Raw genomic sequence first — 57,185 nt, 5'->3', positions numbered from 1 at the left:
CGTGCGCGGGAATGTCGTTTTCGATTTGGAAAAAGGCATTGTTGGCAACCCTGTAGGAAAGCTGATTTCTGCAAGGTAAATAGATCAAGGCATCAGATAATACATTCAAGACCCTTGCCAATGTAAAAATGGCAAGGGTCAATAAGAAGAAATAATGGAGGAGAACCATGGTTAATTACGATTTAATTATAAAAAATGGGACGATCGTTACAGCAGATTCAATCGTCCAAGGTGATATTGCAGTCAAGGATGGCAAAATTAAAGAAGTATCTGTTGGCAAACCTTTAGAGGCAACAGCAGATAAAGAGATTAACGCTGAAGGGCTTCATATCCTCCCCGGTTTAATTGATACGCATGTCCATTTTAACGAACCAGGCAGAACGGAATGGGAAGGGCTGGAGACAGGGAGCAAAAGCTTGGCTGCAGGCGGAGTCACAACATTCTTTGATATGCCATTGAATAGTACGCCACCGACAATTAATAAAGCAAATTTGAAGCTAAAAAGCTCAGCTGCCGATGAAAAGTCGATCGTAAATCCACGTTTTTGGGGCGGACTAGTACCGGAGAATATTGATGATTTAAAGGAACTTCAGGAAAATGGCGTAATCGGATTTAAGGCGTTCATGTCACCAAGCGGAATTGCTGATTTCAATAATGTTGATGATGAAACAATTTATAAAGGGATGAAAGAGATTGCTTCTCTAGGTTCTCTTCTTGCTGTCCATGCTGAAAGTACGGTTATTACTGATCAGCTTGCACAAGAAAAACAAAGCCAAGGCAAAACAACTGCAAGAGATTTTGTTGAATCTAGGCCAATTATTTCTGAAATTGAAGCGGTTAGAAGAGTGATCTCTTATGCAGAAGCAACTGGATGTAAACTCCATATCGTCCATGCGAGCAGCCGAAAAGTCGTTCAGGTTATTAATGAAGCTAAACAAAGAGGCGTGGATGTAACAGTTGAAACATGCCCACATTATTTGTCATTAACAGTAAAAGATTTAGAAGAAAAAGGAGCATTGGCGAAATGTGCCCCTCCTTTAAGAGATGAAGAAGAAGTAGAAGATCTTTGGGTTGCGGTTGCCAACGGTGAAATTAATGTCATTGCCTCCGACCATTCACCAGCTCCAGCATCCATGAAAAAAATAACAGACAACTATTTTGAAGGTTGGGGCGGTATCTCCGGTGCTCAGTCTACTTTGAATATCATGTTGACTGAAGGCCATTTTAAACGAAATCTACCATTGGAAAAGATTGTTGAATTGACTGCGACAAACCCTGCAAAATTGTTCGGACTTTCAACGAAAGGAACAATCGCGGAAGGATACGATGCTGACTTGGCGATTGTCAACCTGAATGAAAGCTTTGAACTAAAGAACGAAGACCTGTTCTACCGCCACCAGCACTCCCCATATGTGGGTATGACATTTAAAGGAAAAGTGAAGACAACAATTGTTGGCGGGAAAGTCGTGTTCGAAAACGGAAAACCAATACAAAAATAAAAATCGCGGAATGTTTTTTATGACTTTCCGTTCCTACAGTAATCATCAAAGGAAAGGAGAGTTACCTTTATGGCATCAAATGAAAAAGGACAACAAGTGGTAATGAACAAGAAGTTTATCATTCCATATTGGTGGAAAGTGGTGTTTGCATTCACATTAGGGTGGATGTTTATAAATGCCAATAAATATTTTTTGAATCCTATTTTAGGGGAGATTGGCCTAGAGTATAGCCTGAACAATAGCCAGCTTGGTTTGGTCAATAGTATATTCTTTCTGACTTACACAATCGCGCAAATTCCAGCAGGAGCTTTCAGTGATAAATTTGGAAGGAAAAAGTTGCTTGTCATCGGGTTTATTTTATATGGAATATTGACAGGGATCAGTGGCCTCATGGCTGGTTTCACAGGCTTTTTAGCGGCTCGTGCTTTAGCGGGATTTTCTTCAGCAACCTATTACGGCCCACAATTTGCCCTGTCATCCGAAGCAATCCCGGAAAAAAATAGAACTGTAGGCAGTGCGATTATTAACAGTGGATCGGGGTTGGGAATTGCTTTCGGTTTTGTCTTGTCGAGTACATTAGTTTTGGATAAGGGAATGAGCTGGAGTGTTCCCTTTTATATCTTCGGCGTACTTACCGTTCTTGTCGGGACCCTTATTTCAGTATTGGTAAAGGAAAAAAATCCGGATAGGGAGTCGATACAACATGAACAGCTAGTAGAGCCATCGACGAAGGGAGAAAAAGTTTCAGTTTTATCTTTACTTAAAAATCGTAATCTTTTGATTACCTTCCTCGTTTTATTTTGTTCTATATACGGATTTACCGTTGTTGTCACCTGGCTGCCGAAGTTTTTGGAGACCGAAAGAGGTTTCCATGGCAGTCAAGTTGGTTTGATATCGGCCTTGGTCCCTTTGGCTTCTATACCAGGGGCGCTTATCGCAAGTTATATCTCGGATCGCTTAGGCCGGAAGAAGCCTTTCGCTTTTGTTCTTATTCCAATTGCAGCGGTCGCATTGTGGGCTACAGTCTATGTTCAAGATACTGCATTATTGATTACAGCGTTATTGATTTATGGGTTTTTTGGAAAGATTGCGCTGGATCCGCTGCTGATCGCATCTGTTTCTGAAAATGTTAATCAATCAGCGTATGGGATTGCCTTCAGTCTCTTTAATTTTATGGGTATGATGTCGTCGGTCATCGCCCCTTGGTTTGTTGGTTTCCTTGCTGATAAAACCGGAAGCATGGCTACTGGATTTTATTCAGCAGTTATTGTGCTTGCCGTAGGGTTCGTTCTAATGATGTTCTTTAAAGAAGACCCAAAAGGTAAAGCAAGCATACAGCAGTAAAGGAAAAGGAAGCAAATGGTCGTAAAAAAATATGAAAGGGCAGATAAATGTGAAAGATTTAACACGTGAAGTTGAATACCTCGTGAATTGGTTAGGTGAATACGGTAAGGATCCCGAAGGTGGTGTTAGTCGGTTACTTTATACAAAAGAATGGATCGAGGCGCAAAAAGCGTTAGAAAAAATGCTCCAAGAAGATGGATTAACTACTCGCTATGACGAGGTTGGAAATTTATTTGGACGTTTAGAAGGAAGTAAGTATACCAATGAAACAATTTTAACTGGCTCTCATGTTGATACAGTTAAAAACGGAGGTAAATTAGACGGTGCATTCGGAATTGTGGCAGGTATTTTAGCTATTCGCTATATAAAAGAAAAATACGGACAGCCGCTCCGGAATCTTGAAGTCGTCTCGTTTGCTGAAGAAGAAGGAAGCCGTTTTCCATATGCTTTCTGGGGTTCAAAAAACCTTGTTGGTATCGCTAAAAAAGAGGATGTTGAAAACATAACGGATTTCAATGGCGTCCCTTTTGTAGATGCGATGAGAGAAGCGGGTTTTCATTTTAGGGATGAATCAAAAGAGGTCCGAAATGATTTAAAAGGCTTTGTTGAAATTCATATTGAGCAAGGAAATGTTTTGGAGAATGAAGGAAAAGATATAGGGGTTGTCAATAGTATTGTCGGCCAAAGACGTTTTACGATTGAGGTAACGGGGGTAGCAAACCATGCCGGCACAACACCGATGGGTTATCGTAAGGATGCCGTATTTGCAGCAAGCCAAATGATTCAGGGCGTCATTAGCAAGGCAGTTGAATATGGCGATCCACTTGTTGCGACAGTAGGAAAAATTGAAGTAAAGCCAAACATCGTGAATGTGGTTCCGGGCAGTGCATTATTTACATTGGATGTCCGGCATACTGAAAAAGAGATGCTTGTAAAGTTTACTGAGGAATTAACTACGATTATTAATCGTATTGCCGCTGAGTCCGGGGTAGAAATTAACATCGATATGTGGATGGATGAGGATCCAATTCCGATGGATCAACAGGTAGTTGAATCGATTGAGAAACAAGTGAAGGAAAATGGGTTCAATTACAAACTCATGCATAGCGGAGCAGGACATGATTCTCAAATCATTGCACCAATTGTGCCTACAGCAATGATATTTGTGCCAAGCCATAAGGGGATCAGCCACAATCCATTAGAATATACAAGCCCGGAAAATCTGGCAACAGGCGTTAAGGCTCTAATAGATTCATTGTATGAACTGGCTTACAAAGAATAATAAACTAAATGAATAGGAGATTATGAATGTGAAAACAACAGAAGAAGCTTTAAAAAAACTAATTAAAGTAAAGCTGAACAAAGCTGGCCTTTCAGAAGAACATGCTGAAGGAGTAGCTGATGTATTAGTCCATGCAGACCTTCGGGGGGTTCATTCCCATGGAGCAATGCGAGTGGAATATTATGCTGAAAGAATTGCAAAAGGAGGAATTAACACAAAACCAAATTTTGCATTTGAAAAGACAGGACCAAGCACTGGGATTTTCCACGGCGATAACGGTGTCGGGCATGTGGCTGCAAAAAAAGCGATGGATCGCGCCATCGAAATGGCGAAAGAATTTGGAGTAGCAGTAGTTGGAGTGAAACGGATCAGCCACAGCGGAGCTCTTTCATACTATGTCCAACAGGCTGCTAGAGAAGGATTAATTGGTCTTTCTCTAGTTCAATCGGACCCAATGGTCGTTCCTTTTGGAGGTGTTGAACCGTACTATGGAACAAATCCAATCGCGTTTGCGGCCCCGGGCAAAAATGACGATATGATCACCTTTGACATGGCGACTACAGTCCAAGCTTGGGGGAAAATCCTTCATGCGCGCTCAAAGAATGAATCTATTCCTGACACATGGGCGGTGGATAAAAATGGTGAACCGACGACAGATCCGTTCAAAGTAAATGCTTTACTTCCAATCGCGGGACCGAAAGGCTATGGCTTAATGATGATGGTGGACGTATTATCAGGTATTTTGCTCGGCTTGCCATTCGGAAACCGCGTCTCATCTATGTATCATGATTTAAGTGAAGGGCGAAATTTAGGCCAGCTTCATATTGTCATCAATCCAGCATTTTTCACGAACTTAACAACTTTTAAAGAAAACATTTCTAAAACAATGAGTGACTTAAATAATATTAAACCAGCACCAGGCTTCGACAAGGTATTATATCCTGGCCAAAACACGACAATAATTGAACAAAAATCCAGGCTGGAAGGGATTGAAATTGTCGACGAAGTGTATCGTTACCTTGAGTCGGATGTCGTGCACTACAATAAATACGACGATAAGGATCCATTTGCAAAATAAATAACGTATATAGTAATGAGAAAAAGGAGCGTTTTTGAGATGGGTTATCCAAAAGATCTATTATCAAGCAGATCGATCATTGAGCATGGGAAATTTGCATTAATAGCACCAGAAGGATTGGTAAATAACGTTATTCCGGGGTTTAAAAAATGTGTTATCTCCGTATTAGGATCTCCCAAGCTTGGAGCGAGCTTTGTCGATTACGTTGTGACAATGCAAAAAGGCGGTAACAATAGCGAAGGCTTTGGCGGACAAGCAGACGTACAGACTTTCGTATATGTTATTGATGGAAAAGTGAAGGCAGCTGCAGGCGAGGAAGAAGTTATTCTTGAAGAAAGCGGCTATCTATATTCTCCGCCAGGAACAAAATTGTTTTTGGAAAACCTACAAGAAGGGGAGTCCAAACTGTTCCTTTACAAGAAAAAATATAGACCGCTAGAAGGACGAAAGACTTGGGTAGTTTCAGGACATGCCAACAGCATTGAATATAGAAATTATGACGACATGCATAATGTTCATATTAAGGACCTATTGCCAGCAGATCTTGATTTTGATATGAATTTCCATATTCTTTCCTTTGATCCAGCTGCTAGCCATCCGTTTATAGAAACGCATGTGCAAGAGCATGGAGCCTATTTACTGTCCGGAGAAGGAATGTATAATCTGGATAATAATTGGATTCCAGTAAAGAAAGGCGATTATATTTTCATGGGACCTTACGTACATCAGGCAGCCTATGCGGTAGGAAGAGAAAATTTAACATACGTCTATTCAAAAGACTGCAACCGTGATGAAGAATTATAAAAAAGCCATTTAATTTAATCATTATATAAAATAGAGAGAATCAATCAATTGATTGGTTCTACTCTGTTTGGATTTATTAGCACATATTTTATTGTTTATTATAAATTTCAGTAAGATTTAATGTAAAGCTCTTTATATTTAGGATTAAATCATTTTTATTTTAGATGGTAGGGGAAAATTACTATATAAAAATATAATCAAATATCTTGAATTAAAAATATATTATATGATAATATATGAATCGGAGATAAAAAGTATTAAATATTGGAGGAACATCTTATGTCAAACAGAAATGAAATTGGAACCTTTTTACTTCGTGTTATGCTAGGTCTTGTCTTTTTAGCAAACGGAGTTGCTAAGTTTCAAGGTGGTATAGAGAATACAGCAGGTTGGTTTGATAGTATAGGAATTCCAGGATTCATGGCTTATCCAGTAGCTATCATAGAATTAGTAGGCGGTATTGCAATTATCCTTGGTTTAGGGACTCGGATCGTTTCACTGCTATTTGGTTTGATCATGATTGGTGCAATCTTTACGGTGAAATTGCCAGATGGATTTCTAAATGGCTATGTTTTCGACCTTGTTTTACTAGTCCTTGCGGTGCACATGATCTTGAATGGCAGTAAGTTATTTTCTCTTGGTCAACTATTATTCAAGGGGAGAGAAGCTTAAAAGTAGGGTTCCTGATGGAATAAGAAGAACTACCTCCATTCATAATGTATTTTCATGGAGGAGGTTCTTATTAGGTAAAAAACAAAGAAGAAGGTGTAATTATGGGGTTTTTCGATAAATTATTTGGAAAATCAAAGGAGATGGAAAAAATGGCAAATGTTAAATTAGCAGTAGTTTTTTATAGCATGGGTGGAACAAACTATCAGTTAGCAAAATGGGCTGCAGAAGGAGCAAAAGAAGCAGGTGCTGAGGTTAGGGTTTTAAAAGTACAAGAATTAGCTCCACAATCAGCGATTGAAGGAAATGAAGGATGGAAATCAACCGTAGAAGCAACAAAAGACGTTCCAGTTGCAACATCTGAGGATCTTGAATGGGCTGACGCAATTATTTTTAGTGTTCCAACACGTTTTGGAAATATGCCATCACAAATGAAGCAATTCCTTGATATTCAAGGCGGGCTATGGGCGAATGGAAAAACAATCAATAAAGTAGTAAGTGCTATGACATCTGCGCAAAATCCGCACGGCGGCCAAGAAGCCACTCTTTTATCATTGTATACTTCAATGATGCACTGGGGTGCAATTATTGCAACTCCTGGTTATACAGATCCTGTCATCTTTGGAGCTGGTGGTAACCCTTATGGAACAAGTGTTACAGTTGGTCAAGATGGTAAAATGATTGAGGACGTTGAGGGTGCTGTTAAGCATCAGGCAAAACGTACAGTTACAGTTGCTGAGTGGGTTAAAAAAGGAAATCAATAATAATTTATAATAAAGAGCCAATCGAACTCGATTGGCTCTTTTGCGTTCTCTTCAAAATCCTTTTCAAAAAGTGAGACGCAGTCAAATGTAACTGCTGTGCCGGATGTAACAAGTGAGGAAGAACGATTCATCTAGTCAATGTGGCTAAAGGCAAGGCTGCCTACAACAGCGCGAAACATGGGGTTATTGGCCTTACAAAAGTTGCTGCATTGGAAGGCGCTGAACACGGTATTACAGTGAATGCCATTGCACCTGGATATGTTGATACTCCACTTGTTCGCGGACAAATGGCCGACCTGGCAAAAACCCGGAATGTTCCTATAGAAGATGTATTGGCAGAAGTTCTTCTCCCGCTTGTACCTCAAAAGCGGCTGCTTGACGTAAGTGAAATTGCCGATTATGCGTTGTTCCTGGCAAGCGATAAGGCTAAAAGTGTAACCGGACAAGCTGTGGTAATCGACGGTGGATATACTGCTCAATAAAAAACTAATATTTACTGATAGGCTGAAAGCAGTTAACAACTCCTTTCAGCTTTTTTAGTTCTTTTTCAATATATAAAAAGTTTGTGAATCGATAGAGAACGGAGTCTAAGGAGTAAATTAGATTAGATTAGATCATTATTGTTCAATCATAATATTTTCTTATTGGCGGACAGAATAATAAAACCCGAGGCAAATACCTGGATAATTTGTTCTTAGTGAACTCTAACATGCGTTTGCTAGGCTTATCGGTTCCGAGTGCTTTTGGGAACGTTTAAGAACGGTGGATATGCAGTTTCCATAGTTTAAATATAGATAGTTGACGGTGGCGTTAAAAAATATCCTTAATTAAAAATATTTCAGTTCATTATAATTGACGGAATTTAAATAATGGTTTATATTTATTTTGAATTCAAGATAAATTAATTCAAAATTAATTAATTAAAAATATATTTACATAATATATTTAAGCCGGCTAATTTTAAGATTTAAATCTTGGATTCAAAAAATAGCAAGGGGGAGTTTTAACGAGAGGTAAAGATTGATAGGGATGGGTTTGGATAGCTAAAACAAAAAATTTAAAATAATTTAATTATGGAGAGTGACTAAGATGAAAAAAGGAATTTTTAAGAAAATCACTGCTTATGGACTTGCTTTATCTATGGCTTTAGGACTTGTTGGAGCTGCATCTTTTTCAGATGGTGGGACTTCCAAAGTATCAGCAAATGGAAAAGCTCCAGTAAAAGCAACTACCACTTCGGACATTTTGACGCCGGACAACCATTCATTGATGTTGATTGACCACCAACCTCAGATGGCATTTGCCACTAAGTCGCATGATGTAGCAGAAGTTCGTAACAACGTTGAAGCCCTTGCGAAATCCGCGAAACTTTTCAATGTACCAACTATTCTGTCAACAGTAGCTGCTGATACATTTAGCGGCCAAATCTTCCCAGAAATTAAAGCAGTATTCCCTGAGCAGGAAATTATCGACCGTACATCCATGAATGCTTGGGATGATCAAAAAGTTGTCGAAGCAGTTGAAAAGGCAGGAAAGAAAAAATTGGTCGTTGCAGGCCTTTGGACTGAGGTTTGTGTAGTAATGCCGGTACTTGATGCACTTGAAGATGGTTATGAAGTATACGTAGTAACGGATGCTTCAGGCGGTGTTACGACAGAAGCACATGATATGGCAGTAGAGCGCATGATTCAAGCTGGAGCAACTCCTATCACTTGGATGCAGTATATGCTTGAATTGCAACGTGACTGGGCTAATCAAGAAACATATGATGGCGTAATCTCCATTGCTAAAGAACATGGCGGTGCTTACGGTTTGGGTGCTATTTACGCTGAAGAAATGTTCGGTGCAAAAGAAGGAAAATAAATAAATAAATAAATAATAATTAAAAATAAAATGCCTTCCTATTTAAAAAATGATAGGGAGGCATTTTTTCATATTTATTTTAGAAAAACGCAGCTATGTTTTAGGCACCAGAAATAAAAATTAGCCTTAGTGATTGACTTATTTCCACTTAAGTCATATAATTATCTTGAATTAAAGATACTTTAACTTGAGATATACAATTTTTTATTTAGGGGTGTGGTACACATGTTGAATTTATATACTTCTCCAAGTTGTACTTCCTGCCGTAGAGCAAAAGCATGGCTAGAGGAGCATCACATCGATTATGTAGAAAGAAACATTACCAAGGAACCGTTGACGATTGAAGAAATAAAAGAAATCCTCCGCCTAACTGATGATGGAACCGATGAAATTATTTCGATAAGATCTGAAACGTTTCGGAAGCTTAACATAGATTTGGAATCCCTTAAACTACATGAGTTATATCAAATTATTAAGGATAACCCTTCCATGTTAAAACGGCCAATTATCAAGGATGAAAGAAGATTGAATGTAGGCTTTAACGAAGAAGAAATACGCAGTTTCTTGCCTCGAAAGTTAAGGACATTCATTTTTGACGACCCTTATCAAATGGCTAATCATACGCATTGAAAATATTAATAGGAGAGGTGTTGAGTAAAGTGGAAAGAAGATTTCCCAATCGGCCGTTTATTGTTTTAATGAAAACGGCAAAAGGGATTCATGAGAAAATAAGAGAGGAAATGCTGAACCACAAATTAAATGTAACGGAATTTTCAGTGCTGGAAGTGCTATACCAAAAAGGTACAATGACAATCCAGCAAATTTGCCAGAATGTCTTAATTTCAAGCGGTTCGATGACGTACGTAATAGACAAATTAGAAAAGCGCGGCCTCTTAAAAAGAAGTGCTTGTCCTAATGACCGCAGGGCGATACATGTTTCTTTAACAGATGAAGGATTTAACCTCATGGACACGATCATGCCAAATTATCTGGACATGGTTGATGGACTGTTTGAAGTTCTGGACCCTGAAGAGACAGAAACATTTTTGAAACTTTTAAAGAAAGTAAATATTAAGGTCGAATAATGTGCTTTTGAAATAAATCTCGAACTCTAGATTCTTAAAACAAAAATAAAAAGGAGTGCTATAAATGAGTAAGACAACAATGGGAATACATCATATAACAGCGATTGTAGGCCATCCACAAGAGAACGCAGATTTTTATGCAGGGGTTTTAGGATTGCGGTTAGTTAAAAAGACTGTGAATTTTGATGACCCAGGTACGTATCATCTCTATTTTGGCAATGAGGGCGGAAAACCGGGAACAATCATTACTTTTTTCCCGTGGAACGGTGCATATCAAGGGAGAATAGGAGATGGGCAAGTAGGAATCACTTCCTATGCGGTTCCTAAAGGAAGCCTTCGATTTTGGGAAGAAAGGCTTGAGAAGTTCAATATACCATTTATAAAAATGGTCCGCTTTGGGGAGCAATATTTAGAATTTGATGACCCGCACGGCCTGCGTCTCGCACTAGTTGAAAGAGAAGAAGGGGAGGTTAACACCTGGTCGATTGGAAATATTACTCCTGAAGTTGCCATTAAAGGTTTTGGAGGGGCAACCTTACTTTCCGCTCAGCCAAAAAAGACAGCAGAGTTGTTGGAAACAGTAATGGGACTGGAGCGAATAGCGGAGGAAGACGATATGGTCCGTTTCCGTTCTACAGCTGATATAGGGAACATCATTGATTTGAAATTAACCCCTGTTGGCCGCGGACAAATGGGAGTAGGAACCGTCCACCACATAGCATGGCGCGCAATCGATGACCAAGACCAGCTTGAATGGAAGGAATATGTTGAAAGCCACGGGTTTGGGGTTACTCCTGTTCAGGACCGAAACTACTTTAACGCCATTTATTTTAGGGAGCAGGGTGAAATATTGTTTGAAATAGCAACAGATCCCCCAGGATTTGCCCATGACGAATCTTATGAGACGATGGGGGAGCAGTTGATGCTGCCACAACGATATGAGCAATACCGCGATAAGATAGAAAGGTCTGTCCTTCCTTTCGAAATCAGGAATTTAGACCAAAAGCTTTAGTAGATCCGCCAATGCACAGTACTGAGCTTAACCTGAAGGAGGAAGCAGGTATGCAAAAAACAGCTGGTATTCATCATATTACCGCAATGGTTAATGATGCTCAAAGAACGATTAATTTCTACTCGGGAATACTTGGATTAAGGCTTGTAAAGAAGACAATCAATTTCGACCGTCCGGAAGTATATCATCTTTACTTTGGAAATGAATCGGGCGCACCGGGAACTGTTATCACCTTCTTTCCGTGGGAAAAACAGTTAAAAGGCCGTATTGGTACTGGCCAAGTAGGCTCAACAAGTTATGTCATCCCAAAAGACTCCCTCCCCTTTTGGGAAGCACGTCTTAAGAAATTTAAGATAAAAACTTATTCGACTATTCGATTCGGTGAAAGATATTTAAGCTTTCAGGATCCTGATGGGCTAGAAATTGAATTCGTAGAAAGAACCGAGGGGCCAGTCAATAATTGGAGCTTTGGTGAAATTCACCCAGACGTTGCCGTTAAAGGATTTGGCGGTGCAACATTGATTTCGGCCCAGCCAAATAAAACTGCTAATGTTCTTGAGAATATATTGGGGCTTCAATTGATTGGGCAGGAAGAGGGTTTCTTAAGATTCAAAGCAGATTCTGACCTTGGAAACACAATTGATATCAAGCTTACTCCATCGGTTCGCGGGCTTTTGGGGGCTGGTACAGTTCACCATATTGCCTGGAGAGCAAGTGATGAAGAAGATCATAACCTGTGGAGATCACTTCTTGAGGAAAAAGGATATAATCCAACAGAATTTAGGGACCGTAATTATTTTAAAGCTATCTATTTCCATGAAGAAGGTGGAATCCTTTTTGAAATAGCTACCGACGAGCCTGGCTTTGCGGTTGATGAACCCATTGGTGAACTTGGGGAAAAATTGATGCTGCCACCTTGGTTTGAAACAAAGCGGGGAGAATTGAAGGATATGTTGCCCCCTGTAGAGGTCCGCGTATTGGAGGAAGATAAAAAATGATGCACATTTTTCAAAAAGGAAAAAATTCAACTAAACCAACACTTTTATTGCTTCATGGCACAGGTGGGAATGAGTTGGACTTGCTGCCACTTGCAGGAATGATTGATGAGGAAGCTTCTATATTAAGCGTCCGGGGGAAAGTCCTGGAAAATGGAATGCCCCGATTCTTTCGAAGATTAGCTGAAGGAATCTTTGATGAAGAGGATCTTATTTTCAGATCGGAAGAATTAAAACAATTTCTTGATAAAGCAGCAGAAAAATATGGTTTTGACAGGGAAAATATCGTGGCCATTGGATACTCAAATGGTGCAAATATAGCAACGAGTCTTTTATTCCATTATCAAAACGCATTAAAAGCAGCGATTCTACACCACCCAATGGTGCCGAGAAGAGGAATTAGGCTTCCTGATTTGTCAGGAATTCCTGTTTTTATAGCAGCAGGGACTAATGATCCTATCTGCTCTCCAACAGAATCGGTTGAGCTTCAAACTTTATTGGAAACAGCCAAAGCGGAAGTAGAACTCCATTGGGAAAATAGAGGCCATCAATTAACTCCAAAGGAAGTCGAAGCAGCTGCACAGTGGTATCAGAAATACTTTAAAAATTAATATGAATCACTGGTTGCTGCTGACGGCAACCTGAATGGAACAAGTGTTACTGTCGGACAAGATGGAAAGATGATTACAAGATGTAGAACCAGCAGTCAATTATCAAGCAAAGCGCACTGTTAAAGCAGAATGGGTAAACAAAGGCAAAATGGAAATTAAAGCTTTAAAAAGAGCTAATCTCGATTTTAGGATTGGCTCTTTTTTTAAATAAAGGCCCAAAATGGGTAACAAAGGAGCAGGATAATGCACATTTTAGTTGTTGGCCTGGACTACAAAACAGCACCTTTGGAGATCAGGGAAAAGCTGACGTTTAATCCTGTCGACAATGGTGCTGCTATGGAAGATTTACAAGCGAGAAATAGTATAGTTGAAAATGTTATTTTATCTACCTGCAACCGCACCGAAATATATGCGGTTGTAGATGATTTGCATAAAGGCAGATATGAAATAAAAGAGTTCTTATCCGAATGGTTTCAAATTGAGAAGAGCAAGTTTACCCCTTTTTTATTTTTTCATGACCAGGAGCTAGCAATTGAACATCTTTTTAAGGTTGCATGTGGATTGAATTCTATGATATTAGGAGAAACGCAAATTTTGGGCCAGGTTCGTACAAGCTTTTTGTTGGCACAAAATAAAAACACTATTGGAAAAGTATTTAATTATTCTTTTAAAAAGGCGGTCACTCTTGGTAAACGGGCTCATAGTGAAACAGGAATCGGTTCTAACGCTGTATCGGTTAGCTATGCAGCTGTAGAGCTTGCTAACAAGGTATTTACCTCCCTTGAAGATAAATCGGTTCTGTTGATTGGAGCAGGCAAAATGTCAGAACTAGCCTACAAAAATTTAAAGGGAAATGGTGTAAATAAAGTAATAGTCATTAATCGTACATTTGAGAATGCTAAAAAGTTGGCAAATCGTTATGTAGGAGAGGCTAGGCCTATGGCGGAATTGCTAGCGGCTATAGGAGAATCAGACATCATCATCAGCTCGACATCATCAGAAGAATACGTAATAACCCGAGAGATGATACTTGAGGCCAAAAGGCTTCGAAAAGGGAAGCCATTATTTATTATCGATATTTCGGTACCGAGGGATATAGACCCATTAGTGGATGACATAGAAAATGTTTTTTTATATAACATCGATGATTTAAGAGACCTGGTAAATGTGAATTTAATGGAGCGTGAAAAGGCTGCCGAAGAGGTTGCTACGATGATAGAGGGTGAAATAATTGAGTTTCAGGAATGGATCCACTTGTTGGATGTTGTTCCCGTTATCTCGGCGCTTAACAAAAAAACCGCTACCATCCGGTCGGAAGTTATGAATAGCATTACAAATAAGCTTCCAGATCTTACAAACCGGGATGTAAAGGTTATAGCGAAACATGTTAATAGCATCACAAACCAAATGCTGAAGGATCCACTTGCTAAATTAAAGGCATTAGGGGTTTCAAAGGGCTCAGATAAGGATTTGGATATGTTCATAAAAATTTTTAATATAGAAGAAATGCTAGAGAAAAGCCACAGGGAATAGTAAGGAATTAGACTTATGACTCACAGCAAAGGGGTAGCTGGATGGATATAAAAGTGGATGATTTATCAAAAATTGGGCGTAAGGCGTTTGAATTAATCTGGAAAAACACAAATGATGCAATCTTTTTAATTGGAGACGATGGGGCAATCGTTCAGGCAAATCCAACTTTTACTGAAATATTGGGCTGGACAATTGAAGATATTAGAGGATTAACCCCGCCGCCTCCCCTGCATGGCATGACTACTGAAGAACACAAAGAGTTTCTTGATAGATTAAGAAGAGGACAAAATATTAATTACTGTTTTACAGAAAGAAAAACTAAAGATGGAGAAATTTTAGATATATTATCAACCTATAGAGCTATTAATAAGGATGGAATTTTGGCATTGGGGATGTATAAGGACTTTACTGAGCAAATGGAAATCCAAAAAAAACTGGAGGAAAATGAGGACCGATACCGAAAACTGGTAGAATATTCACCTGATGCAATTATTGTTCAGAATAAGAACCATATCTTGTATGCTAATCCTGCAGGTACAAGGTTATTAGGGCAAGACAGTCCGAATGATATGGTTGGCAGATCAATTTGGAAATTTATTTATTCAGAAAACAAAAAAGATATTGAACAAAGACTCTTCAATATGATGGACGATTTTGATGCGTACAAACCTGTTACTATTGTAGAACGGTTTATTCGCTATGACTATAAACAGTTTTATGCAGAGGTTACCGCCCTACCCATTATTTATAATGGGGAAGTTGTTATGCAAATTCTGTTAAGGGATGTAACGGTCAGAAAAAAATATGAGAAGGAACTTGAAAATTTGGCTTATTATGATTCGCTGACCGGGCTTAGAAATAGGCGCAGTTTCATGGAGATTCTTGAACAGGGTATTTTATCTGCGAGTAAAATAAAGGAACAGCTTGCATTATTTTATTTAGATATTGATAAATTCAAGGAAATTAACGATGTATTAGGCCATGATGCAGGGGATGAACTGCTTAAACAGTTTTCACAGCGCTTGGTAAGTAATTTAAGGGAAGATAGTATCATTGGCCGGTTAGGTGGCGATGAATTCGTAGTATTAATTAGAGGTGTTAAAAATGGTAAGAGTGTTTATAAAATTGTAGAGAGGCTATATAAGGCGCTCCAGCAGGAATATACCATCGGTGGCCACCGGATTGAAGCAACAGCAAGTATCGGTATCTCACTATACCCCAAAAATGGAACGAGCAGTGAATTATTAATTAAACATGCTGACGAAGCATTATATTTAGCCAAAGAAACTAGAAACCAGTACCATTTCCATAGTTTATCACATAATAACGAGTAGTAAGCCCTCACCGATGGCTGTTTTATGAGGAGGAAAGCTCATTAAGTTGACTTAAACTTTATTTTAATATATCTTTAACTTGAGATATGTTAAATAGAGATATATTGACGATTTGTAGAAAAGGAGATTATCGATAAATGAATGTATTAGTAGTAAGAGCAAATAACAGACCGGCTTCCGAGGCGGTATCAAGCAAGATGTATGAGACTTTCATGGAAAATCTTGACGGAGTCAATGTAACAACTTTTGATGTATTTGCAGAAGATATGCCATACCTTGGCCAGGATCTTTTCAATGCATTCGGCAAACTTGCATCTGGCGAAGAACTTACAGATGTTGAAAAACGCATTTTGGCAGCAAAGCAAAAAGCAAAGGATGCTTTAACAGCAGCTGATATCGTTGTTTTTGCTTTCCCATTGTGGAACCTAACAATTCCTGCGAAGCTTCAAACATTTATCGATTATGTATATGAGGCAGGATTTACGTTTAAATATGATGAAAACGGCCAGGCAGTCCAGCTTATGAAGGACAAAAAGGCGATTATCCTAAACGCGCGTGGAGGCATCTATTCCGAGGGCCCTGCGGCTGCAATGGAAATGTCCGTTAACTACATTAAGAATGTTGCTGGCGGCGTGTTCGGTATGCAAATCATTGACGAAGTAGTCATCGAAGGACATGCTGCGGCACCTGATCAAGCAGAGAAAATCATTGCTGAAGGATTGGAAAAAGTTAAAGAAGCTGCAAAGAAACTTTCTGCAGTAGCCGTTTAATAATAATCAATTTTTAAAGTTAACCAAACAAAAGCTAACCGGAACTTGCTACTGGTTAGCTTTGTTTCTTAAGGAAGCATAGAACAATGAATTATAGAAAGGATAGTCAATGAAATGATTTCTGGTGAGGGTGCTATAAAAAATCGATACCTAAAAATGGCAATGGGTTTATATTTGAATTATTTACTATTAGGTATGATCAATGTAATTATTGCATCCAATATGAATTTTTTATCTCAACAATTAAATACGGGCAGTGTGGAAATTAGTTTTTTGATTTCTGCTATTGGGATAGGTAAATTAGTTACATTAAGTTTTTCTGGAAGGCTTTCTGATAAGTTGGGGAGAAAGTCCCTTGTCGTAATTGCATCATTTTTATATGTTATTTTTCTAGTTGGTATTCCTCTTGCACCAAACTATCATTTTGCTTTCGTTTTTGCGATTATTGCGGGAATTTGTAATTCAATTATGGATTCAGGGACATATCCTGCTCTAATTGATGCTTTTCCTGAAAATTCAGGATCCGCAATGGTACTACTGAAAGCCTTTATCTCCATTGGGGCGACCCTTTTGCCTATTCTAGTGGTATTCATTATTTCAAACAATCTATATTATGGGTTTGCCTTTTTTGTTCCTGCGGCAGCTTACCTTATCAACGGTTTTTTCCTTACATTAGCTTTATTTCCAAAGCATAAAGTAGGTAAGTATGATCACTATTCAGTGGATTACAGTACTATACGAAAGAGGTTTTCAATTAAGCCCGTGTTCTGGAGAGAAGGTATAGGAGTCGTCTTGATTGCCTTTAGTTCAGTTGCTTTATTTATGATTATCCAAACCTGGATTCCCACGTACGGCCAGGAGATTGTTGGATTGAGCAAGGTGGAAGCAGTTGGATTATTGAGCTTCTATAGCATAGGAGGATTAATTTCCGTTCTTCTGCTCGCATTCCTGTTAAACAAGGTAATTAAGCCTATAACCATAATGGTCATTTATCCGTCTATAGCTTTTATTACGTTACTAGCCCTGTTAGCTCTTCCATATCCAGAAGTCATTATGGTCTGTGCATTCGTTCTAGGGTTATCAACTTCAGGGATTTTTCAATTAGCTGTTACTATTATGGCTGAATTTTTCCCGGATAAAAAAGGAACGAGTACCGCATATGTCAGCCTTGCTTCTAGCTTAGCGTTTATTGTTATTCCATTTATAACAGGAATGATGACAAAGTATTTCAGCGTAACGTCAGTATTTATTTTTGATCTTGCAATAGCAATCTTAACTATATTACTAGGAATCAATTTATCCTTTCGGTATAAGAGAGTATTTAATCCTATTTAATGGGCTCGTTTGGCTTAATTTGGATGGGGAATGGAAGGGTAAATTGGTAGAAATGCATTGAAATCTTGATTGGCTACTAGCCTTCAAGGTTTCTTTTTTCTTAAACAGCTAAATGAACGTAAAACATTGACAAAGCCCTCAAAAGCAGGAAAAAGCTTACCCAAGAAGAGTAAGCTTAGCCTCCTGTATAAATCTCCTCACATGTCTCACCGGTCGGTTCATAATAGCAATGGTTTTTGAATTGGCCGGAAAATGGCTGGTCGTACCATGTAGGAGGGCAGGGGGCGTAGGGATTGAAGTACCATAGGGCAAATTTCGCCGGCTGCTGTCTCCAATACTCCAAATTCTGTCTTGCTAATCGTTTTTCACTTTCTCTTGCCCGTTGATAAAACACATTCCCCTTCTGAACAGCTTCAAAGGAAAAATTTCCTCCCTGGACTTGAAAAATGACCTGGCGGACTGTTCTTACATCTCTAAAGTCTGAACAATTTGCTTTGACGCGGTTAACAATTACATTTCCAACATACAGCATTCCCTGTTTTCCTTCGCCCTCGGCTTCCGCTCTCATCATCCTTGCCATTAAGGCAACATCTGCATCCCTGTATTTAATTCTCGCCATATTTTCACCCCAAGATATAGTATGAAAAAGGCCTATATTGGTGTAGGTCTTTTTTAAAAAAGCAGGTGAAATAATATAGGTTCGAAATCGATCGGATTGAGGAATAATAATAGAACATACCAAAGGAGGGTGTTTCTGTGGCGAAAAGAATGATACAGGGAATTGTTTTATTAGGGGTATTGCTTTTACCGTTACTTACATCTGCGCATGTAAAATGGTTTGCCGAAGTGAAGCCGGAAAGAGAGTCAATTGAGAATATCCTTTCCCCATTATTCATTACGGTAGCCTTGCTTTTCGCGGTACTCCTGGCGGTGTTATCGCAAGTGATGCATAAGCTGACCGATTTTGCATTTGCGAAGAGAATAGACCAGTGGCTGGAGAAGCGAAGACCCTATTCCCGCTATTTGTTAAAGTACGGGACCGCGCTGGCGCTCCTGTTACAAGTTTTTTCCGGATCGACGTTTGCTCCCGAGTTCCACATTGAACATACTTGGGAAACCGTGTTGATGTGGGCTGCGATTATCCTGCTGATTATCCCGCATCACCTGGCAACCAAGGTAGGCGCAGTAGTGCTTTTTATCCTTTTCGTAAACGTTACAATGACCGCTGGCTGGTTCCATATGCTCGATTATGGTTTTTACCTCGCCATTATTGGCGTTTTGCTGGTTGGAAAAACCAAGTGGGAGGATTGGGGCTTCCCGTTCTTGTACTTAGGAACGGGTTTGAGCTTGTGTTGGGTGGCGGTTGAAAAATGGGTGTTTCCAAATATGACGCTTCAAATAATCCAACATCACCACGTGCCAACCTTTGGTTTCCCAGCGGATACTTTTATTGTCCTGGCGGCGTTTATCGAATTTGTAGTCGGTTATTTACTAGTCGTAGGAATATTAAACCGGATTCTTGCGGTAGTAGTGACAGTCCTTTTTATCCTGACGACGATGATTTTTGGCTACACGGAAGTTGTTGGCCATGCGATGATTCACATTGTACTGCTTATCTTTATCATCGAGGGAGTTTCCTTTTATCAACCGCCAATCAAAATGCACAAAACGAGATTGGACCAAATGGTATTCGTTTTCTTAAATTTTATCTTTGTTCTTTCAACATTTTTATTGATTTATTATAGGTTTGCTTAAGGCTGTGAAATGTCTTTTACACGAAAACTAAAGGACGTTTGGCCAGACGGATTATGCCAGTTGGCCTTGTTTTTATTGTATGGAGAGAAGCTTGTGCTTTAATGTGGTTCTTCACCATAAGTTCTGGTTTTTCAATTAAAGGTAATCAAGCTGGGTGACAAAGATTTTCGTCAAAGCGGAAAAGGTGTCACTCAAATCTGGATGAGTGACAAAGATTTGGGCAAAAGCCGAAAAGGTGTCAGTCAAATCCCGTTGAGCGACAAAGATTGGGTCAAATACCAAAAAGTTGTCAAGGAAGATTTCCTTTGGTAAAGCGCTAATCTATAAATTTTAAAAATCACTCTTTTGGTGAAGAACCTTAAATGTTTTAATATGTAACTTTTTCCTAAAACAACCGTAATACCAGCAAGAGGTGATCCAAATGGACAAACAAACTTTGTATGTATCTGATAATTTTTTCTCTGCTGGGCGGACCGATATTTATAATGGATCGAAGGAAAAGGTTGGGGAAGTCGATTTGAGGAGTATGTTCACGGCAGGATTGGATGTCCTTAACATGGACGAGGAAATCATCGTTAGCGGCAAATTCCCTTTTTTAAGCCGGCGATGGGTTGTCACCGGGCCCAATGGACAGGAAGTCGGGAATCTAAGGGCAAAGTTCGCTTTATTTTCAAAAAGGTATGAATACAGCACAGAAAACGGCCGGGTTTTTGAGATTGAGTCGGAGGCCTTTTCCAACCTTTATATCCTTTATGACGAGAATAGGAACGAGGCGGGCCGTTTTGAAAAAATCAGCGGGTTCTTTTCGGCGGCCGCTTTTCAGCTGTCCAGCTCGGATAAAGGGCTAGATGTATATGAAATGATCGCCGTTGTCATGGGCGTCAATGCCATCCAAAAGGCGGCGAGGAACGCCAGGAATGCAAGGAATGCAGCCCACTAAAAAAATATAATTTGCGAGGAAACCAAAGGGTATTTTAGGATGACTTAACCTATTGTAAAATATGGTAAAGGGTGGGCTGAAAAAGGGGAGTCTAAATGAAGCATTTTAATGAAAAATATACGATTCGGCCAGGGGCTCTCGCGGATGCGGAAGGAACTTTTTTGGTGCTTAAAGCTGTCATTGCCGAGGGCGGCTATCTCATGACAGCTCCAGAGGAATTCAATCAAACCATCGACCAGCACAAAGAGTGGATAAAGAAGCTTACGAATAGTGAACGGGAAGCGCTTTTTGTTGCTGAAAGGGACGGGAAGATTGCCGGTTTTATCATGTTTCAATCACCCGATCGGAAAAGGCTGTCCCATACGGGGACTTTTGGAATCATGATTAGCAAGGAGCACAGGGACCAGGGGCTTGGCAAATTGCTTTTAAAAACTCTCCTCGACTGGGCAGAAAAGAACCCTCTCATTGAAAAGGTAAGCCTCGCGGTTTTTTCTACAAACGAAAGGGCGATTGCTTTGTATAAAAGCTTTGGCTTCATAAAAGAGGGGCGCAAGGTCAATGAAGTAAAGTTTGCCGAAAATGAGTATGCGGATGACATCCTCATGTACAAATCAGTGAAATAGCAAAAAGGCACGGTATCCCAAAAGAGCGGGTACCGTGCCTTTTATTAATCTATTTTTTCATATTGTCCTCATCGTTGCCCTTGGTAATTTCCTTTTTGATCTCGTCCGTCAGCCCTTCGGAAGCGCGTTTAAACTCGCGGATGGACCGTCCGACTGCACGGCCGATTTCAGGCAGTTTATTCGGTCCAAACACGATAAGTGCCACAACCAGTATTAGTATCATACCTGGTACACCGATATTTGATAGCATTGCCTCATCTCCTGGTGGAATTGTATCCAGTCATACAAGACCAGTATACTCTTTTTTAAAATAGAGGACTAGTCAAGCCGCTTCCGTTCTCCACGTAAAAACCCGTATCCATTGAGAATCTGGATACGGGTTCTCCTTTTTTCTAGCAGCACCTGGATACTTTCCCGCCCTTGGCGTTGTAGCGGGCGTCCTGTGCTTCGCAAAAGAATTCTTTTCTTGTTTTTACAGGCTGGTCTGGATGTTGGGCTTTCATGTGTTCAACATATCTCTCATAACTCGGGACCCCGACGAGCAGCGAAATGAATTGTTTCCGGTATGCGAGCATGTCTTTCAGTTTATTAAGCATAATGTTTCAGGTCTCCATCCCCACGTGGAATATAAGGTGATTCATGCAATTCCAGCTTCTGGTTTTTAAACACCTTAACCCAAATCCTTAGCGCCGAGATCAGAACCGCAATCACGACTATCATGAAGAATGCGCAAAGGGCGGCGTCAATATAGTCGTTAAAAATAATCTGCCTCATTTGTGCCACGTTTGCAGCTGGGGCCAAAACCTTACCTTCATCCAAAGCCTGGCTAAATACCTTGGCGTGGGAAAGGAAGCCGATTTTTGGATTCTCGTGAAACAGCTTTTGCCAGCCGGCTGTCATGGTAACAATTAAAATCCATGTCGTCGGGATAAGGGTAACCCATACATACGCTTTTTTGCCCATTTTGAAAAGGACGGTCGTCCCGAGAAGCAAGGCGATGGCGGCAAGCATTTGGTTCGCGATTCCAAACAGCGGCCAAAGCGTATTAATTCCTCCAAGCGGATCGATAACCCCCTGGTAAAGGAAATATCCCCAGAATAGGACGCAAAGCGTTGTTGCTATGATATTCGGAATTAATGCATCCGTTTTTGCGAATGGCTTATACACATTGCCGATCAAATCCTGGATGATGAAGCGGCCGACGCGTGTTCCGGCGTCAATCGTCGTCAGAATGAACAGGGCTTCAAACAGGATGGCAAAGTGGTACCAGAATGCCATGAGTGCTTTTCCGCCAATGACCTTCGAGAAAATAAACGCCATACCGATCGCCAGGGTCGGCGCTCCCCCTGTACGGGAAATGATTGATTGCTCGCCTACATCTTCGGCAAGCCCGGTCAAATCGTCAGGCGTGATCGTGAATCCCATGTTTGAAACAGCAGTTGCGGCCTGGACCACGTCCGTTCCAATAACAGCGGGAGGGCTGTTGATCGCAAAATAAATCCCTGGAGTCAGCACGCACGCTGCGATCATTGCCATTACGGCAACAAACGATTCAGTTAGCATTGCGCCATAGCCAATTGGCTGGGCGTGCGATTCGCGTTCGATCATCTTCGGAGTTGTACCTGATGAAATCAGGGAGTGGAAACCCGAGACGGCTCCGCACGCGATGGTGATAAACAGGAACGGGAACAGGTTTCCGGCGAATACCGGGCCGGTTCCATCAATGAACTTCGTCACCCCAGGCATCTGAAGATCCGGTGCGACAAACAGGATGCCCAAGGCCAGTCCGAAAATTACGCCGATTTTCAGGAAAGTACTTAAATAATCACGCGGGGCCAGAAGCATCCAAACAGGCAGGACGGATGCAACGAAGCCGTAAATAATCATCATGATTGCAATTGCTTCGCCTGAAAACGTAAACATTTTTGCGAGCTCGGCATGCTGGGATACATATTGCCCTCCATAAATGGAAAGGAGGAGCAGGATTCCCCCCATAATCGAGGCTTCGCCAACGCGGCCCGGGCGGATATAGCGCATATAGAATCCCATCAGCACCGCAATTGGAATGGTCGCGGCAATTGTGAACATTCCCCAAGGGCTTCCAATAAGCGCTTTTACAACAACCAATGCCAATACGGCCAATAATATAATCATAATGCCTAAAATGCCGACCATGGCGATAATGCCTGTAATAGGGCCGATTTCTTCCTTAATCATTTCACCTAGCGACTTCCCATTGCGGCGCATTGAGCCGAATAGGATAATGAAGTCCTGGACAGCACCGGCAAGGACTACTCCGACGACAATCCAGAGTGTTCCCGGCAGGTACCCCATTTGGGCCGCAAGGATTGGTCCGACGAGCGGGCCAGCACCGGCGATTGCAGCAAAGTGGTGCCCGAAAAGGACCCATTTGTTTGTCGGAACATAGTCTTTTCCGTCATTATTGACTTCCGCTGGAGTTTTCCTGTTGTCATCAAGCTCAAAAACTTTCCTTGCGATGAACTTGCTGTAGAAACGGTATGCGATTGCATAAACACAGATGGCGGCCGTTACAAGCCAAATTGCATTGATGGTTTCTCCATTATTCAGGGCCAAGACCCCGAATGCCGCGGCTCCTAACGCGGAAACCAAACCCCAAATAATGATTGACTTTAATGCTTTAATGACACTCCCCACCTTTTCTGTTTTTTTTGTGTGTATCCAAAATGAATTATAGTACACTATTCTGAATTTTAAAATAAATAAATGTCGATTTGTGAAAAAATGAAGAAAAGATACTAAGATTTTCTACTAGGAGCAGGTTAAAAAAGAAGAAATGTATTTACGGAAAATTAATAAAGCCGGTTTCGGGGCTGATGCCCTTACTTTGGTGTTTTTCGAAAAAGCAAAAAAGCCGCTTGCTACGGCGTAACGAGTTTACTGTAAAGTAAATCCGTTAGACGTCGGCAGGCGGCTATTTCGATTAAATAAAATTAACTTAAATCCATCGTCCCCTTGACTCTTGCTTGGTAAGCGGCAAAACGAATACAACCGAGGCAAATAATGAAAAAGACGATTCCCAATAAAAACTCCTGCGCGGCATAGACAGGGACTCGATCAAAGTTTCCTTCATTCATAATTTCCTTTGTCAGCATAACGCCTCTTGTTAAAGGGATGAATTGAGCTGTAAACTGCAACGCTTGTGGCATGATGGCCTGGGGATAATTTGCCCCGCTTAATAGAAGTAGGATACTAGCCAATAAATTGGTCAGCAGGTGCATGGATGGTGTCCATAAACAGAAGCTTCCGATGATTAATCCGAGCCCGCATGCAGAGAAAATAGAAACAGCCCATACAAGCGCAAGGGCACCCGCGGCTTCAAAAGTAATGGAAATGTCAAAAAGGAAGATTCCGAATAATAATCCGATAAATGCAGTAAACAACCCGTTTGCCACATGCGCCAAGGACCGGGCCAAAAACATCGCGGGCTTGTTAGCGGGAGTTGCCATGATTAGCTGCAGCGTGCCCATGCTTCGATCTGAAGTTATGACGGATGTGATTCCAAACACTGAATTCATTACACATAGCAGTAAGGCGTTTGCACCTATATAGCCGGCAAGGTCCACGCCATCATAAACATGTCTCACTAAAAAAGAGAAAAACAGCAGTTGGCTGAGCGGCATGCATACCATGACAAGTAAATATACCTTCGGATCCAGCCAGCCGAATAATGCTCGATAGGATAAAAAACTATGGCGAAAAAAACGCTGAATTGCCTCCATCATTAATACACCCCCAACTTTCCGTCAACACGTGCTTTTCGCTCCACAGCTTTATAGCAGCACCATGCGATCAATCCATACACAAGAGACAATACTAGTAAAATCCCCATTGTCTTAAGAATGGCATCGGTATTAGTAGCAGCGAGGGTCTCACGCAATAATACAATCGCCCATGTAGGGGGCAGTATATACGAAAGCGGCTGAATCCAATCCGGTAAAATGGAAATCGGGAATAAAAACCCGCAAATAAAATAAATCGGGTATTCTAGGAAGTTCATTAATGCTTCCGCCTGGCGGGATAAAGTGAAAAACAGCGCCAAAAAGAATGAAAAGATGATCAATGCAAATATCACGAGCAGGAGTGCCAGAAAAAACAGGAGGGGATGGGCAATCACAACCTGAACACGGAAAAACACAACTAAATAGAGTACCGAGAAGCCCATAGCGATAATTCCCCAGATGGTATTCCCGACAATTTTACCAAGAAGGATAATTGAAAAGGGAGTAGGAGCAACGAAAATGTTTTCCAATGTTCCGTAAAATCGTTCCCGGTTAATATCGCTCGCAGAAGAGTAGACAATTGACGACCAGAGGGCCATAAAACCGGAACCAAGCAATACATATTGGACGAGTGTCTCATTCGGGACTTTCCCGTATATAAAGTAGCTTAGTGTCGCGTAAAAAAGGGGGGAAATCCAAATGATGAATTGAAACATTGGACGCGCGATAGACAGCCTCATTTGCAGATTAGCTGTTTGCCATAATGGGTGAAGAATGCTGCTCATCTTTTAATCCTCCGATCAAATGCAAATAAACATCTTCCAGGGAAGGTTCCGTAATTGAAATGTTTTGAATTCCGCCTTCACCCAACCCGCTATAAAGAAGGGAGATGATTTTTTGAGGTTCACTAGTTTGGACACGGACAGTGGAATAGTAGTCATTTGACGTTTCTTCCAAATGGTGCAAGCTGGCATTTTTGATCAGCAGGGATTTTGCTTTCACCCCACTTGTACAATCAAATTGGACGACTGAAAGCTGGCCAACCATCTTCTTTAAATTATCGGGTGTGTCTATTGCGATAAGTTCGCCCTGATTAATAAATGCAATGCGGTCACAAAGTTCATCTGCTTCCTGCATGTAATGGGTTGTCAGCACAATTGTCGTTCCGTTTTCGTTTAGCTGCCGGATGATTTGCCGGAGGTTTCTGGCACTAATCGGATCCAGGCCGATGGAAGGCTCATCTAAAAAGAGGATTTTTGGGTCATTAATCAACCCGCGTGCAATTTGCAGCCGCTGTTTCATCCCTTTTGAGAAGGTTTCAACTCGTTGGGCGGCCGCATTCTCAAGCCCTACTAGTTTCAGCAATTCAGGGATTCGTTCCTTTTGGATGCTCCTTGGAATTTTATACAGGTCTGCAAAGTAGGTGAGATTATCATAGGCTGATAAACGCCAGTATAAATTCCGCTCCCCGCCCAGAATGAAATTGATTTGGGTCCTCAATTTGTGATTTTCGGTTTCAACATCCAAACCAAGGATGGTGGCTTGGCCTTCCGTAGGAATAAGCATCGTTGTCAAAATTTTAATCATCGTCGTCTTGCCAGCCCCATTGGGACCAAGCAAACCAAAGACTTCTCCCTTTTGTACTTCAAATGAAATCCCCTTTAAAGCTTCGATGGTTTTTTTCTTTTTTTTGAAAAATCCCTGTTCTGCCACATACGTCCTTTTTACATTTTTTACATTGATAATTGAAGCGTTCATGTTTTCACCTCTATATTAGATGATTATCTTATAATATGATTGTATTATAATTCTTAATTTTTGCAATAAAAAAGAACGACAATTTTGTCGCTCTTTAAATCAAGTTTTAGTATTCGTGAATTCCTGAAGTACTGATTTAAACTTTTCCAATTGAACCGGATCAGCGGAAAAGTATTTAATAGCCCCAATTTTTTCTTCCTTGATCAAATTCGCCTTTTTGAGCAGGTCCAGATGATGTGAAACAGTCGCCGTGGTGACCCCGACATACTCCGCCAATCTCGCTCCATATTCCTTTTTTACGCATAACATTCTTAAAATCAGAAGTCTGTTTGGGTCGGAAAGAACTTTTAGTATTTTAGACAGTTCCTTGCTTTTTTCCCTGTCATCATTCAATGGTTGGGCGCAGCCAAAAATTACAATACAAACCGCATGATTAAAGACACGCATTTTAAATGGAGAGAAGCTATAGCTTGGGAGAAAATAATAGAGCTTATAATCGCTAGTGCGCTTGAACGTTTTTCCCATCACATATTGTGAGAGTGCGAGTGGTTTCATGTTTAACTTTCCCAGTTCCAATAATGATTGGTCAATGGATCCTTGTTTTGTCTTAATCAACCTTTGAAAATAATCCCCATGAACGATGTGGAGGAATACATCAAGAAATTCTTTGCGAAACGAATGGAGTTCGAGCAAAAACGTTTTGATGAATTGCCGTTTCTCGGGAGTGCTCCACTCATAACGCTCTTCCATGGATTCAATATCTTCTGGTGATGTAAGGAGCATTTCAATTAGATCCCTTGGGATTTCTCCACCTAAAAAGCTCTGGACAAAATCAGGATCCGGTAAGGTTGAAATGCCTTTGTAAAAATCCTTTTCCTCTTGAAAGTGCGGTACTTTTAAAAGTAAATCAAGGCAGCCCAATAAATCATTAGTACAATAACTGCGCCACTTTTCAATAAATATTCTCGATTGATCAGGAAGCGCTTTTTCAATTGATTGATAATCTATATAGTGAAAATCCTTTTTGTTTCTTAATAACATTGCACAAAGGAGAATCAGCCCTTCCACAACAGGAGAAAAAAACATATGTACTTGTTCATTTGCAGTTTCTTCGTAATTTATTTCAATGGTCATTAGCCAATCCTCCATAGCGTGTTACTTATATTATAAAGTGGTCATCTAATATTGGAAAGTATGTGACCCTGGTACCGCCAGTAAAATAAAAGCTAATATTGGACTCAAACCCACAACGGGAAAAGCCCGCTGCCAAAAAAGGGAGAGCGGACTTCATATAACGTAAAGTCGGATCGGTTCATAAAACTTGGAATCCGGTTCATAAATTTGTTATGTCGGTTCATAAAAGCTGAATACGGTTCATAAAATTGCGATTCCGGTTCATAAATCCAGGAAAGCGGGTCATAAAATTCGATTCAGGTTTATCGGTCAGAGACCGGTTTAGTTCATAAAGCTTTATTCCGGTTCATAATCCGGAAAAACCGTTCATAAAACTCCAAACTCGGTTCATAAAAATCTAAACCTGGTTCACAAACCAAAAATCCAGTTCATAAACCCAAAAACAACCGCAAACCCCAAAACGGGAACCCTTATTATAGGATTAATAAACCATTCCTTCATCATGATAATATTTGAACTCCAGCAGGTTGTTTGCAGGGTCGATCAAAAAGAACGTAACATGCTCTTCTTTTTTGCCTGGGAACCGGACCATCAGTTCCTGGAAAAACGGCAATTCGTGCGTTGTCGCATGATCAAGCGCTTCGTCGAATTCTTCCCTGATGAGGAAAGTGACCCCGAAGTGCCGCGGGTACATTTTCGGAGCAGGATCGATTTTATCCGGGTTTAAATGGCAGACGACCTGGTCGCCGAAAAAGTCGAAGGTAACCCTGTCGTGGTACCGGCGCGCAAGCCGGCAGCCAAGCTTTTCATAAAAATCCACTGTCTCGTCAAGGTCCTTGCACGGTATCGCAAGGTGGAACACTTTGTTTGTATCTCTCATTTTACAGCCTCCTCAAAAAGGAAAAATGTATCGGAACGCAAGCCGAGCCGGAGCGTTTCAAGAGCGATCACATCACTGAACGGGATGTTCGCCAGATTCACATTCGAGCCCGCAAGCCTGATAAATTCGGTTTGCATTTTTTTCGTCGGTGCTTCAAAAAGAATTCGCTCAAGAGGGATGCCGGACGCAAGGATGTCGTTGACAATGTCAAAACGCATTTCCCCATTTGACTGGCAGATGCCGCTCGTTCCGCTTTCCCTCGCTTCGGTAATAACTTTGGCCGCACCGGCCTCAAGGTCTTCCTCGATACATTCAAGCCATTCGGAAGGGGAAAAGGTGACGCTGCTATCCTTGTTCCCAACTTCGCTGAAGACCGTGAACTCTTTCGAAAAATTGGTGATATGCCGTGCTTTTTCCTTGTTCGGCATTGGCAAAGTACCGTTAGAGATTTCAACATGCATACAGCCAAACTGTTTGCAATAATCATAGTAGTCATCCAATTTATTCTGGCTGAGGAATTTTTCAAAAAGCGTCCCGCCGAAAAAATAGCCTACCCCATGCTCTTGTAAAATTGAAATCTTGTTTTTGAGGCTTGGCGAAACAATGGAAGTACCCCAACCGAATTTTACAAAATCGACATAGCGGGAGGCGCTTTTAATAGTATCTGCGAAAAAACCTACAGGGACGCCGTTGTCAATCAGCACGGTTACCCCGTTAAACCTCGGCTTCGCTTCTCTTTCCGGCAGGTCCAATCCTGTATAATTCATCGTTATCCACCCTCACAATCGTCGGGAGTTCACCGGTGCAATCCACATGCATAACAAATCCCCCAGGCAGTTCCCTCGTGCAATAATCAATGTCCACAGCCTGAAATTCCGGCTGGGACGAGTCAAAAAACTTCCTTGCCGGTCCGCAGTGCCTGATTCTTTCGGCGACAGCTTCCCAGGAAAAGCATTCTTCCCTATGAAGTATCCCTTTTATATATTCGGCGCATGCCAGGTCATCGTCCCCATCGGGATGGGAAGCAATAATATTGACGATTGACCCATACGGCCATCGATCAAGGACACATTCCGCGGTTGTCCGCGCATTCGAAAAGCCGGTGACAAACACCGCGTCGGCGCCGAGGGCATTCAGCGCCGCCCGCACGCCGTTCGTTGTCTTTTGGACAAGCGTCCTTCCTCGTACGTCCGCACCGGCCATTTTTGCAGGGGAATTATCGAAATCAAACCCCGGGATTGGAAATCCCTGTACCTCGCCGCCCAGCAAATAGCACGGATTCTTTTCTTTTAAAAGAAAGGCCTCGGCTTCGGTTCCCGCGAGGATAATCTCCCTGGCCCCACGAAGGAATGCATAATGCGCAACAGTGAATGCCCGAACGACATCGATGACAATATTTACATCTGATCGTGGCAGCCTGGGGCTATGGCCCTGGTAAATGGTTGCTTTCATGTTTTGCGCTCCTGTTGTTAAAATCCATAGACACTCTGCAAAAAGTATATGCCCAGGGAGCCAAAGCGTACCTTATCCTGCCTATTTTGCCGTGCAGAAAATAAATAGGCGCATACCCTTCCTGAAATAGGCTTTTACCCTCCGAACTTTTAGATGGAAAAATGAATATTTTGTACATAGGTTTTAACCTATTTTGCCAGATGGAAGGGTCGGCCAAGGCCCAAATTTTAAAAATGCGAGGGGAAGGAAATGGGGAATGTGCTGACCTACGATACTTGGGAGGAAGCTAAGGCCGGCCTCGTGCTGGAGAAATTAACCGATACAATGGATGTGCTGAAATGGGCGTACCGGGAATATGGGGACGAAATCATCTATGCCTGCAGCTTTGGCGCGGAGGGAATCGTCATGCTCGACCTGATTTCAAAAGTTAATAAGCAAGCGGCAGTCCTCTTCCTGGATACCGGCCTTCACTTCGCTGAGACGTATGAGCTGATTGAAAAAATTAAGGAACAATACCCGGGATTCAAGCTGAACATTGTCAAACCCGATATAACCCTTTTAGAACAGGAAGCGCTTTACGGGAAGGAATTGTGGAAATGCGACCCGAATCTTTGCTGCAAAATCAGGAAGGTTGAGCCGCTTGCCAGGGAGCTAGGTATAGTCAAAGCCTGGATTTCGGGGCTTCGGAGGGAACAGTCCGAGACAAGGAAGAGCGTCAACTATATCAATAAGGATGAAAGGTTTAAAAACATAAAAATTTGCCCACTTATCCATTGGAAATGGGAGGATATTTGGAATTATATCCGCCTCAACAGCCTTCCCTATAATTCGCTCCATGACAGGCAATATCCGAGCATTGGCTGTCAGCCGTGCACCCATCCAGTAAAAGAGGGGGACGACTTGCGCGCGGGAAGATGGGCAAATACAGGAAAGACGGAATGCGGCCTCCATCTTGCGGGAGGGAGTGGGTGAGAAGGGCCGTTCTTGGCTGGACGGCCGGTTTTTCCTGCCGATAAACAGATTACTTGAAAGCGTAAGGAGGAACATTACATGATTGATCCTCACGGGGGAGTCCTGGTTCATAAAATAAATGAGGATTGCTGGGTGGATGAGACGATTCTGTCTGTGGAACTGGATGCGATGGCCCTAAGCGACCTTGAAATGATTGCAATTGGGGCGTATAGCCCTCTTGGCGGGTTTATGGAGAAAAACGATTATCTTGCCGTCGTGGAAAAGATGCGCCTTAAGAATGGGCTTGTCTGGAGCATCCCCGTCGCGCTTCCCGTCCCAAAATGGGTAGCGGCGCGGATTGAGCCGGGCGATACAATCAACCTGGAACGGGAAGGGACCATCTATGGCATTATGGAAGTCACTGATAAATATGTCCCTGACAAACGAAAGGAAGCGAGGCTTGTTTACAGGACCGAGGAACAGGATCACCCTGGGGTTAAAAAAATGTTCGAGCGGGGGGAAGTGTATCTTGGCGGCCCGGTGGCCATGGTAAAGAGGCCGGCAAACCAATACCAGGAACAGAACCGCACCCCGAAAGAGACAAGGGAGCTGTTCAGGAAACGGGGCTGGAAGACGGTTGTTGGCTTTCAAACGAGGAATCCAGTCCATCGGGCCCATGAATATATCCAAAAGTGCGCTCTTGAACAAGTCGACGCCCTTTTCTTGCATCCGCTCGTCGGCGAGACAAAAGCAGACGATGTCCCAGGTGATATCCGCATGAAAAGCTATAAAGCGCTTTTGGAAAAATATTATCCGCAAGACCGGGTTTTGTTATCGGTTTTTCCGGCGGCAATGCGTTATGCTGGCCCGCGGGAAGCGATATTCCACGCAATCATCCGAAAAAACTACGGCTGCACGCATTTTATTGTCGGGCGGGACCATGCCGGCGTAGGAAATTATTATGGAACGTATGATGCCCAGAAAATCTTCGCTAATTTTACGAAGGATGAAATTGGCATCCAAACTTTATTTTTCGAAAACAGCTTTTACTGTGAGGTATGTGGGAATATGGCTTCTGTAAAGACATGCCCCCATGATAAAAAACACCACGTCGCGCTTTCCGGGACCAAAGTCAGGGCGATGCTTCAAAAAGGGGAGGCGCCTCCGCCGGAATTTAGCCGACCGGAAGTAGCAGCTATATTGATAGAGGGTATGAGGATGCAGCATCTTTCCCTCCAGGAGATGGTGGGGAAAAATGAGTGAGCATATCGTCTGGCATCCAGCTGCAATGACAAAAGCGGACCGCCAGAATTTGAATGGGCATAAAAGCTTTGTTCTTTGGTTCACGGGCCTATCCGGTTCGGGAAAATCGACCCTTGCCAATGAGGTAGACCGCCAGCTATACAGCATGGGGGTCAGAAGCTATGTCCTTGATGGCGACAACATCCGCCACGGTTTGAACAAAGGGCTTGGCTTTAGCAAGGAGGACCGCATCGAGAATATCAGGCGGATTGGTGAAGTTTCGAGGCTTTTCGTCGACAGTGGCCTGGTGGTGCTGACCGCCTTTATTTCGCCGTTCCGTGAAGACCGAAGCAGGGTGAGGGAACTGTTTGAGCCGGGCGAATTCATCGAGGTTTTTGCGAATTGCCCGCTTGAGGTGTGTGAAAAAAGGGATGTAAAGGGTCTTTACAAAAAAGCGAGGCGGGGTGAGATCCGGGAGTTCACGGGAATCGATTCTCCGTATGAAGTCCCGTTCGCACCGGAGTTGTCAATTGATACTTCAGGAGCATCTGTGGAGGAATGCGCGAGACGCGTCATCCGTTATTTGCAGAATAATGGATTGATAGGGTTGGATAGCCCAATTAAATAAAAGAGTGAAAAACTCAAAAAGCATAACCGCCGCAGAAACCGGAGGTTATGCTTTTTGATAGATGAACCTGTCAAGCTATAGAATGGATGGCGCTTACGCTTTTCTTTGTCCAGCTACAGCGCCCAGCGCCTATTGTACTTCGGTCCCCTCGCTACGATAAGTCAACATCGAATCGCTTCCGCTCTTCGTGTTTCCTTTATCTCCATCGGGGCCCTCCAGTCCATACGGCGCTAAACGGGCGCTTTCGCTTTTCTTTGTCCAGCTACAGCGCCCAGCGCCTATTGTACTTCGGTCCCCTCGCTACGATAAGTCAACATCGAATCGCTTCCGCTCTTCGTGTTTCCTTTATCTCCATCGGGGCCCTCCAGTCCATACGGCGCTAAACGGGCGCTTTCGCTTTTCTTTGTCCAGCTACACCAGGAAAGCTTCAGCAGCGTAGCATCGCTTTTACTAATTCCATCCGCATTCGGCCAGGTATTGTTCTTTTTTCAAAATATCATCCCGCGAATCGCCGATCAATATGCCGTTAATGAATGGCTGTGTGCCAGGATTGCCCTCAACGTCAGGGTGATAGATTGCGAGCGGAATAAGCGTTCGGGATTCAATCATATTTTTACAAACAGAAAGGAAATCATTCCATTCCGAATCAATTTTCCACGTTTTATACATCATGTCCTGTGTTTGGTAACTTTCGAAAATGCTGTCTTTCAGCAGGAGCGCGGGGGTGGAACCATTCAGCCGGAAATTCAGGTCGATGCATAACACCCGACCTTCCTCCGACAAGAGGATATCGAATCCGGCGACCCCCTTGTAGCCAAGTTCGCATGCCTTTTCCATGATTGATTTCCCAAGGGCGATTGCTTCATCAGGCGGCCCTTCGGCGTTGGAAATCCAGTTTCCTTTATACTCGCCGGAATCGGTCGTGATTTGTTCTCCAGCGCCAAGGTAAATGATTTTTCCATCATGTGTTTTGGCAAATTGGATGCAGTAATTTTTCCTAATATCGACAATCTCTTCAATTACTATGCTCTCACTGTCTTCCAGGCTTTCTAGCGCCTCGGCAAAATCCTCATCCGTATAGCAAAAGAAGACATCGTGTCCGCCTCCGTTCGGGAGGTCCGTCCCTGCTTTCATTACAAACGGTAAACCCCACTCCTCTTTTATCGAACTGGCTTCCGATGGAGTGGCAACAAACCGTTTCGGGCGATGTTCAAGAGGGACGAGTTCCCCGAGGTTCGCCTTGTTATTCAAATAGGAAAATACATTTTTATCAATCCAGTAATTTCCCTCTGGCACCTCGGATTCCGGGACCGGATGGTTCATTACTTTTTTCAGCGGTCGGCTGTTAAGCTCGTCCACCAGACTGTAGAAGCTTTCCTCCGAATCATAAACGAGGAGGTTCGAGGCTGGGGTGATTCCCGCTTTTTCAAAAAGGCCAAGCGTTTCATCCGTCACCGTCCTCCTATTGCACACGAGTGGCATATCCCCCGCAATTGGTAGAAGCGCGCCTGTCCGGAAATCATCCATATTCTCATTTGACGGAACCCAGCCCAAGCCCTGGAATGAAACGCGCGGATTAAAAACAAGCTCCGGCCCAAATATATCTTGCAAAGTCATTGAAGGCTCTATTTTCATTTGTTAAACGTCCCTCCCTTGAGCAATATCATAATCGCCAACTAACATACCATTACCCGGAAATCATTATTTTTAAAATACGCTTCCGCGTTATCCTGATATTCCCAATGAGGCTTTTTCTAATCCATGGAAAAAGGAGGATGAGTTTATCCACCTATCCTCCAAACCAAACGGCTATTTATATAAAAAAATTGACACATGGTCATTCCTGTCGACTGTGGCGAGCAGAACATCGGCCACGTCCGCCTGATAGGTTCGTTTCAGGGTGGATCGGACCCATTCCTCATCCTTGCTGATTCTTTTCAGCTCTTCGAGATTAATTTTCCCTTCCTTAATGATGACCTTGGGCAAAAAGAACGGCTCAGTTTCTATTTTTAATGTTGCGGGTGTAACCGGCTCATAGCGCGGGTCGAGGAAAAAGGAAATCCTTCCGTCAACTTCCCAGACTGCCAGAGCCACTTTCTTTATATCGCCGACCTTATTTTCCCGTAACTCCTCCAAAACAACATCGAGTGAAATTCTGGCCCGTTTTAGCCCGCCATAAAGGATGCTTCCATTTTCGATAATGGTGATTGGGGCATGATTGATCAATCTCCTGAACCAGGGCCATTTTAAAATTAAAAAAATCCCGAAACTATACAAAACGACTAGGACGATGGTAGTGATGATAGACCCTTTCATACCTAGATGCTGGTCTGACAAAGGGTGGGCAATTATATTCCCGATTACCAATGCAATGACGAAATCCAGCAGCCTTAATTGGGATATCGCCCTCTGGCCAAGTACTTTTGCAACAATGACCAAAAAAATGAAAGCAACTATTGCCCGGAGGATCCAATCAAATGAAGACAAAATTTCTTGGCCTTGATAAAAATCCATCGTTGGCACTTCCTTTAGCGAATCCGGATTATTTTTTGTTTAGGAGGGGCATAGGGGGAGGTTTCCAGCCAGTAACAGGTTCCACTATGTAGGTTCATTTCAGTCTCCCGCTTTTCGATAGGATATTTTTACTATTTCCAAACTAAAGATGGCCATTCAAAAATTAGGTGAACTCCATCAGCGGTGAATATAGCGTACGGTCCAACTGTCCGTTATGAATTGAGTAAGAGGAGTTGCCCATCGTTTGGAGAATTAATAAATAAGTAGAATACATCTCAATGGGAGCAAGGAGTAATTAGGGTATGTTGGACTTTTTAAAGTATATTCTTTGTTTAACAATTGCCGGTTATTTGCCGTTCTATTTCAGGCTTATCAATGATCGGAACCGGTTCTTTATTACGCTTAAAATGCTGCACCCGTGGTTTGCGGTTGCTGCGATCGGCTCTTTTTTCTGGCCGGCCCTTTCATTTGTCTGGCTCTTTTATTGTGTCCTAATTGGGGTATATGGTTCGTTCCGGTTTCTTGGGCGGGGTGGATTCTACATCGAAGAGTTATTGATTGATTTTTCAATGATGTATCTGCCAATCGGCGGGGTCTGGTTCACTGTCTATCAAAATGGATTGAGCCTGTTTGGCTTTTCGGGAATGCTTGCCCTTCTGACAGCGATTCATTTTCATTATTCCAGCCTTTATGGCCTATTATTTCCCGGGCTGCTCGGGCGGTGGATGAAGGAAACTGGACCTTTTCCAAGGCTTTACCGTACTGCCTCACTCATTTTCATCGTTTCTCCTTTGCTTGTTGCTGTTGGAATTACTTACTCCCATGGCGTTGAAATAGTGGCTGTCCTGCTTTTTTTGGCTGCCCTCTATACATATTGCTGGTTCTCTTTTAAAACAAGGAACAAGTTTCTGTGGGCTTCATCTGCCGCCATTGTATTTACGATGCTACTTTCGGCGCTTTACGCCCTCAGGCTGGTCGACATTCCATTTATGGTTTATTTCCATGGGTTCGTCAACGCGGTATTGTTTTCCGGGCTAGGGCTTGCTGGCTTTTGGCAGTTGAAGCCGGAGAGCCACTTTCCTTTGAACGCCATCCAGTTTTCCACAATTGCCGGCCAGAGCAGGATTGGAACTAACTTTTTCAGCCGGAACGGTTTCGTCGCCGAGACAGACAGGCATCCGGCAGGCATGGTCGATTCGATGGCCGATTTTAAGAGAGAAAAGTTCAATCCTGGTAAAATCAATCCCCGTATCGCTGATTTTTACATAAATACTGTCTTGTATGACATGGACGTCCAGCCGCGCTGGAGATGGTTCATTTACCCTGCCGCCGTCTTGTATAAAAAGCTTTCGATTCGAATGGAGCAAATGAATTTCCCGACCTTGAAGCATGAGGCCCATACGGAAATCGATAGTGGGATGTGGAAGCTGGCTGATGAAAAGGACAGCCGTCATAATGTCAGGGCCTGGATCAGAAGCGACCGGAAAAGTAGGAAGGCAATCTATGTCGCAGCTTATTCAACCCACAAAAATGGGGTTGGGGAGAGGTTTTACAATGTGTTCTTTCCGCTTCCATTCGGCGGGATGACAAGCATTCTAAGAATCACCCATTACGGGAATGACGGCGTTTCACTAACATCCCTATCTGATATGAGGAGGAATGACCATAACGGCGTTTACTTGACTCTTTTTAAAAAGAGCTTCCGGATACCAATCAATGAAACAATCAACGTCTGGGAGGAGGAAGGCTGCATAAAGGCGTACCATGTGTCTTATTTATTCGGCGTCAGGGTTCTTGAACTTGAATACGCCATCAAGGGTAAAGCTGAAAATTCGTCGGTTAGCATGTAAGACACATATTCCAGATATACGTGTCCGAAGCAGCCGCTTTCCAACAGGAAAGAGAAAAAGGACCTAAAATAGGCCCTTTTTCCATTTGGGGATTACATTATCATTAACCGAGTACCAAATCTTTCAACCTGTCTCTCCACGTTAGGCTTCCCTAACGGTATTGACCCGCGCCTGTGCCCAACCTGGCAGTGTAATGGACGAGTGAATGGGTATTCAACGCTGCGGCCAGGATTGTTCCTGACATGGACAGCAGCTTTTGGTAAAAATGCTGCGTTGGCTACATCATAAAGTCCAACGATTTCCATTTTTACACCAGTACCGGCTCTTTGGAAGTATCGGCTTTCGCTTTCAAAAGCTCTTTGCCTGCAATTCCTGGGTGCGTCATTTCAAAAGGGTTAAGAATTGTGTTCAACTCGGATTCTGTCAGCGCCTTCCTTTCAAGAACAATCTCCCTGACTGGCCTGTTCGTTAAAATTGCTTCGCTGGCGATGGAAGCCGCCGCCTCATAGCCGATATACGGGTTGATGGCAGTGATAACACCCACACTATTATTCACATAGTCTTCCATTCTTTCCTCGTTGGCGGTGATGCCTTTCAAGCAATATTCACGGAAGACGCTCAAAACATTTTTCATAATTTTGATAGATTGAAGAAGGTTGAAGATAATCACAGGTTCCATAACATTTAGTTCGAATTGGCCCGCTTCGGATGCCATGCTGATGGTCAAATCGTTTCCGGCTACCTGGAATGCGCTTTGGTTCAAGACCTCGGCCATGACAGGGTTTACTTTTCCCGGCATAATCGATGACCCTGGCTGGCGCGCAGGGAGGTTGATTTCCCCAAGTCCGCACCGAGGGCCGGAAGCCATCATCCTTAAATCATTGGCAACCTTTGACATATTGAGCATACAAATCTTTAAAGCTCCTGAGACTTCAATATAGCAATCTGTATTTTGGGTGCCATCAACAAGGTTTTCAGCTCCCTGAAGTGGGAAACCAGTGAACTCCGCCAAATAGCTGACAGCCTTTTGAATATAACCCGGGTCCGCATTCAACCCTGTTCCGACAGCAGTCGCGCCCATGTTTACTTCGTAAAGGTGTTCCCTCGTGGCGTTAATTCGCTTAATATCCCGTTTCAGAACCCGCGCATATGCTTCGAATTCCTGGCCAAGGCGGATTGGCACGGCATCTTGAAGATGGGTGCGGCCCATTTTTATAACCCCGTCGAATTCCTTTGCCTTATTCATGAATTCATCGTATAGGCCGTCCATTTCTTTTAAAAGGCCTTCAAGTCCACTTAGTGTGGATAGGTGAATTGCGGTCGGAAATGCGTCATTCGTCGATTGGGCCATATTGACATGGGTATTCGGGCTTATGATCTTATAGTTGCCTTTCTCTTCGCCAAGCAGTTCAAGGGCGCGGTTGGCAATTACTTCATTGGCATTCATATTGATGGATGTACCGGCCCCACCCTGGATTGGATCCACGATGAATTCCTCATGAAGGCTGCCGGCAAGAATTTCATCCGCCGCATCTGCTATTGCAAGTGCAATCTTTCGATCAAGCTGGCCGATGTCGGCATTTGCCAGTGCGGCTGCTTTTTTGACAACGGCGATTGCGTTGATTAGCTTTTCATCAATCCGGTAGCCTGTGATTGGGAAGTTTTCAATTGCCCGAAGTGTTTGAACACCGTAGTATGCCTCTTTTGGAACAGCCTTCTCACCAAGAAAATCCTTCTCAATACGAAAATCAATTAGGTCTGCCATTTTCATTCATCTCCTATTTTTCAATACATGCACAGCCGCCCAAATAGGACGGCTGTTTTGTTCCTATAGCAAAATTGTACTTAGCAATATTCCAATTCCAACTGCCAAAATGGTTGCCACCAAGCCTGGAACCATAAAGCTGTGGTTTAGGACGTATTTGCCAATCCGGGTTGTACCCGTCCTGTCAAAGTTGATCGCAGCAACGACAGTAGGATAGTTCGGGATAAAGAAGTAGCCGTTGACAGCAGGGAACATCGCAATCAGCAAGGCTGGATTTATGCCTAAGGTTATCCCAAGCGGCATAAGAGTCCGAACCGTGGCCGCCTGGCTGTAAAGCAGGATGGACAATGCGAAAAGCGCGATAGCGAACAACCATGGAGCGGCTGTCACCAAATCAGAAATGGAGCTAGAGATCATTGCCATATTACCCTGGAAGAAAGTATCCCCCATCCAGGCGATTCCGAAAATCGCCACTACGGCTGCCGCTCCCGCTTTAAACACACTTCCGGAAACGATATCATCAACTTTCGGTTTGCATAAAATTAGAATCAGTGCTGCCGCAGTCATCATGACAATTTCAATGGAGGCCGGCATTCCCATTCGTGTGAACACGCCTTCAATATCCCAGCCCGGACGGAGTTCCTCGAAAGATCCGAGAAGTACAACCGAAACGGCTGCCATCAGGAACAGGGCGACGGAAAGTTTTGCTCCCTTTGTCGGGACAAATGCTTTTTTGTCCTTTTTAATTGGAGCAAGACCTGCTTCGAGGCGCTGTAAATATTCCGGGTCGTTTGGAAGCTCTTTGCCTGTTTTGCTGGCGATGAACGCCGCGACCATACAGGCAATGAAAGTGGACGGAATACAGATTAGCAATATATCGAGTAGTTGAATTTTAAAATCAGTCAGGAGCGCAAGCAAGGCCACAGTGGCGGCGGAGATAGGGCTTGCTGTAATAGCCTGCTGGGAGGCAATGACAGCGATTGACATCGGCCGTTCGGGACGGATGCCGGATTCACGCGAAACCTCCGCTATGACAGGAAGTACGGAATATGCCACGTGCCCAGTTCCGGCACAAAGGGTAAAAATGTATGTTACGATTGGAGCGATAAAGGTAATTTGTTTCGGATTTTTCCGTAATGCCTTCTCAGCTAAATAAACAAGGTATTCCATTCCTCCCGCGGCCTGAAGAGCTCCCGCGGCGGTGATAACAGCCAGGATCATCAGCATGACATCTATCGGCGCGGATGTAGGCTGGAGGCCGAAACCGAATACAAGGATTGCCAGGCCGACTCCGCCCATAACCCCGAGTCCAACCCCGCCCAACCTTGCACCGATAAAAATACAAGCCAAGACTACTAAAAATTCTATCCAGAACATGAAAAATTCCCTCCTTGCAACAAAGTAGTTAAAACCATTGTCTATATCGATTACTCCGAATGTTCGGTTTGTGGCCTAAACCACTGGAATCTTATAAGTGGCCTCCTTTATGTGTGGTTTTTCACATTTGAATTAAGATGTATAATGAAAGCGATATCTTGTGGGAAATGAAGCAGCACATATAAGTAAGAAGTGCCTCCTACCCACAGGTTGAACATAAACCAAAGACTACAGAAAACTACAGAAACCGACAGATGTAAGGAATAAGTTAATACAATTGCCATACTTTTCTATTTAATGAGGAATTGTTAAACAAATTCTGAAGGGATTACATAGATGAAAAGAGCTGGAACCATGGGGAAAATAAAGGATACATTGTTGATATACATACTGATGGCAGCGGTCGTCCCAATCGCGGGTGAACTAAAATTTTTTCCTTTCCTTGGGGATTTGCGTGTAAGCCTGGGAACACCCTCATTTTTCTTCATTCTTTTGTGGTTCCGGCAATCACGGCCCATACTAGCCGGATTGGTAACAGGGATTTCGGTCGTTGCTTTCCGAATAGGACTGGAAACGTTGGAACCCGGCAATTTCATGCTCGAAGGGGCACTAAAGCTTCATTTCCCGGTTTTCTTCTACTATTTGGCATTCGCTATTCTTTTTCATATTTTCAAAGTTAAAAAACATCATGATAATCCGATATACATTGGGCTTTTTGGAGTTGGGGCGGAAATTATCTCCACCTTGGCCGAGCTGTTTTTCAGGTCTTTTTTCAGCCACACCGCCCTTACAGCCAAATCATTCATGATCATTGTTGTCATAGCTTTCATAAGGAGCTTTTTTGTGCTTGGATTTTACAATATTTTCATTATCAGGGAGGCAAGGCTATCCGAAGAACAACAGCGGAAACGAAGTGAGGAAATTCTCATGATGGTGTCCACCCTGTTTGTTGAAAGGATTCAGCTGAATAAAACGATGAAAAATGCCGAACAGTTAACAGCCGAGTGCTACGCATTGTATCGGTCCCTGAAAGAAGAAGCTAACCAAGAATCCGCTGCCGGAAGGGCTCTTGGCATAGCGGGCAGGATGCACGAAATAAAAAAAGATAGCCAGCGAATTTATGCTGGATTAACAAGGTTAATGGATCATAAAAATCTTAAAGATTTCATGGACATTGGGGAAATCCTGAATGTATCGATTACTGCCAATGGACGGTATGGGGAATCGCTGGGAAAAACAATCCAATACAAGGTGAAAACGGAAGGCGACCATCCTGATTATCACGCAATCATCATTCTTTCCTTCTTGAACAACCTCATTTCCAATGCCGTTGAAGCCATTCCGTCAACCGGGAAGATTTTTGTCGGCGTAAAAAAAGCCGATGGGCAACTGTTTATCGAAGTCCGCGATACAGGCCCCGGCATACCCGAAAAATCCAGGAAATTAATTTTTGAGCCCGGCTTTACGACAAAGTTCAATGAATCAGGATTGGCCTCCAATGGAATCGGCTTAGCTTTTGTTAAAGATACCGTTGAGCACATGGGCGGCAAAATCAGGCTCATGGACAGAAACGAAAACGATGAATATAAAACTAGTTTCCAAATCAGCCTGCCAGTAAGGGAACTGACAAAAAGGGGATGAGCGTGTTGAGATTTTTCATAGTGGATGATTCTGCCTACATCCGTGCCATGCTGGCAAACATAATTGAAGACCATAATTTGGGGGAAGTGGCCGGAGAAGCGGAAGATGGTTCGGAAGTGTACGCCGATATTCTGGCCAGGAAAAAAATCGACATTCTCTTAGTTGATCTCCTAATGCCTAATCGTGATGGGATTGAAACAGTAAGGGAACTATCTGCCTCGTTCGCGGGGAAAATCGTCATGATTTCCCAGGTGGAGGCGAAAGAGCTGATTGGTGAAGCCTATTCCCTTGGGATTGACCATTATATAACGAAACCAATTAACCAGCTGGAGGTCGTCCATGTTTTAAAAAAGGTCAGTGGCAACCTTCTGCTCGAGAAATCACTGAAAAATATACATGAGTCGTTGAGTTTTCTGGGCATGCCAAAAGAGGGTGCCATCCCTCCGCAAAATGAGAAAAGTGCCTCAGATTCAATCGTCGCTGCCGGCAAAAACGTTTTGCTTGATCTTGGAATTTATAGTGAAAGCGGCGGGAAGGACTTGCTTGATATGGTAAGTATCCTTTATACCTTTGAGAGGGAAGGGAACAAAGAAATGCCGCCGCTAAAAGAACTGTTTACCCAGGTTATGGCCAAAAGGCTGGGGAGCCATGCATCAGCCGAAGAACTGGGGAAAGAAGCCAGGGCTAGTGAGCAAAGGGTCAGGAGGGCAATCCACCAGGCACTTGACCATATTGCCTCACTTGGGCTGACCGATTATAGCAATCCAAAGTTCGAGAAGTATGCGACAACACTTTTCGATTACACGAATGTACGAATCAGAATGCTTGAACTTGAGAACAAAACGCCAGGAACGTATTCAAACACAAGAATCAATATCAAAAAGTTTGTGCAGGTCCTGTACAACGAAGCGCTTGAAAAAATGAACTAGAGGCTTGGCCTACCCCGGAAACGGACGGAGGCCGGGCCTTTCTGCTTACCTAATTGTCCCATTCTACCTCGGTCTGAAGTCTTAGGAAAAAATCAATCCACAGCTTCATACGTTATAAAGGTAATTTAATTACCATAAAGAGGACAATGTTCCAAAGTGTTCCTTTGGGCAATAAAAGGATGGGAGAATCAAAACATGAAAAAAGTGATTCAATTTAGTATGAAAAACGCGGTTGCGCTGTTTTTAATGATGGCGCTGATTCTAGCTGGGGGAATCTTTTCCCTAAAAGAAATCAATATCGAAAAATACCCGAATGTCGACATTCCGTATTTGACGGTGGTCATTCCGTACCCGGGAGCCTCTCCCGAGCAGGCAATGAATGAAATTGGCGAACCTGTTGAACGGGAACTGATGAATATTGAGGGTGTCAAGAATGTATATACCGATGGGGTTGCCAATGCAATTTATGCAACAATGGAATTCGATATGTCCATCGATATGGATGATGCTGAACAGATGGCTAAAGCTGCTGTTGGTAAAATTGCCCTACCGGAAAATGCGAAAAATCCGGAATACATTTTGCAGGGGCCCGATCCTGACCCAGCCGTCTATACAATTGGAGCATATGCTGGGAAAAGTGGCGCTGAAGTCCAGAAGTTTGTAAAGGAGAAACTTGTCCCAAGGCTTGAAATGATTGAAGGAGTCAGCAAGGTGGATGTCGGCGGCATTGCGGACAAAACCGTCAATATACGCCTGATTCCTGAAGAAATGAATAAACGCGGCATTACGCTTGACCAGGTAAAAGCAGCGATTGCCGCAAACAATATGACCATCCCGACCGGAGATGTAAAGCTTTCAGGCCAAACGCTGCCGGTCAGGGTCGGCAAGGAACTGCAGTCTCTTGAAGACGTTGAGGGAGTCACCTTGTTTGCACAGGGAGTGCAATCGATTGAACAGATTAAACTTAAGGATATTGCCGATATTACATTTGAAAGTGAAAATAAGAGCGACTTTACACGCATCAATGGGAAGGAAGGCGTCCGAATAGGAATCATTGCCCAAGGGGGAGCCAATGTTGTATCAATCGTCGATAAGGCCAAGGAAGAAATCAAAAATGCAGATCTTCCAGCCGGCGTGAACATTGAAGTCCTGAGGGACCAGTCGATTGAAATCAAGGATTCTGTATACGCCATGCTCCGTGAAGCATTGCTTGGTTCTTTGATGGCTGTCATCGTGACCTTCCTATTTCTAAGGAATATGAGATCGACTCTTATTGCCATCATTTCGATTCCGTTGTCTATTTTCGCATCATTTACCGTATTGAACATGCTTGGCTATACACTTAACATTATGACGCTCGCTGGAATTGCCGTTGCAGTCGGCCGGGTTGTCGATGATTCAATTGTTGTCATTGAAAATGTATTCAGAAGGGTCCGCGCCGCGAAAGAGCGCGATGAAAAGCTTGTCGAAGAAGCCACACGGGAAGTGGCGTCCGCCATCACCTCTTCAACGATCACAACAGTGGCTGTATTTTTACCAATGGCATTCGTGCCTGGAATCATCGGGAAATTCTTTGCGCCACTTGCCTGGACAATTGTAATTTCCCTTCTGTTCTCGCTTCTTGTCGCGGTTACAGTCGTCCCGCTAATGTCAAAATTGTTCCTTCTTAACCTATCACCGAAGGAACATAAAGAAGGAATCATTCAAAAAAGCTACCGTACATCGTTAAAATGGGTATTGAGCCACCGCGCTTTGACTCTTGGAGTATCCATTATGCTGCTTGCCGGAACGGTCGCTCTCATTGCCCCAAAACTCGGCACGACGTTTTTGCCGCAGGAACGGGTCAGCAATTATGACGTGAGATTGACAATGGACAAAGGCACATCGCCTGAAAAAACGAGCGAAGCTGCCAGTGTCGTCGAAGATATTTTATTGGAAAAAGAAGAAGTCAAACTTGTCAGCACGAGCGTGAATGGCCAATTCGGAAGTGCTTCAATCAGCTTCGAGATAAAGGATTCCGTCAAGGATGCTGATGGCTTCATAAAAGATTTGCGCGGCCAGTTTGGAAAGCTGAATGTTGCGAAGGAAATTTCTGTTACAGGAGTTGGTGATTTTGCCGGAGGAGCGCAGTCCCAATATGTCCTAGTCGTGAAAGGTTCGGATTTTGAAGATATCAAGTCCGCCAGCAAAGACATTGTGAACGAACTGAAAGGGATTGATGGCATGGCGGATGTCCAGTCCTCGCTTGAAGGGGATGAGCCTGAAATCCAAATTGATTTAAACGAGCAGAAGCTTGCGGAAAACGGGTTGATGCCTGCAATGGTTGGAAAAAGCCTCCGCGAGCTGATTAATGGAGACGTTGTCACAAGCATGTCCGTTGAGGAAAACAAAACAGATGTGAAGCTTGGCCTGAAAATGGATTCGATTGCCTCGCTCGATGAGCTTGGAGAGCAGCAAATAACAAACATGATGGGCATGCCAGTAAAACTGAAGGACATTGGAATACTGAAACGCGGGAAAAACCGGACTGTCATTACCCACCTGAACCAGAATGAATACGTCATGGTTTTTGGACAAATCACCGATAGCAAAACCGGCGATGTCGCGAAAAAGGCCGACAAAGCGATTGCAGGTCTCGATTTGCCGAGTTCCGTTAATTATTATAAGGAAGGCGCATCGGCTGCAATGGAGGAAGGCTTTAAAAATATGGCGCTTGCCATCGCGGTCAGCATCTTGCTTGTTTACCTTGTGATGGTCATCGCGTTTGGGGAAGGGAAAGCGCCGTTTGTCATTTTGTTCTCGATTCCATTCTCGCTGATTGGCGCGCTTCTGGGACTATACATTGTCAATGAGCCGATTGGGATGCCGGCGCTGATCGGGCTTCTGATGCTGAATGGGATTGTTGTCACGAATGCAATCGTTCTCGTCGATAAAGTGAAGCAATTCGAAAAACAAGGGTTTGCGGCCAGAGAGGCATTACTTGAAGCCGGGGTCATCCGGATCAGGCCGATTCTCATGACAGCAATTGCGACAGTTGGCGCCCTAATTCCAATGGCAGTATCCAGCCATGCGGGTATCGTCTCTTCTTCGATGGCAGTCGTGGTCATCGGCGGTCTTGCGACTTCCACCCTCCTGACGCTATTCATTGTGCCGGTCATGTATAGCCTTTTCAATCCGAGGAAGAAGGCGGCGGAATCGGCTCTTGAAAGCGAAAAGGATGCCAAGGATAAGTCATTAAAAGGCGTCATCATCACAACAAAACCGGTTTGATTTTCATAGGGAAACATTGGGTTTTGCTAAGGCCCACTTGGAAAGCGTGTGCCAGAAGCGAAAATCAACAAAAATCAGAATAGTAAAAAATAACAAGAGTAAAATCCGTGAATTTGTTTAGGAAGTATGATATAAAGGTAAAGAATAAAAAAATACACGTTTCTTGGAGGAGCCTGTCACCAAGGGGAGGAGTCTGCCCTTGGTGGCAGGCTCTTTTTGTATTTTTTTAAAAAAATGAAAGGGTGGGAAAGAGTGTTAATACTTCAACTCGCAATTATCTTGATTGCTTCAAAAGTGGCTGGCAGCATCAGCGTCCGGCTTGGGCAGCCATCGGTACTCGGGAAGCTGCTGATTGGCATCATCCTTGGCCCATCCGTCCTTGGCCTTGTAAATGAAACGGTAACGCTTGCCCAATTAAGCCAACTCGGTGTAATCCTGCTTATGTTTATCGCGGGCCTGGAAACGGATATTGATGACTTCAAGCAATCCGGCAAAGCAGCTTCCTTTGTCGGGCTGGGCGGAATCATTATGCCGCTTGTCGGGGGCTATTTCGTCGGGGGGATGTTCGGTCTTTCAACAATCGAATCCTGGTTCCTTGGCCTGTTGCTATCTGCAACGAGCGTAAGCATCTCAGTCCAGGCGTTGAAGGAGCTGAACCAGCTTCAATCCCGTGAAGGGACGGCAATCATGGGGGCGGCCGTCATTGATGACGTCGTCGTGATTATCGCGCTCGCTTTCCTTATGAGCTTTGCGGGCGGGGATGTGAACCTAACCGCAGTCATCCTCAAGAAAATCGCTTTCTTTGCCGGCGCAATCCTCGTCGGATGGAAGGCAGTCCCATGGTTCCTTGAGAAATTCGGGCGGCTAAAGGTGACGGAAACAGTCATTTCATCGGCATTGATCATTTGTTTTGTATTTGCATACTTTGCGGAATATACCGGGGTTGCCGCCATTATCGGGGCCTATATCGCGGGTGTTGCCATCAGTGCAACGAAGTTTAAGGAAGAGGTATTCGAAAAAGTCGAAACGATCAGTTATTCCATCTTTGTACCAGTGTTTTTCACCTCGATTGGCATCTCGGCACATTTCAACGGCATTGCGGATAACCTGAACCTTATCGTAATCCTGACGGTCCTGGCAATTTTAACGAAATTGGTCGGGGCAGCACTTGGCGCAAAACTATCAGGTTTTGGCTGGAACAGCGCAATGGGCATAGGTTCGGCAATGGTTTCAAGGGGTGAGGTGGCGCTGATCATCGCGGCAATCGGGCTTGAGACAAATATGCTGACACAGGACATGTTTGCTGTTCTTGTTGTTGTAATCCTTGTCACTACAATCGTAACTCCGCCGATGATGAAAGTATTCTTCAACCGCGGATCCAAGAGTTTGGAACCAGTTCAGCCAAATTAAAAGAAGCGTAGAACGCAGCCATACTTACACATGCTAAAAAAAGCGCCTGCCGGCTTTAAGCTGGCAGGCTTCTTCACTATTAAACTTCTTCAGTTATCGGGATGCCATCTTTGTCCTTGAAGCTGCCAATCAAAATCAAAATCAGGTCAATCAATACCCAGATCCCGAAGCCGCCGAATGTCAATAATTGCAGGATTCCAGTACCTATTTTACCGACATAGAAACGATGGGCCCCAAGCCCTCCTAGAAAGATGCAAAGCAAAAGCGCAACAATTCTCCGTTGGTTCATCGTCTATTACCCCCATTTTTAAAAGCAAAGATTAAAAGCAACGATTAAAAGCTATCAGCTTGAGCGCCAGGAACAGCGCTTATGCTAATTAGCGTTTCCAAATGTTTCATCACCATTCGATTGCATCCCCCAAAACCATTCTCCGGATGTTTTTTAACGAAGGTCAACCAGCACCCCCTTCGCCGCTTGCCTGCCGCTGAATAGGCAGCCGCCGAGGAAAGTACCCTCGAGCGAACGGTATCCATGGACACCGCCCCCGCCAAAACCCGCGACTTCACCAGCGGCGTAAAGGCCTTGGACAGGTTTGCCTCCCATATCAAGCACGCGCCCCGCCAAGTCAGTCTGCAGCCCGCCAAGTGTCTTGCGGCTGACAATATTTAGACGGACGGCGATAAGCGGTCCATTCTTCGGATCAAGCAGCTTGTGAGGCTTGGCGACCCGAATCAGTTTATCTCCAATATAATTTCGCGCCCCTCTCAAAGCTGTAATCTGCAGATCCTTTGTGAACGTGTTGTCCATCTCCCGGTCGCGGGCCACAATCTGTCTCTCAATTTCCTTGAGATTAATCAGGTTATCACCAGCCAGCCTGTTCATCCCATCCACCAGGGCCCCCAGATTATCGGCAATCACAAAATCCTCACCCTTATCCATAAATGCCTTTACGGGTGCTGTCGGGCCGGGAAGAATCCTTGCTAAAACCTGCCGGATGCTTTTTCCGGTCAAATCGGGATTTTGTTCCGAACCGGAAAGCGCGAATTCTTTTTCAATGATGGCTTGGGTTAAAATGAACCAGGAATAATCATATCCCGTTTTCGTAATCGCATCGAGTGTTCCGAGCGTATCGAAGCCGGGAAAGTTCGGTGCGGGGAAGCGCCTCCCTTTCGCGTCCAGCCAAAGGGAGGAAGGGCCCGGTAAAATGCGGATGCCATGGTTTGGCCAGACAGGATTCCAATTTTTAATGCCTTCGGTGTAATGCCACATCCGGTCACGGTTTACGATCCTCCCGCCAGCCTTTTCCGCAATCGAAAGCATCCTTCCGTCAACATGCGCCGGAACCCCGGAGAGCATCCTTTTCGGCGGGGCTCCTAGGCGCGAGGGCCAATTATTCCTGATCAATTCATGATTACCGCCAATTCCCCCGCTTGTCACCAGTACGGCGGGAGCCTTGAATTCAAATTCGCCTACAGCCTCACGGGAACTGGCTTCGCCACGCGTGGCATTGCTTGGGACGAGGATTTCGCCTGAGACCCCGGCGATGGTACGGTTGTTCGATAGAAACCTACTGACACGGTGGCGCGGCCGGTAGTCAACAAACCCTTCCGCGATCCCTTTTCTCATCCGTTCTTCAAATGGTTTTACGAGCCCGGGGCCTGTTCCCCAGACAATATGGAATCGCGGGACAGAATTTCCGTGGCCCTCGGCCAGGTAACCTCCTCGCTCCGCCCAACCGACGACAGGGAAAAAACGAATACCCAGATTGTAAAGCCAATCCCGCTTTTCGCCGGCCGCCCAATCGACATAGGCTTCCGCCCACTTTTTTCCCCAGTAATCTTCGTCGTCTTCCCGGTCGAATCCCGCGGCCCCGAGCCAATCCTGCCAAGCCAGTTCCTTTGAATCCTTGATTCCAAGCCTTCTTTGCTCAGGAGAGTCGACAAGGAACAAGCCTCCAAAAGACCACCAAGCCTGTCCGCCAAGAGAGGCTTCGGGCTCCTGGTCCAATAGAAGAACTTTTTTTCCGGCGGCTGCGATTTCCGATGCTGCAACGAGTCCGGCAAGTCCGGCGCCAACGACAATAACGTCATATTCCATTTTTTCTCCCCCAATAGTATTCCGTGGTACAGCGTTTTAGTTCTATAAAGAGTTCTTTGGAAACAGCTTTTTTCCTGCCTGCGAAGTAAAAATCCGTCCAATGTTTAAAAGAAAAAAAAGGGCTTTGACAATATCTTAAATTGTCACAGCCCTGAACATCGACTTTTCCTTATACATTTCTTTATCGGCAAGCTCAATGATATCCTCTGCGGTCATCGGATTTCCTGGAGTAAAGTGATAAAGGCCATAGCTGGCCGATAGCTGGAAATCTTTTTGCATCGTTGCGTTCAGGATTTCAAATTCGATCGTAATCGCCTTCCATGTTTTCCGGGCGTCATCCGGTGTTTTCTTGTTAAAGATAACGACAAATTCATCACCGCCAAGCCTAAAGAAAATATCATCAGCGCTGATTTGGCTGGATATGACCGAACAAATCAATTTAATCATTTCATCGCCTACATTGTGCCCATATTTGTCATTGACTGACTTTAAATTATTAATATCAATGAAGCAAAGTGTAAACTCGTGCCCTTGCGGGGAAAGCGCTTGCTGTTCTAGGATTTCGATCCCGCGGCGACGGTTCATGATTCCGGTCAGCATATCGATCGTAGCATGGCGATGAAGCTCTTCTTCCTTCTTTTTAAAACTCGTAATATCTGAAACCGCAATTAATACGCACGATTCCTCCATATAATCGACCGGTTCGAAATTAAGCATCGTCCATTTTGGGGAACCATTGGAATCCCTGTATTCAAGCATATAGTTTTGGATGCTTCCGCTATGATTGATTTTTTCAAGGATTTCCTGTTTTTGTTCCAATGCAGGGAAAATGAAATCGGCATTCAATTCATCTAAAGGTCTAGTTCCTGTTTGATAAAATTCCGTTGCCTGCCTGTTCATCAGGATAATTTTATTTTCCTCGAGATTTGCCAAAAGCAACGGAGATGGATTCATGCTAAACAGTCTTTTGAAACTCTTTTCTTTACTTTTCAGTTTTTCTTCCTTGATAAAGATTTGCTTTTGGAACATATAAAAGCTGTAGCAAATCAGCAAAGATACGGCCGCAGCCCCTGAAGAATTGATTTGCCTGGCCAGCATGGTAAAGTAGTTTTCAGTTACCATAGATAATCCCGCTAAGAAGAGGGCGTGCACGCATACGAGCATGATTGAAAAATGGAGCGGCCTAAGAGGGAATGCCGCAGCCGCCGAAATCATGACGATGACATACGCGGCAATCGTCCCAGTCAGCATCTGGCTGTTAAGGGAAGCCGCCGCGCCGGCAGCGAGATAAAATGCGATGTAAGCATAGTTGATAATTCGCTTATTAATGAAATCCGGTTTTTTTCTTATGTATAAAAAAATCACCGAGGCGAAAAAGCACACGGAGTGGAGAATGAATAAATTCATCCTGTATACTATGCTGCCAAGATCCCGTAACAGAAAAAAATCAAAGGCAAACATGATAGGGTAGGAAGCAGCCAAAAGAAGGGAAACTAATTTAATCCGCTCAAAGATGAGGCCATCGACATAGAGGTGGAAATTGCGGCTGGCGTTCCGGTCCTTAAAGGCTGGTTTTAACAGGTTGGCAAGTGGCCTCATGGGCATCGTTCCTTTATCTATAGCTAACATTATTTTACCATACTTTTAAGTAATACCAATAAAAACCAACAGATTTTCTTTTAATTTATAATATAAAATATTCCTCTTGATAAAGTGGACAACGTGAAGGCCCCTCCCGTTCGGAAGGGGCCTGTATTGTTCCGGAATGTTATGGCTTGAGGACTATCTTCACTGCATTATCTTCATGGTCATTAAATATTTGATATGCTTTTGCTGCATCATCAAGCGGGAGGCGGTGTGAGATAATTTCAGTCGGGTCGAATTGACCGCTGACGATTTTATCAAAGAGAAGCGGCATGTAATGGACCACCGGCGCCTGTCCCATTTTTAGCGTCAGATTCCGTTCCCATATATGCCCGAGCGGGAACGCGTTGAACAGGGCCGAATATATTCCCGTCATTTGGATGGTGCCAAATTTTCTTACCGCATTCATCGCAATTTCAATCGCGCTTAGCGTTCCTCCCTGGAGATGCAGCTTTTGGCCAATTTTCTCAAGGGCCGACTTTTTGCCGTCGATTCCGACACAGTCGATGACAACCTCTGCTCCTCCGTTTGTCAGTTCACGCAGGAATTTCCCTGTATCATCATGATCTTCGAAATTGCAGATTTCCACATTGTTCATTTGTTTCGCCTTAAGCAGCCTGTATGGCAGATGGTCAACGGCGATGACACGTTTTGCCCCCTTCATCCAGGCAAACTTCTGGGTCATCAGCCCGACAGGACCGCAGCCAAGGACGATAACCGTATCCCCTGCTTTTACACCTGCGTTTTCCACACTCCAATAAGCTGTCGGGAGAACGTCCGACAGGAATAACACTGCTTCATCCTCAAGCTCGCACGATTCGGGAATGACAAATGGCATAAAGTTTCCATAAGGCACCCTTAAGTATTCAGCCTGTCCACCCGGATAATCTCCGTACCTTTCTGTAAATCCTAAGTATCCGGCAGTATCAAGAAGCGGGTTCGGGTTTGAGTTGTCACACTGGCTTTCCATTTCATGCTGACAAAAAAAGCATTCACCGCACGACACATTGAATGGGATGACAACGCGGTCGCCTTTTTTCACCTTTGTGACCTCAGGGCCGACTTCCTCGACAACCCCCATTGGTTCGTGTCCGATAACATAGCCGGGTCGAGTCGGGACAGCCCCAAGGTAGATGTGCAGGTCGGACCCGCAAATCGCGGTCGACGTAATCCTAACAATAATATCATCATTCTTTTCAATCTTCGGGTAGTCTACCTTTTTCACCTGAATATCCTTTGCGCCTTGGAATGTAACAGCTTTCATGTTCAACCTCCTAAGATGTAATTCATTACCCTATACCCGAGATTTAAGGCTATATGTTTCTTTTTTTTTTGGAAAAGAATGGCCCCCAAAATCAGGCTGGCATGCTTATAGTGCCTTGCTCCCGACTAAAAAGGACGGTTGCCGAAAAAGGTTCAATAGTCTGTATATTTCTTCCTGTAGGTATGGTAAAATTTCCGCGACACCATGAAAAGGATGTGCTTTAGTGAAAAAAGCAATCACAGTGATGGCGGCCCTTGTCCTTCTGTTCGCCTCGCTCCCATTGGCAAAGGCAGAGGACAAATGCTCCCAGTACGAAGGAATTGAAAAGGTATGGTGGAATGGCGCTGAGCTGAAACCTGGCCAGATTGGCAGGTTGACAGTCCTTTCCGATACCCTTTTATATAAATTGGATGGAGATAATAAGATTTACGCGCGGACGCTGAAAGCTGGTGAATTTTATAGAATATATGCCTTTAAGCCAGGGATGCTCAGTGTCGGTGGCGGATATTACGTGACCCGCGACAGCCGTGTAAAATATGAAACGCCAAGCAAAGCGAAGCTCGAGGCAGCAGCATGTGTGTATGCGCCGGTGCAAGCGGGGCAACTTACAAACCTGGGACCAACGATAAAAAATATCACAGCAATTACTGCAGCCACCGGATATGCGCCGGATGGGACCCCGCTCATGTACGTTATCATGCAGGGCCAGCCAGCCAAACTGATTGTCATGGACCTTTTGCAAAATAAGGTGGTCGATCAAAAAGCCCTCGGCACGTCTACAAGCGCTTGGGCGATTACAGTGGATGCAGCTCAAAACGCCTGGATTGGCGGGACGCCTAGCGAACATCTGTATCGGTACAATCCTGGGGCGAAAACGTTGGCGGATGTGGGGAAGGCGACGGCGAAAGGAACGTCAATCCACGACCTTGAGGCTTTACCTAATGGCACCATTTATGGAAGCGGGTCGCCGAACGGGAATGTGTTCCGCTACCAGCCGGGGAAGGGATTCACTGATTTGGGACAAGCCCTTCCTGATAAAAAACTGGCAAGGAGCCTGGCCTATAATGAAAAAACAAACACCCTGTTTGTCGGTGTCGGTGCTAAGGCTCAGCTGGCCGCCTGGAATTTGACAACGAACAAAAAACAGGCCATCCTCCATGCCGCCTACCAGGGTGAAACGTCTGTCTATGATTTGGATGAAGAAAACGGCTTCCTGTTTGCAAAGTTGGAGCCAAGCAAGAAAATACTTGTTTTTAATAGCTCAACGTATGCTTTCCTTGGGGAACTGCCTGCAAGCTCGCGGGGCGTATCACCCGTTTTAAGTAAGGAAAATGCGGTCTTTTTTACCCATCAATACACGCTGAAAAAATACAGCCTGGATTCGAAAAAAGTGACAGCCATTCCAGGAACAACGAAGGGGACAGAGGCGGTATCACTTGATGTTATTGATTTGCACAGCAACTCCTATCCGGGTGAATCGGTCGTTTCCTTGCTTGGGAACACGGGGACGTATATGATTTACAATCCAGCCACCGGACAGTCGAAAATCAACAACTTCAAATTGCCGCCGCAGCCGATCCCGATTTATTCAATTGTGAAAGGGCCAGATGGCCGCATTTACACAAACGGCTTTGTCTCCGGCCAGCTGAGCGCATACAATCCGCTGGATGGTTCGGTAAAATCATTGCTGAAGGTGGGACAGGCGGAGTCAATGGCACCGCTGAATGGCAAGCTCTATCTTGGGGTATACCCGGGTGCATCCCTTTATGAATACAACCCGGCTACCGATACACTCGGCGTTCCATCTCCGTTATTCTCGGTGGGAAACGGGCAGGACCGGATTGCCGCAATGGCGGTCGATTCGGCAACAAACACGATATTTATGGGAACCCACCCGAAGAACGGGGAAATTGGCGGAGCGTTCGTTGCCTATAATACGCGAACGAAAAGCAAAACAGTCCGGCGGAATATTGTCGCCAATCAAAGCGTTGTCTCACTCGCGGTAAGCGGAGGGTACGTTTACGGAGGGACTTCCATTTTCAGCAACAGCCCATCTGAAGGCACGTTTACAGCTAAGTTTTTCAGGCTGAAAACGGGCCAGCCAGGAAGCCAGCCGGAATTCATCGCACTTCCGCTGACGAAGCCGCGGATGATCCACGCCCTTGCGGCTGCGCCAAACGGTGTTATTTGGGGGCTATCGGATGGAAATTTATTCGCCTACGATCCCAGGACAAAAACAACGAAAACAATCTCCATCACCGCTACCACGAGCGGCCGATTCAAGAATGGCTCTCTTGTAATTGGCAAGGACGGGAATGTGTACGGAACCGTGGAGCAAAAGCTTTTCAAAGTCTTCCCGGCAACGATGACGAAGAAAATCTTGTTGGAAAAAGGCGCCGCCAATTTGGCCATGGATAACAATGGGGATTTGTATTTCAACAACAATACCGATCTCTGGATATATAAAACGATGTAAGAATAAAAGCATAATGCAGATGGATTATTTGTATATTAAGGCTTGCCTGGAGTGATTCGGGCAGGCATTTTTTGTGGGGTTTTCAGGGACCGGGCCGTCAGGTTGAATCCCAGGTCCTTTTTCCAACTTGGGGTATCTAGGTGCTTCCTCAGAAAGGACTATTCCTCATTTATATTCTAGGAGTTATCTCCTGATTTTCCTAATTACGGAACATTTACCCCTATTTAACAATTTCTTCATACGTAATTTTTATAATGAAACCGTATCTACCAACCAACAGGAGGGATTTGAATGAAAAATCCGTTGAAGAAAAAAGTGTTGGCATTCGCCGCCGTTACCGCCTTGGCCCTCGGTGCGCTGGGTATTGGTTTAACAGTTGGAGCGGATGGAACGTACAAGCACAACCATGGCAAGGTGAAAAATGTAATTTTTATGATCCCTGACGGATACTCAGCTTCCTATGCAACAAACTATCGCTGGTTCAAAGGAAAGGAAAGCCAGATGGACTCCATCCTTGTCGGGATGCACCGTACATACTCGGCCGATACCGAAGTGACGGACTCCGCGGCGGCCGGGACGGCGATGGCGACTGGCGTGAAAACGAACAATGGCATGATTAGCACATCTCCGGATGGCAAAAAGCTTACGACGATCCTTGAGGCGGCCGAAGCTGGTGGGAAGGCAACCGGTCTCGTTGCAACATCGACAATTACCCACGCCACCCCGGCTGTTTTTGCATCCCATGTTCCCAGCCGAGCGGATGAAGCATCAATTGCCCCGCAATTGCTCGAAAACGACGTTGATGTCCTGTTGGGCGGCGGAAAGAAGTACTTCCCCGACTCCCTAATTGATCAAGCGAAAAAGAAAGGCTACACATACATCAACAACAAGTCGGGACTGGCTAGTGCCTCGAAATTGAACAAGCTCATCGGCCTTTTCGCGGACGACGCACTTGCTCCTTCGCTAGACAGGGACGAAACGAACCAGCCATCCCTTGCTGAAATGACCGACGCGGCATTGAATGTCTTGAATAAAGATAAGGACGGATTCTTCCTGATGGTCGAAGGCAGCCAAATCGACTGGGCCGGCCATGACCATGACGCGGCATGGGCGATGAACGATGTAATGGCGTTTGAAGAAGCATTGGCCAAAGCTCTTGCTTTTGCGAAAAAAGACAAGCAAACCCTCGTTGTCGTCGCTGGTGACCATGACACAGGCGGCATGTCCGTCGGCGGTTACGGCGTCTACGATGCAAAGGTTGAAATCCTCCGCAATGTAACCGCGACCGGTGATTACATGGTCAGCAAGCTCGATGCAAACCGGAGCAATATTAAAGAAGTTGTAAAACAGTACACAAGCCTCGACCTGACAGATGCCGAGATTGAAAAAATCAAGAACGCATCAAAGCCGGATATGGCAATCAATGATATTATTTCCGAGCGCGCCCTCGTTGGCTGGACAAGCACCGCCCACACAGGGGTTGATGTACCGCTCTACGCATTCGGGCCAGGCTCCGATATGTTTAACGGCCTGCACCAGAATACGAATTTGCCTGTATTGATGGCAAAGGCAATGAAGATTAAGTTCACAGGAAAATAATAAGTTGGATCATCGCATCCGGTTTCGCTATTATTAGCCGAAACAGTTTTCGAAAAAGTACGTTGTAGGGAGGGTACCGCTTGGATAGGGCGGTGTCTTTTGGTGTTGGGGTGTGCGCTACGATTGATTAGGGGTAAATATCGTGAATACTGATAAACTGCCTTCGTTTGCTGATAAAGTGGTTACGTTTACTGATAAACTAGTTGCGTTTACCGATAAACGTGTGTTATTTGCTGATAAACAGCC

The 57,185-nt window shown here is 43.9% G+C and carries 50 protein-coding genes and 1 pseudogene; 31 read left to right on the top strand and 20 right to left on the bottom strand.

Annotation, left to right across the window (positions count from 1 at the left end; translation table 11 throughout):
- Positions 1-167: 167 nt before the first annotated feature.
- From RB160_RS22220 to RB160_RS22135, 18 genes and pseudogenes are all read left to right on the top strand, one after another.
- The gene (locus RB160_RS22220) at positions 168-1,499 is read left to right on the top strand and encodes an allantoinase (RefSeq protein WP_316572618.1); all 1,332 of its coding nucleotides are present in this window, start codon (positions 168-170) and stop codon (positions 1,497-1,499) included.
- Between the two features lie 69 nt (positions 1,500-1,568).
- The gene (locus tag RB160_RS22215) at positions 1,569-2,843 is read left to right on the top strand and encodes an MFS transporter (RefSeq protein ID WP_316572616.1); all 1,275 of its coding nucleotides are present in this window, start codon (positions 1,569-1,571) and stop codon (positions 2,841-2,843) included.
- A gap of 31 nt (positions 2,844-2,874) precedes the next feature.
- On the top strand, positions 2,875-4,125 hold the full coding sequence (allC, locus tag RB160_RS22210) for an allantoate deiminase (RefSeq protein WP_396954761.1): 1,251 nt from the start codon (positions 2,875-2,877) through the stop codon (positions 4,123-4,125).
- Between the two features lie 28 nt (positions 4,126-4,153).
- Entirely contained in the window at positions 4,154-5,203 is a 1,050-nt protein-coding gene (gene allD, locus RB160_RS22205; RefSeq protein WP_316572614.1) for an ureidoglycolate dehydrogenase, read from the top strand.
- Positions 5,204-5,242: 39 nt separating this feature from the next.
- A complete protein-coding gene (gene allE / locus RB160_RS22200; RefSeq protein WP_316572613.1) occupies positions 5,243-6,007 on the top strand; it encodes a (S)-ureidoglycine aminohydrolase in 765 nt (254 codons plus the stop codon).
- 279 nt (positions 6,008-6,286) lie between these two features.
- Complete coding sequence (locus tag RB160_RS22195) at positions 6,287-6,679, top strand: DoxX family protein (protein ID WP_316572612.1); 393 nt, start codon at positions 6,287-6,289, stop codon at positions 6,677-6,679.
- 149 nt (positions 6,680-6,828) lie between these two features.
- Positions 6,829-7,440 (top strand): NAD(P)H:quinone oxidoreductase, encoded by a 612-nt coding sequence (gene wrbA / locus RB160_RS22190; protein ID WP_316572623.1) that lies wholly within the window; start codon positions 6,829-6,831, stop codon positions 7,438-7,440.
- Positions 7,441-7,583: 143 nt separating this feature from the next.
- Positions 7,584-7,922, top strand: a pseudogene (locus RB160_RS22185) (SDR family oxidoreductase); the annotation flags it as partial.
- A 787-nt stretch (positions 7,923-8,709) separates the two neighbouring features.
- The gene (locus tag RB160_RS22180) at positions 8,710-9,303 is read left to right on the top strand and encodes a hydrolase (RefSeq protein WP_316572621.1); all 594 of its coding nucleotides are present in this window, start codon (positions 8,710-8,712) and stop codon (positions 9,301-9,303) included.
- A gap of 225 nt (positions 9,304-9,528) precedes the next feature.
- Positions 9,529-9,933, top strand: a complete 405-nt coding sequence (gene spxA / locus RB160_RS22175; RefSeq protein ID WP_316572610.1) for a transcriptional regulator SpxA — start codon at positions 9,529-9,531, stop codon at positions 9,931-9,933.
- Between the two features lie 29 nt (positions 9,934-9,962).
- Positions 9,963-10,388 carry a MarR family winged helix-turn-helix transcriptional regulator gene (locus RB160_RS22170; RefSeq protein WP_316572609.1) on the top strand — a complete coding sequence of 142 codons (426 nt, stop codon included), beginning with the start codon at positions 9,963-9,965 and terminating at the stop codon, positions 10,386-10,388.
- A gap of 64 nt (positions 10,389-10,452) precedes the next feature.
- Positions 10,453-11,400, top strand: a complete 948-nt coding sequence (locus RB160_RS22165; protein WP_316572608.1) for a ring-cleaving dioxygenase — start codon at positions 10,453-10,455, stop codon at positions 11,398-11,400.
- A 50-nt stretch (positions 11,401-11,450) separates the two neighbouring features.
- A complete protein-coding gene (locus RB160_RS22160; RefSeq protein ID WP_316572607.1) occupies positions 11,451-12,398 on the top strand; it encodes a ring-cleaving dioxygenase in 948 nt (315 codons plus the stop codon).
- On the top strand, positions 12,395-13,006 hold the full coding sequence (locus RB160_RS22155; RefSeq protein ID WP_316572606.1) for an alpha/beta hydrolase: 612 nt from the start codon (positions 12,395-12,397) through the stop codon (positions 13,004-13,006). Before RB160_RS22160 ends, RB160_RS22155 begins: the two co-directional genes overlap by 4 nt.
- Positions 13,007-13,249: 243 nt before the next feature.
- Positions 13,250-14,539, top strand: a complete 1,290-nt coding sequence (gene hemA, locus RB160_RS22150) for a glutamyl-tRNA reductase (RefSeq protein ID WP_316572605.1) — start codon at positions 13,250-13,252, stop codon at positions 14,537-14,539.
- Between the two features lie 41 nt (positions 14,540-14,580).
- Positions 14,581-15,873, top strand: a complete 1,293-nt coding sequence (locus RB160_RS22145) for a diguanylate cyclase domain-containing protein (protein WP_316572604.1) — start codon at positions 14,581-14,583, stop codon at positions 15,871-15,873.
- A gap of 137 nt (positions 15,874-16,010) precedes the next feature.
- Positions 16,011-16,643: an FMN-dependent NADH-azoreductase gene (locus RB160_RS22140; RefSeq protein ID WP_316572603.1), complete on the top strand. Its 633-nt coding sequence runs from the start codon at positions 16,011-16,013 to the stop codon at positions 16,641-16,643.
- Positions 16,644-16,778: 135 nt separating this feature from the next.
- Positions 16,779-17,978, top strand: a complete 1,200-nt coding sequence (locus tag RB160_RS22135; protein ID WP_316572620.1) for an MFS transporter — start codon at positions 16,779-16,781, stop codon at positions 17,976-17,978.
- 175 nt (positions 17,979-18,153) lie between these two features.
- On the opposite strand, the gene RB160_RS22130 is transcribed toward RB160_RS22135, so the two are convergent.
- Positions 18,154-18,597 carry a cell wall hydrolase gene (locus RB160_RS22130; protein WP_316572602.1) on the bottom strand — a complete coding sequence of 148 codons (444 nt, stop codon included), beginning with the start codon at positions 18,595-18,597 and terminating at the stop codon, positions 18,154-18,156.
- Between the two features lie 137 nt (positions 18,598-18,734).
- Between RB160_RS22130 and RB160_RS22125 the strand changes: the two genes are divergently transcribed.
- Positions 18,735-19,733, top strand: coding sequence for a DoxX family membrane protein (locus tag RB160_RS22125; protein ID WP_316572601.1), 999 nt, complete (start codon positions 18,735-18,737; stop codon positions 19,731-19,733).
- 135 nt (positions 19,734-19,868) lie between these two features.
- Here RB160_RS22125 and RB160_RS22120 read toward each other — a convergent pair whose 3' ends face one another.
- Complete coding sequence (locus RB160_RS22120) at positions 19,869-20,015, bottom strand: hypothetical protein (RefSeq protein WP_316572600.1); 147 nt, start codon at positions 20,013-20,015, stop codon at positions 19,869-19,871.
- A 139-nt stretch (positions 20,016-20,154) separates the two neighbouring features.
- Here RB160_RS22120 and RB160_RS22115 point away from each other — a divergent pair, with 139 nt between their 5' ends.
- Together RB160_RS22115 and RB160_RS22110 are read left to right on the top strand one after the other, a co-directional pair.
- Positions 20,155-20,673 carry a hypothetical protein gene (locus RB160_RS22115; protein WP_316572599.1) on the top strand — a complete coding sequence of 173 codons (519 nt, stop codon included), beginning with the start codon at positions 20,155-20,157 and terminating at the stop codon, positions 20,671-20,673.
- Positions 20,674-20,768: 95 nt separating this feature from the next.
- Entirely contained in the window at positions 20,769-21,296 is a 528-nt protein-coding gene (locus tag RB160_RS22110; RefSeq protein WP_316572598.1) for a GNAT family N-acetyltransferase, read from the top strand.
- 49 nt (positions 21,297-21,345) lie between these two features.
- Here RB160_RS22110 and RB160_RS22105 read toward each other — a convergent pair whose 3' ends face one another.
- The 10 genes from RB160_RS22105 to RB160_RS22060 all read right to left on the bottom strand — a co-directional run bounded on the left by RB160_RS22105 (position 21,346) and on the right by RB160_RS22060 (position 30,281).
- Positions 21,346-21,546, bottom strand: a complete 201-nt coding sequence (locus RB160_RS22105; protein ID WP_316572596.1) for a twin-arginine translocase TatA/TatE family subunit — start codon at positions 21,544-21,546, stop codon at positions 21,346-21,348.
- 142 nt (positions 21,547-21,688) lie between these two features.
- Positions 21,689-21,892 carry a YbdD/YjiX family protein gene (locus tag RB160_RS22100; protein WP_316572595.1) on the bottom strand — a complete coding sequence of 68 codons (204 nt, stop codon included), beginning with the start codon at positions 21,890-21,892 and terminating at the stop codon, positions 21,689-21,691.
- Positions 21,885-23,960, bottom strand: coding sequence for a carbon starvation CstA family protein (locus RB160_RS22095; RefSeq protein ID WP_316572619.1), 2,076 nt, complete (start codon positions 23,958-23,960; stop codon positions 21,885-21,887). Before RB160_RS22095 ends, RB160_RS22100 begins: the two co-directional genes overlap by 8 nt.
- 308 nt (positions 23,961-24,268) lie before the next feature.
- Positions 24,269-25,060 (bottom strand): ABC transporter permease, encoded by a 792-nt coding sequence (locus RB160_RS22090; protein WP_316572594.1) that lies wholly within the window; start codon positions 25,058-25,060, stop codon positions 24,269-24,271.
- A complete protein-coding gene (locus tag RB160_RS22085) occupies positions 25,060-25,842 on the bottom strand; it encodes an ABC transporter permease (RefSeq protein ID WP_316572593.1) in 783 nt (260 codons plus the stop codon). Before RB160_RS22085 ends, RB160_RS22090 begins: the two co-directional genes overlap by 1 nt.
- Entirely contained in the window at positions 25,805-26,815 is a 1,011-nt protein-coding gene (locus RB160_RS22080) for an ABC transporter ATP-binding protein (protein ID WP_316572592.1), read from the bottom strand. Before RB160_RS22080 ends, RB160_RS22085 begins: the two co-directional genes overlap by 38 nt.
- A 99-nt stretch (positions 26,816-26,914) precedes the next feature.
- Positions 26,915-27,949: an ArsR/SmtB family transcription factor gene (locus RB160_RS22075; protein ID WP_316572591.1), complete on the bottom strand. Its 1,035-nt coding sequence runs from the start codon at positions 27,947-27,949 to the stop codon at positions 26,915-26,917.
- A gap of 481 nt (positions 27,950-28,430) precedes the next feature.
- Positions 28,431-28,829, bottom strand: coding sequence for a VOC family protein (locus RB160_RS22070; RefSeq protein WP_316572590.1), 399 nt, complete (start codon positions 28,827-28,829; stop codon positions 28,431-28,433).
- On the bottom strand, positions 28,826-29,596 hold the full coding sequence (locus RB160_RS22065) for a phosphosulfolactate synthase (protein ID WP_316572589.1): 771 nt from the start codon (positions 29,594-29,596) through the stop codon (positions 28,826-28,828). Before RB160_RS22065 ends, RB160_RS22070 begins: the two co-directional genes overlap by 4 nt.
- Entirely contained in the window at positions 29,544-30,281 is a 738-nt protein-coding gene (locus tag RB160_RS22060) for a 2-phosphosulfolactate phosphatase (protein WP_316572588.1), read from the bottom strand. Before RB160_RS22060 ends, RB160_RS22065 begins: the two co-directional genes overlap by 53 nt.
- A 249-nt stretch (positions 30,282-30,530) precedes the next feature.
- On the opposite strand from RB160_RS22060, the gene RB160_RS22055 reads away from it, so the two are divergent.
- From RB160_RS22055 to cysC, 3 genes are all read left to right on the top strand, one after another.
- Entirely contained in the window at positions 30,531-31,253 is a 723-nt protein-coding gene (locus tag RB160_RS22055; RefSeq protein ID WP_316572587.1) for a phosphoadenylyl-sulfate reductase, read from the top strand.
- A gap of 78 nt (positions 31,254-31,331) precedes the next feature.
- Entirely contained in the window at positions 31,332-32,495 is a 1,164-nt protein-coding gene (gene sat / locus RB160_RS22050) for a sulfate adenylyltransferase (RefSeq protein WP_316572586.1), read from the top strand.
- Positions 32,488-33,102 carry an adenylyl-sulfate kinase gene (gene cysC / locus RB160_RS22045; protein WP_316572585.1) on the top strand — a complete coding sequence of 205 codons (615 nt, stop codon included), beginning with the start codon at positions 32,488-32,490 and terminating at the stop codon, positions 33,100-33,102. Before sat ends, cysC begins: the two co-directional genes overlap by 8 nt.
- 450 nt (positions 33,103-33,552) lie before the next feature.
- Here the strand turns inward: cysC and RB160_RS22040 are convergent, their stop codons facing one another.
- The gene (locus tag RB160_RS22040; RefSeq protein ID WP_316572584.1) at positions 33,553-34,737 is read right to left on the bottom strand and encodes an ATP-grasp domain-containing protein; all 1,185 of its coding nucleotides are present in this window, start codon (positions 34,735-34,737) and stop codon (positions 33,553-33,555) included.
- A 174-nt stretch (positions 34,738-34,911) separates the two neighbouring features.
- Positions 34,912-35,616, bottom strand: a complete 705-nt coding sequence (locus RB160_RS22035) for a DUF421 domain-containing protein (protein WP_316572583.1) — start codon at positions 35,614-35,616, stop codon at positions 34,912-34,914.
- Between the two features lie 302 nt (positions 35,617-35,918).
- On the opposite strand from RB160_RS22035, the gene RB160_RS22030 reads away from it, so the two are divergent.
- Entirely contained in the window at positions 35,919-37,466 is a 1,548-nt protein-coding gene (locus RB160_RS22030; RefSeq protein WP_316572582.1) for a YndJ family protein, read from the top strand.
- A 307-nt stretch (positions 37,467-37,773) separates the two neighbouring features.
- Here RB160_RS22030 and aspA read toward each other — a convergent pair whose 3' ends face one another.
- Positions 37,774-39,231, bottom strand: a complete 1,458-nt coding sequence (gene aspA / locus RB160_RS22025; protein WP_316572581.1) for an aspartate ammonia-lyase — start codon at positions 39,229-39,231, stop codon at positions 37,774-37,776.
- Between the two features lie 63 nt (positions 39,232-39,294).
- A complete protein-coding gene (locus RB160_RS22020) occupies positions 39,295-40,608 on the bottom strand; it encodes an anaerobic C4-dicarboxylate transporter family protein (protein WP_316572580.1) in 1,314 nt (437 codons plus the stop codon).
- Between the two features lie 336 nt (positions 40,609-40,944).
- Between RB160_RS22020 and RB160_RS22015 the strand changes: the two genes are divergently transcribed.
- The 4 genes from RB160_RS22015 to RB160_RS22000 all read left to right on the top strand — a co-directional run bounded on the left by RB160_RS22015 (position 40,945) and on the right by RB160_RS22000 (position 47,858).
- Entirely contained in the window at positions 40,945-42,249 is a 1,305-nt protein-coding gene (locus RB160_RS22015) for an ATP-binding protein (RefSeq protein ID WP_316572579.1), read from the top strand.
- A 5-nt stretch (positions 42,250-42,254) separates the two neighbouring features.
- Positions 42,255-43,178 (top strand): response regulator, encoded by a 924-nt coding sequence (locus tag RB160_RS22010; RefSeq protein ID WP_316572578.1) that lies wholly within the window; start codon positions 42,255-42,257, stop codon positions 43,176-43,178.
- 195 nt (positions 43,179-43,373) lie between these two features.
- Positions 43,374-46,448 (top strand): efflux RND transporter permease subunit, encoded by a 3,075-nt coding sequence (locus tag RB160_RS22005; RefSeq protein WP_316572577.1) that lies wholly within the window; start codon positions 43,374-43,376, stop codon positions 46,446-46,448.
- Between the two features lie 252 nt (positions 46,449-46,700).
- Positions 46,701-47,858, top strand: a complete 1,158-nt coding sequence (locus tag RB160_RS22000; RefSeq protein WP_316572576.1) for a cation:proton antiporter — start codon at positions 46,701-46,703, stop codon at positions 47,856-47,858.
- A gap of 79 nt (positions 47,859-47,937) precedes the next feature.
- On the opposite strand, the gene RB160_RS21995 is transcribed toward RB160_RS22000, so the two are convergent.
- From RB160_RS21995 to RB160_RS21980, 4 genes are all read right to left on the bottom strand, one after another.
- Positions 47,938-48,147: a TM2 domain-containing protein gene (locus RB160_RS21995; RefSeq protein WP_316572575.1), complete on the bottom strand. Its 210-nt coding sequence runs from the start codon at positions 48,145-48,147 to the stop codon at positions 47,938-47,940.
- Positions 48,148-48,300: 153 nt separating this feature from the next.
- Positions 48,301-49,956 (bottom strand): FAD-binding dehydrogenase, encoded by a 1,656-nt coding sequence (locus RB160_RS21990; protein WP_316572574.1) that lies wholly within the window; start codon positions 49,954-49,956, stop codon positions 48,301-48,303.
- A gap of 135 nt (positions 49,957-50,091) precedes the next feature.
- Positions 50,092-51,585, bottom strand: a complete 1,494-nt coding sequence (locus RB160_RS21985) for a sensor domain-containing diguanylate cyclase (RefSeq protein ID WP_316572573.1) — start codon at positions 51,583-51,585, stop codon at positions 50,092-50,094.
- Between the two features lie 139 nt (positions 51,586-51,724).
- Positions 51,725-52,864 (bottom strand): zinc-dependent alcohol dehydrogenase, encoded by a 1,140-nt coding sequence (locus tag RB160_RS21980; RefSeq protein ID WP_316572572.1) that lies wholly within the window; start codon positions 52,862-52,864, stop codon positions 51,725-51,727.
- Positions 52,865-53,087: 223 nt separating this feature from the next.
- On the opposite strand from RB160_RS21980, the gene RB160_RS21975 reads away from it, so the two are divergent.
- Both RB160_RS21975 and RB160_RS21970 read left to right on the top strand, forming a co-directional pair.
- Positions 53,088-55,340: a ligand-binding sensor domain-containing protein gene (locus RB160_RS21975; protein ID WP_316572571.1), complete on the top strand. Its 2,253-nt coding sequence runs from the start codon at positions 53,088-53,090 to the stop codon at positions 55,338-55,340.
- Between the two features lie 291 nt (positions 55,341-55,631).
- Positions 55,632-56,939: an alkaline phosphatase gene (locus RB160_RS21970; protein ID WP_316572570.1), complete on the top strand. Its 1,308-nt coding sequence runs from the start codon at positions 55,632-55,634 to the stop codon at positions 56,937-56,939.
- Positions 56,940-57,185: the final 246 nt, after the last annotated feature.

The organism is Neobacillus sp. YIM B06451, from assembly GCF_032667185.1.
Taxonomy (GTDB): domain Bacteria; phylum Bacillota; class Bacilli; order Bacillales; family Cytobacillaceae; genus Bacillus_D.
The sequence above is the reverse complement of the archived record's forward strand: the minus strand, read 5'-3'. Positions and strand labels throughout refer to the sequence as shown.

Bases quoted from the DNA above. Each gene is read 5' to 3' on its own strand.
- RB160_RS22220 (WP_316572618.1), top strand. From the start codon at position 168: ATGGTTAATTACGATTTAATTATAAAAAATGGGACGATCGTTACAGCA.
- RB160_RS22215 (WP_316572616.1), top strand. From the start codon at position 1,569: ATGGCATCAAATGAAAAAGGACAACAAGTGGTAATGAACAAGAAGTTT.
- allC (WP_396954761.1), top strand. From the start codon at position 2,875: ATGAAAGGGCAGATAAATGTGAAAGATTTAACACGTGAAGTTGAATAC.
- allE (WP_316572613.1), top strand. From the start codon at position 5,243: ATGGGTTATCCAAAAGATCTATTATCAAGCAGATCGATCATTGAGCAT.
- RB160_RS22195 (WP_316572612.1), top strand. From the start codon at position 6,287: ATGTCAAACAGAAATGAAATTGGAACCTTTTTACTTCGTGTTATGCTA.
- wrbA (WP_316572623.1), top strand. From the start codon at position 6,829: ATGGCAAATGTTAAATTAGCAGTAGTTTTTTATAGCATGGGTGGAACA.
- RB160_RS22180 (WP_316572621.1), top strand. From the start codon at position 8,710: ATGTTGATTGACCACCAACCTCAGATGGCATTTGCCACTAAGTCGCAT.
- spxA (WP_316572610.1), top strand. From the start codon at position 9,529: ATGTTGAATTTATATACTTCTCCAAGTTGTACTTCCTGCCGTAGAGCA.
- RB160_RS22165 (WP_316572608.1), top strand. From the start codon at position 10,453: ATGAGTAAGACAACAATGGGAATACATCATATAACAGCGATTGTAGGC.
- RB160_RS22160 (WP_316572607.1), top strand. From the start codon at position 11,451: ATGCAAAAAACAGCTGGTATTCATCATATTACCGCAATGGTTAATGAT.
- RB160_RS22155 (WP_316572606.1), top strand. From the start codon at position 12,395: ATGATGCACATTTTTCAAAAAGGAAAAAATTCAACTAAACCAACACTT.
- hemA (WP_316572605.1), top strand. From the start codon at position 13,250: ATGCACATTTTAGTTGTTGGCCTGGACTACAAAACAGCACCTTTGGAG.
- RB160_RS22145 (WP_316572604.1), top strand. From the start codon at position 14,581: ATGGATATAAAAGTGGATGATTTATCAAAAATTGGGCGTAAGGCGTTT.
- RB160_RS22140 (WP_316572603.1), top strand. From the start codon at position 16,011: ATGAATGTATTAGTAGTAAGAGCAAATAACAGACCGGCTTCCGAGGCG.
- RB160_RS22130 (WP_316572602.1), bottom strand. From the start codon at position 18,597: ATGGCGAGAATTAAATACAGGGATGCAGATGTTGCCTTAATGGCAAGG.
- RB160_RS22115 (WP_316572599.1), top strand. From the start codon at position 20,155: ATGGACAAACAAACTTTGTATGTATCTGATAATTTTTTCTCTGCTGGG.
- RB160_RS22110 (WP_316572598.1), top strand. From the start codon at position 20,769: ATGAAGCATTTTAATGAAAAATATACGATTCGGCCAGGGGCTCTCGCG.
- RB160_RS22105 (WP_316572596.1), bottom strand. From the start codon at position 21,546: ATGCTATCAAATATCGGTGTACCAGGTATGATACTAATACTGGTTGTG.
- RB160_RS22100 (WP_316572595.1), bottom strand. From the start codon at position 21,892: ATGCTTAATAAACTGAAAGACATGCTCGCATACCGGAAACAATTCATT.
- RB160_RS22090 (WP_316572594.1), bottom strand. From the start codon at position 25,060: ATGATGGAGGCAATTCAGCGTTTTTTTCGCCATAGTTTTTTATCCTAT.
- RB160_RS22085 (WP_316572593.1), bottom strand. From the start codon at position 25,842: ATGAGCAGCATTCTTCACCCATTATGGCAAACAGCTAATCTGCAAATG.
- RB160_RS22080 (WP_316572592.1), bottom strand. From the start codon at position 26,815: ATGAACGCTTCAATTATCAATGTAAAAAATGTAAAAAGGACGTATGTG.
- RB160_RS22075 (WP_316572591.1), bottom strand. From the start codon at position 27,949: ATGACCATTGAAATAAATTACGAAGAAACTGCAAATGAACAAGTACAT.
- RB160_RS22070 (WP_316572590.1), bottom strand. From the start codon at position 28,829: ATGAGAGATACAAACAAAGTGTTCCACCTTGCGATACCGTGCAAGGAC.
- RB160_RS22065 (WP_316572589.1), bottom strand. From the start codon at position 29,596: ATGAATTATACAGGATTGGACCTGCCGGAAAGAGAAGCGAAGCCGAGG.
- RB160_RS22060 (WP_316572588.1), bottom strand. From the start codon at position 30,281: ATGAAAGCAACCATTTACCAGGGCCATAGCCCCAGGCTGCCACGATCA.
- RB160_RS22055 (WP_316572587.1), top strand. From the start codon at position 30,531: ATGGGGAATGTGCTGACCTACGATACTTGGGAGGAAGCTAAGGCCGGC.
- sat (WP_316572586.1), top strand. From the start codon at position 31,332: ATGATTGATCCTCACGGGGGAGTCCTGGTTCATAAAATAAATGAGGAT.
- cysC (WP_316572585.1), top strand. From the start codon at position 32,488: ATGAGTGAGCATATCGTCTGGCATCCAGCTGCAATGACAAAAGCGGAC.
- RB160_RS22040 (WP_316572584.1), bottom strand. From the start codon at position 34,737: ATGAAAATAGAGCCTTCAATGACTTTGCAAGATATATTTGGGCCGGAG.
- RB160_RS22035 (WP_316572583.1), bottom strand. From the start codon at position 35,616: ATGGATTTTTATCAAGGCCAAGAAATTTTGTCTTCATTTGATTGGATC.
- RB160_RS22030 (WP_316572582.1), top strand. From the start codon at position 35,919: ATGTTGGACTTTTTAAAGTATATTCTTTGTTTAACAATTGCCGGTTAT.
- aspA (WP_316572581.1), bottom strand. From the start codon at position 39,231: ATGGCAGACCTAATTGATTTTCGTATTGAGAAGGATTTTCTTGGTGAG.
- RB160_RS22020 (WP_316572580.1), bottom strand. From the start codon at position 40,608: ATGTTCTGGATAGAATTTTTAGTAGTCTTGGCTTGTATTTTTATCGGT.
- RB160_RS22015 (WP_316572579.1), top strand. From the start codon at position 40,945: ATGAAAAGAGCTGGAACCATGGGGAAAATAAAGGATACATTGTTGATA.
- RB160_RS22005 (WP_316572577.1), top strand. From the start codon at position 43,374: ATGAAAAAAGTGATTCAATTTAGTATGAAAAACGCGGTTGCGCTGTTT.
- RB160_RS21995 (WP_316572575.1), bottom strand. From the start codon at position 48,147: ATGAACCAACGGAGAATTGTTGCGCTTTTGCTTTGCATCTTTCTAGGA.
- RB160_RS21990 (WP_316572574.1), bottom strand. From the start codon at position 49,956: ATGGAATATGACGTTATTGTCGTTGGCGCCGGACTTGCCGGACTCGTT.
- RB160_RS21985 (WP_316572573.1), bottom strand. From the start codon at position 51,585: ATGTTAGCTATAGATAAAGGAACGATGCCCATGAGGCCACTTGCCAAC.
- RB160_RS21980 (WP_316572572.1), bottom strand. From the start codon at position 52,864: ATGAAAGCTGTTACATTCCAAGGCGCAAAGGATATTCAGGTGAAAAAG.
- RB160_RS21970 (WP_316572570.1), top strand. From the start codon at position 55,632: ATGAAAAATCCGTTGAAGAAAAAAGTGTTGGCATTCGCCGCCGTTACC.